Here is a 57,671-nt window from a genome sequence, read left to right on the forward strand (position 1 = left end):
GCGTGAGCGGCTCAAGCAACTTATCAACGAAAAACGGCCCGGGCGCTCTTGCGCTCGGGCCGTCAAGTCCAGACCGTTTCGTTATACCGTTCGAGTCCTCAAAAGAGACCTTAACTGAACGGCATTACGGCCACGAGCCGCGTTTTTTTCGTCAGGACGAAGCGTGATTCGCGCTTCAGGCCGCCTGCTTCGCCAGCGCGCGCAGCACATGCGACACGGCGGCAAAACCAAAGCTCGCTGTCACGCACACGCTCGACCCGAAGCCCGCGCAGTTCAGACCCACGGGCCCGTGATGACCCGGCGAGGTCGTGACGTGCTCGGCTTCCTCGTCGATATCGCACACGGCCGCTTCGGGGTAGATCAGCGGCTCGTCCGAATACACCGCGCTCACCTTGAATTTCGCTTTCGGCCCGCGCGGAAAGCCATGAAGCTTGCGCAACTGTCCGCGTACTTTCGACAGCAGCGGATCCTGAATGGTCTGCGCGAGATCGTCGATACGGATACGCGTCGGATCGAGCTGGCCGCCCGCGCCGCCCACCGTGATCAGCGGCTGCTTGTGCTCGACGCACCACGCGATCAGCGCCGTCTTCGTGCGCACGCTGTCGATCGCATCGACCACGAAGTCAAAGCCGGCGCCCAGCACCTTGTCGAAGTTGTCGGGCTCGATGAAGTCTTCGATCACCCGAACGTCGCACTGCGGATCGATCAGCTTGATGCGCTCGGCCATCGCATCGACCTTGGGTTTGCCGTAGTTGCCATCGAGCGCGTGAATCTGCCGGTTCGTATTGCTCTCGGCAACATTGTCGAGATCGATCAGCGTGATCTTGCCGATCGCGGTGCGCGCGAGCGCTTCCGCAGCCCAGGAACCAACCCCGCCGATGCCGATGACGGCGACGTGCGCGCGCTCGAACGCAGCAAGCGCATCTGCGCCGTACAGACGCGCGACGCCCCCGAAGCGGCGCGCGCGATCGGCGGCTGCATGCTCGTTGTAGTCAGTAGTAAGATCGGATTGCCCGGTGACAAGAGGCGTGGACATGATAGGTAGCTTGGCTGATTCAGGCATGGGGCACGCGGACGGTACGCATCGATACGGCGTCGCGCCCTGCGTTCCTGCGCGGCATCGCGCGGGGCTTCGCGTGCATTCAAGCCCGTATTTTGCCTTATCACGCGGGCGCCCGCCCGTGGGTCGCGGCCAGGCCGCCGTGCAACGTGCACAGAACATGGCCCGCCTCAACGCAGAAAAATCCGTCCTTCGCTATACTGGCCCCACTGTAGCGCTTGCATAACAATATGAGCACTCTTGCCGACCTCCGCAAAAATTATTCGCTCGGTTCGCTGGACATCGCCGACGTCGATCCGAATCCGTTCGGCCAGTTCGACAGATGGTTCAAGCAGGCCATCGACGCGCAACTCCCCGAACCGAACACGATGACACTGGCGACGGTCGACGCGCGCGGCCGGCCTTCGGCCCGCATCGTGCTGATCAAGGGTGTCGACGAACGGGGCTTCGTCTTCTTCACGAACTACGAAAGCCGCAAGGGCCAGGAGCTCGCTCAGAACCCGCACGCAAGCCTCCTCTTCTACTGGATCGAACTCGAACGTCAGGTGCGCATCGAGGGCACCGTCGTCAAGACGAGCGCCGAAGAAAGCGACGCGTACTTCGCGTCGCGTCCCATCGGCTCGCGTATCGGCGCATGGGCGTCGGAGCAGAGCAAGGTGATTGAAAGCCGTGCAGCGCTGGAAGCGCGAGAACGTGAATTCAGCGCACAATACGGAGAGAACCCGCCTCGCCCTCCCCACTGGGGCGGCTATCGGCTGATTCCCGACGCAATCGAATTCTGGCAAGGACGGCCATCACGTTTGCACGACCGGCTGCTGTACACGCGCAGCGGTAGTGCCGACTGGACGATTGCCCGTCTGTCGCCCTGACACATCGATACGCCGGCGCGCGGCCCGTCGTGCTCCGCACAGCATGACGCGTCGCGCCGACGGCAGGATCGCGTGCGTGCTGCCCGAAGCCCGAACGCGCGGCCTGTGCTGGCCCGCGCGCGGCGCACTGCGATTCGACAGGCTTTGCTTTGATTCATTGGACACGGAGAAATCACATGTTCTGGGAGAAGAAGCTGGCGCAGTGGGTAGAAGAAGTAAAAGCAAAGGCCAATATTCCGGCGCGCCTCGTGCTGTGGGATGGCCAGCAACATGACTTCGGCACGTTCGCCGCGCCGCAGGTCACGCTGAAAGTGAACAGCGCGTCCGCGCTGCCTCTCCTGCTCGAACCGAGCCTCGACAATCTCGGCGAGGCGTATGTGAAGGGCAAGATCGACATCGAAGGCAAGCTGTCGGACATCATCAATATCAGCTACTCGCTGGCACGCAGCACGGTGACCAACGCAAGCAAGCTGGCGCGCGTGCGGCGCTATTTCAATCACACGAAGACCTCGGACAAGAAGGCGATCCAGTATCACTACGACGTCTCGAACGAGTTCTACAAGCTGTGGCTCGACGAGAACATGGTGTACTCGTGCGCGTACTTCGAGAACGGCGACGAAGATCTCGCCACCGCGCAGATCAAGAAGATCGATCACATTCTGACCAAAATCCAGGTGCAACCGGGCCAGCGTCTGCTCGACATCGGTTGCGGCTGGGGCGCGCTCGTGCTGCGCGCGGCGCAGAAGTTCGGCGCGAAATGCGTGGGCGTGACGCTGTCGCAAAACCAGTTCAATCTCGCGACGCAGCGCGTGAAAGATGCCGGTCTCGAAGGCCAGATCGAAATCCGTCTGCAGGACTATCGCGATGTCGAAGGCCAGTTCGACCGCATCACGAGCGTCGGCATGTTCGAGCACGTCGGCCGCAAGAATATGCCCGCTTACTTCCAGAAGGTCCACGACCTGCTCGCCGATGACGGCATCGCGATGAATCACGGCATCACGTCGACGGATTACGACAGCGGCGAAACGGCGCTAGGCGGCGGCGAATTCATCGATCGGTACGTGTTCCCCGACGGCGAACTGCCGCACATCAGCCTCGCGCTCGAATCGATGCAACGCGGTGGGCTCGAAGCTTTCGACATCGAAAGCCTGCGCCGTCATTACGCACGCACGCTCGATATCTGGGCCGAGAATTTCGAGGCCAACGCGGCCGTAGCCAGGACGCTCGTCGAAGACGAGAAGTTCCGCATCTGGCGCGTGTACCTCGCGGGCTGCGCGTATGCGTTCGAAAACGACGACGTGTCGATCTATCAGGTGGTGTGCCGCAGGGCAGGCCGCAGCGCACAGACACTGCCCTGGTCGCGCCGCTTCATGTACGAGAAGGCGCTGTAAAATCGCGTGATTCCGTTTTGGCCGCGCCGCGCGCTGTTTAGTACGGCGTGCGACGCGGCAAACTCACTCACGCCAGGCATCAATGCAACAGGACACGCCGGACGGCACCGCGCAACTCGACATGTTCGGCAACCCCGTCGAGCAGGCAACGGCTTCTTCGACTCCCTTGGCTCCCGAGACGACGGCCTCGAATGCGTCATCGTCCCCATCGGCTTCCGCCTCCAACGACGCACCGCCTAAAAAGCGCCGCGCCCGCGACGTCCTGGCCGCGCCCCCTTCCGACGATCTGCTTCAACTCGCCGGCCAGTTGCCGCCGCAAGTGCATCTGGGCACCTCGACGTGGTCGTTTCCTGGCTGGAAGGGCATCGTCTACGGCGACGACTACAGCAACAGCAAACTCTCGCGCGATGGCCTCACTGCTTACAGCACGCATCCGCTGCTGCGAACGGTGAGCATCGACCGCTCGTTCTACCAGGCGCTCACACTCACCGACTATCTGCGTTACGCACAACAGGTACCGGACCATTTCCGCTTCATCGTGAAGGCGCCCGCGCTCGTCACCGACGCGACCGTGCGCGCCGAACGCGGCGAGCCCGTGTCCGAGAATCCATGCTTTCTGAACGCGCAGCTGGCCATCGACGAGTTCGTGCGGCCGTGCATCGACGGACTCGGTGCGAAGGCGGGTGCGCTCGTGTTCCAGTTCTCGCCGTTGCCGAACGCGATGCTCGCGCAACCGGCGCTGTTCGTCGAACGGCTGACGTCGTTCCTCGCGGCATTGCCCAAGCTGGAAAGCGACACCTGCTATGCCGTGGAAATCCGCGATGCGTGCCTGCTGACGCCGCGTCTGATCCGCGCGCTGAAGGCCACCGGGGTGCGCTATTGCGTCGGCATTCATGCGCGGATGCCTGACCCGTCGCGCCAGGCCGCCGCGCTCGCGATGCTCGACGACGCGCCGTCCGGTCCGCTCATCGTGCGCTGGAGCCTGCACGGCGGCTTCAAGTACGAGCAGGCGAAGGCGAAGTACGAACCGTTCGACAAGCTCGTCGACGAAGACCCCGACACCCGCACTGCGCTCGCCGAACTCGCCGCGCGTTATGCGATCGCCGGCCAGCCGGTGCTGATCGCGGCGAACAACAAGGCCGAAGGCTCGGCTCCGCTCACGTGCGTGAAGCTCGCGGCGCAAATCGCGGCCGCCTGCGAGCGGCTTCGCGGCGCGCGAAAAGAAAACGCGGCCGAAGCCGCGTAGTCGAACAACGGCGCGAGAGACTTGCGCCGCTCGCGTCAGCACACCCGGATCAAGCCGTGCTCACACGCCAGCCTTGATCCGATGCGCAAACTTCTGCCGGAACTTCGCCACCTTCGGCGCGACGACGAACGCGCAATAGCCCTGATCCGGATGCTGCGCGAAGTAGTTCTGGTGATACGCCTCGGCGGCCCAGTAGTTGCCGTCGAGCGGCAGCACCTGCGTGACGATCTGGCCGTCGTAGATGCCTTCGGCGCCGATTTCGCGGATCGCCTGCAGCGCCGTTTCGCGCTGCGCGTCGGAGTGCGTGAAGATCACCGACCGGTATTGCGTGCCGACGTCGTTGCCCTGACGGTTAAGCTGCGTCGGATCGTGGATCGCGAAGAAAATATCCAGAACCTCGCGATAGCTGATGCGCGCCGGATCGAACTCGACCTTCACGACTTCCGCGTGACCCGTGTTGCCGTCGCACACCTGCTCGTAGGACGGGTTGTCGACCTGCCCGCCCGCATACCCCGATTCCACCGACGTCACGCCATCGACGCCGAGAAACACCGCCTCCAGACACCAGAAACACCCGCCGCCCAGTGTGGCGGTCTCGACTGACTGACTCATGCTCGCTCCTTGGAATGGCTCGCCGCGACGTCCGCCTCGAGGACGAACGCACTGCTCGCCGCAGTCACCTGGACACTCATCACCGCATCCGACCGGCGCAATCTTCCGCGTTTTCGGGGATTCATGCAGGCCGTACGCACCATCCATACCAAGCGGCCGCCCTTGTCCCGCCGCCCGCCAGCGCCAGGGCCTCTGCGATTGCAGTTAAAATTGGGACAATTCGCCGAATTTCTACATGACCTTCGAACCGTTTTTCTCTATCTGGTCGCTTCATCAAGCGGTCCGTTCGCCGGAATGCCTCAGCCGATGAAGCCCGCCAACCCGCCCAACTTCGACGACGCCGCTTTTCGCCGCGCGCTCAGCCAGTTCGCGACAGGCGTCACCGTCATTACGACACGCGCGCCGTCGGGCGCGCTGATCGGCATCACGGCCAGCTCGTTCAACTCTGTCTCGCTGACCCCGCCGCTCGTGCTGTGGAGTCTCGCGACGCGCTCGGCCTCGATGCCCGTGTTCCGCTCGAACAGTCATTATGTCGTCAATGTGCTGGCTTCGTCGCAGCTCGACCTGTGCAAGCGGTTCGCGACAGTGAAGGGCGACCGCTTCGAAGGCGTCTCGCATGCGGCGGGCGACACGGGCATGCCCGTGCTCGACGGCGCGCTGGCGTGGTTCGAATGTCACAACCGCAGCCGCTACGATGAAGGCGATCACGTGATTTTCGTCGGCGAAGTGGAGCGCTGCGGCGTCCATGAGCAGGCGGGGGAGATCGCGCCGCTCGTGTTCCAGAACGGCGGCTTTCACGGCCTCACGCTGCTCGATTGAGCGCTGGCCGCCGCCCGTCGCGGCGAGCCGGCCTGACAGACACAGCCGCTAGCCCGGCTGCTGCACCTTTGCGCTCGTCACCAGCGACACGGGCACGCCCGAATCTTCCTTGAGCGTCTGAAGCACGATGTTCGAGCGGATGTCCATCACGCCCGGCGCCTTGTACAGCCGGCCGAGCACGAAATCCGAATAGTGCTTGAGATTGTGGGTGAGTACCCGCAGCAGATAGTGCGTCTCCCCCGTCACGACGAACGCGCCGACCACTTCAGGCCAGTCGCGCAACGCTTCCGCGAAGCGCTCGTGCCAGTTTTCCTGGTCGTTGCGCATCGACACCTGCACGAACGCTTCCAGTTCGAACCCCAATACCTCGCGGTTCAGGCACGCGCGATAGCGCTCGATCACGCCCTGCTCTTCCAGCAGGCGCAGACGGCGCAGACACGCGGACGGCGAAAGCGAGATGCGCTCCGCCAGATCGAGATTGCTGATGCGTCCTTCGTGCTGCAGCACCGTCAAGATACGGCAATCGGTGGCGTCCAGTGAGATCGCGTTCATTTTCGGTCTCCCTTTCCCGTTTGCCTCAAATTATGTTCCAAAGGGGACGAAATAAACAGTTTTTTTAGCAAGCACATTTCGTCTGATGCCGCCTATCATCGTTACATAGCAGCCAGATGACACCGGGAAGACATGGACACACTGTGGGACATCACGCCCGCCATCGACACGGCGACGCCCGTCTGGCCGGGCGACACGCCCGTCGGCATCGAGCGGGTGTGGCGGATCGAGGCGGGCTCGCCCGTCAATGTTGCGCGGCTGACGCTGTCGCCGCACACGGGCGCGCACACGGACGCGCCGCTTCACTACGACGCCGACGGCGCCGCAATCGGCGCGGTGCCGCTCGATACCTATCTGGGCCGCTGCCGCGTGATTCATTGCATCGGCGCGAAGCCGCTGGTGTTGCCGGACGATGTCGCCGGGTCGCTGGACGGCGTGCCGCCGCGCGTGCTGCTGCGCACCTATCGCGAAGCGCCCACGGAGTCCTGGGACAGCGGCTTCTGCGCGGTCGCGCCGGAGACGATCGATCTGCTCGCCGCGCGCGGCGTGAAGCTCATCGGCATCGACACGCCGTCGCTCGATCCGCAGGAATCGAAAACGATGGATGCGCATCACCGTATCCGCGCGCATCGGATGGCGATACTCGAAGGCATCGTGCTCGATGCCGTCGCACCCGGCGACTATGAACTGATCGCTTTGCCGCTCAAGCTCGCGACGCTCGACGCCAGCCCGGTACGCGCCGTGCTGCGCTCGCTTACATGATCCACGCTGAACCACGGCATTCCGCCTGAACGCTCTTTCGACTGAACGAACCATCATGAATCAACGTGAAGAAGCACTCGCGCTCGACGCAGCCGATCCGCTCGCGCCGTTGCGCGACCAGTTCGCGCTCGCCCCGAACGTCATCTATCTGGACGGCAATTCGCTTGGCGTGCCGCCGGCCGCGGCCGCGCAGCGCGCGCAGACCGTGATCGGCGCCGAGTGGGGCGAAGGTCTGATCCGCAGCTGGAACACGGCCGGCTGGTTCTCGCTGCCGCGACGCCTCGGCAACAAGCTCGCGACGTTGATCGGCGCGGCGCACAACGAGGTCGTGGTCACCGACACGATTTCGGTCAACCTGTTCAAAGTGCTGTCGGCCGCGCTGCGCATGCAGGACAAGCGCGACCCCAAGCGTCGCGTGATCGTATCGGAGCGCTCGAACTTTCCGAGCGACCTGTACATTGCGCAAGGGCTGATCAAACAGCTCGATCGCGGCTATGAACTGCGCCTGATCGACGATCCTTCGGAACTGCCCGCCGCGCTCACCGACGATGTCGCCGTCGCGATGATCACGCACGTCAACTACCGCACGGGCTACATGCACGACATGGCCGCGGTGACGAAGCTGATTCACGACAGGGGCGCGCTCGCGCTGTGGGATCTCGCGCATTCCGCGGGCGCGGTGCCGGTCGATCTGAACGGCGTCGGCGCGGATTGCGCTGTCGGCTGCACGTACAAGTATCTGAACGGCGGCCCCGGCTCGCCGGCGTTTGCGTGGGTACCGCATCGGCATCAGGGCGACTTCGACCAGCCGCTGTCCGGCTGGTGGGGACATCGCGCGCCGTTTGCGATGGATCCGACGTATGCCGCCGACGACGGCATCGGCCGCTTTCTGTGCGGCACGCAGCCGATGGTATCGATGGCGCTCGTCGAGTGCGGTCTTGACGTGTTCCTGCAAACGGACATGCAGGCGATCCGCAAGAAGTCGCTTGCGCTGACCGATCTGTTCATCGAACTGGTCGAGACGCGCTGCAAGGAGTTTCCGCTCGAACTCGTCACGCCGCGCGTGCATGCGCAACGCGGCTCGCACGCGAGCTTCGAGCATCCGCATGGTTATGAGGTGATGCAGGCGTTGATTGCGCGCGGCGTGATCGGCGACTATCGCGAGCCGCATGTGTTGCGGTTCGGCTTTACGCCGCTGTATACGCGTTATGTCGATGTGTGGGATTCCGTCGAGCATCTGCGCCACGTGCTTGCGCACGAAACATGGCGTGCGCCTGAATTCGCCGCACGCGGCGCCGTGACCTGAGGAGCGTGCGATGACCGATCATATGAAGATGATGGAAGACAAGCCGGCGCAAGGATGTCCGTTTGGACACGGCGGCACGCAGACGCAGCGCGCCGATCATCCTTCGCACATGGCTGTTGATGAAGGCGAAGGTTGGCACGACGCGCAGCTCGATTTTTCGAAGTCGATGAGTTATGGCGATTACCTGTCGCTGGGTTCGATTCTGCATGCGCAGCATCCTTTGTCACCCGATCACAACGAGATGCTGTTCATTATTCAGCATCAGACGAGCGAACTATGGATGAAGCTCGCGTTGTACGAGTTGCGCGCGGCGCTGGCTTGTGTGCATCGCGATGAATTGCCGCCTGCGTTCAAGATGCTTGCGCGGGTGTCGCGGATTCTTGAGCAGCTTGTGCAAGCGTGGAATGTACTGTCGACGATGACGCCTTCCGAATATACGTCGATGCGGCCGTTTCTCGGCAGTTCGTCGGGGTTTCAGTCTTATCAGTATCGCCAGCTGGAGTTCATGCTTGGAAACAAGAATGAGCAGATGCTCAAGCCGCATGCGCATCATCCTGATGTTCTTGCTGAAGTAAAAGCTGCGCTTGAAGCGCCTTCGTTTTATGACGAGGTGATTCGCCTGCTGTCGCGGCGTGGGTTTGCTATTGATTCGTCACGGCTTGAGCGTGACTGGACTCAGCCTACTGTGTACGACGCTTCTGTCGAAGCGGCCTGGCTTGAGGTTTATCGCAATCCGTCCCAGCATTGGGAGCTGTACGAGATGGCCGAAGAACTCGTCGATCTTGAAGATGCTTTTCGGCAGTGGCGGTTCCGGCATGTGACTACTGTTGAACGCATTATTGGGTTCAAGCAGGGCACTGGTGGGACCAGTGGTGCGCCTTATCTGCGCAAGATGCTGGACGTTGTGTTGTTTCCTGAGCTTTGGCAAGTTAGGACAATGCTGTAGTTTTGCCTGCGGCGCGGCTTTGCCGGTTTGGTTTTTTGCTTTTGCTTTTGCTTTTGCTTTTGCTTTTGCTTTTGCTTTTGCTTTTGCTTTTGCTTTTGCTTTTGCTTTTGCTTTTGCTTTTGCTTTTGCTTTTGCTTTTGCTTTTGCTTTTGCTTTTGCTTTTGGTTTTGCTTTAGGTTTTGCTTTCGCTGGCATCCGCGTTGGGTTTCTGGTTTGCTGGCGTTGCCCCTGTGCGGGGCGGCACCTACTTTTCTTTGCAGCGGCAAAGAAAAGTAGGCAAAAGAAAGCCGCTCACACCGCTAGCTCTTGTGCTTGCCTGCGGGCTCCCATCGGGTCCCGCACTCCAGACGGCAACTCACTTTTTCCCGCTCGTTGCCAGCGCTCCTGGATTCGCATCCCCCACTTCACACTCCCGCGTCACGGACTGTGTTACCAGACGCCCACCGCCGCCCAGGTGGCAAACTCTGTGTAGGCCGTCTCGACGTAGATGCACCACTCCGGACTGAATAGCGGATCGGTGTCGTAAGAGCGCAAACGCATATGGCGCGACAACCTACACACAGTTTGCCACCTGGGCGGCGCTGACGATCCGCTGCCGCTGGCTGCCTGCGGGTGGCTGGAGTGGGTGATGCGCCTGTTGAATGCGCTGGCAACGGGCGCAAAACGATGTGTTGCCGCGTGGAGTGCGGGACCCGTTGGGAGCCCGCAGGCAAGAACAAGGGCTGGCGGTGTGAGCCCGCTTTCTTTGCTTACTTTCTTTGCGGCGGCAAAGAAAGTAAGTGCCGCCCCGCACAGGGGCAACGCCAGCAAACCAGAAGCAAACCGCGGATGCCATCGAAAGCGCAGAGCGAAAACAAAAAGGCGAAACCCGCGCCGAGAAGGCCAGAATGGCGACTGCGTCGCAGACAAAAAAAACATCTACCTCGCGGTGTAACCGCCATCGATCGGTAAGGCAACACCACTAATCATAGAAGCCGCATCGCTGAGCAAAAACAAAATCGGCTCAGCAACTTCCCTCGGTTCAGCGAACCGCTTCAACGGAATCGCCTGCAAAGCGGGATCACGCCTGGAGGGCTCGCTCCAAGCCTTCACCGCCATCGGCGTCAAGGTAACAGTAGGATTCACGCTATTCACCCGAATGCCATGAACTCCGAGTTCAACGCATAAAACACGAGTAATAGCATCCATAGCCGCTTTGGAAGCGCAATAACTCAAATGATCATCAAGGCCCACAAGCGCCGCCTGGCTAGACACATTGACGATACTGCCCGCGCGCCCAGCACCGATCATCCCGCGCGCAACGTGCCGCGCCACTAGAGCCGCACCTCGAGCATTAACATTCATCACGCTATCGAAGCTCGCCGCCGTCGTATCGATCGCGCGCTCCAACACCGTCGTGCCCGCACAATTGACGAGACCATCGAACACGACATCGATCGAGCCTAAAGCTTCATCAATCGCGCGCTCGTCGCCGACATCGAGCACCAGGGGCTCACACCCCGTCTCCTCAGCGAGCCGCGCCAGTTCGCCGACGTTGCGCGCCGCCGCCACAACCTGCGCGCCGCTAGCGCACAACAGTTCGACCGTCGTGCGGCCAATGCCGCTCGATGCCCCCGTCACGAGTATCGAGCGCCCGGAAAAATCAAAGGTCATGTTCATTTTGCTTGCAGTCGATGCATGACCGGCTTCAACGCCGGATACAGTTCCGTATAGATGCCGAAGCGCTCCGCGTACATCGCCTGCCGTGCCGCATCGGGCTTCACGCGTTCGATCAGCTTCACCCAGCCGCCACGCGCAGTCTCCTGCGAAATCAGCTTCGTGCCGTATGCCGCGAGCAGCGCCGCACCCATCGCCGCTTCGACATCCTGTTCGATCGTGTACACAGGAAAACCCGTGATATCCGCGATGATCGACATCCACAGGTCCGAATGCGCCGCACCGCCGACCACGATCAACTTGTCGTCGAGCGACTTCGCACCCTTGCGTCCCGCGACGATGTTGTGTTGCAACGCAAACGCAACGCCCTCCAGCACCGCCCGATACAGATGCGCTCGCGTGTGATACAGGTTCAGGCCGACGAACGCGCCGCTCGCCTTCGCGTCCCACACGGGGCTGCGCTCGCCCATCAGATACGGCAGGAACATCACGCCATCCGCACCCGCCGGGATCTGCGCCGCGTCTTCTTCGAGCAGCCGATGCGCATCGCCACCTGGTATCGCCTTGGCGGCTTCGATCTCCGCGTGACAAAACTGCTCGCGATACCACGTCACCGATGCGCCCGCCGTGATCGCACCGCCGAACACGTAAATGTCCTGCAGCCCGTTGAACACATGCGGCATGCTGACAAGTCCATGCCGCGCGTCGACGCTCTGGTTGATGTAGCCCCAGCACATGCTCGTGCCGATCATCGCGACATGCTGGCCCGCACGCGTGACGCCGGCGGCATAAGTGGCCATCGCCGCATCGACGCCGCCCGCGACGATCGCCGTGCCTGCTTCGAGTCCAAGCTGCTCCGTCCATTGCGACAGCAAACCGCCCACCACATCCGACGATTCGACGAGATGCTCCGGCATCATCGTTGCTGGAATGCCCAGCATGTCGAGCGCTTCGTCGGACCAGTCGCGCTTCGCGATGTCGTACACGCCGCCGATATTGCCCGCCGAACTGTGATCGACGGCCACTTCGCCCGTCAGCAGATAGATCACGTACGCATTCGGCGGCAGGAAGAACCGCGTATTCGCCCACACGTTCGGCTCGTTGTCGCGCAGCCACAGCATCTTCGTGTAGCCGTAGTAGCTGTCGACGCTGTTGCCCGTGATCGCATACAGACGGTCGAGATCGACGTTCTCGCGCACCCAGTCGACCTGCGCGGTCGCGCGCCGGTCCATCCAGATCAGACACGGATACAGCGGCTTCATGTCGCTATCGACAGGAATGCCCGAACCGCCGTACAGGCTGCTCACGCACACGGCCTTGATCGCGTTCGACGCGACACCTGCTTCGCGCGCTTTGGCGACGCAGCGTGCGATGCATTCGACGACCGCCTTCATCCACACGGTGGGCCACTGCTCAGCCCACAACGGCTTCGGCGTGTCCGGGTGATAGCCGCTCGAATGCTGCGCGACGATTGCGCCGTTCTGGTCGACGAGCACGGCCTTCGTGCTCTGCGTGCCGATATCGACGCCGATGACGTAATTCATAGTGTCTCCGTGTGCGCGTCTGCACGACGCGCACTGTGTATTTTTCGAATGACGGACGAACTATCCGGCTATCGGGCAGGCTTCATCAACACCTTGATCGAATCGAGCGAATTCGCGACCTTGATCGCTTCATCCCATTCTTCGAGCGAGAAGCCGTGCGTGACGATGCCTTTCGACGCGACGTGTCCGCGCGCCAGCAGATCGATCGCAATCGGGTAGCAGTAAGGGCCGAGATGCGCGCCGCGCACATCGAGTTCCTTGCGATCGCCGATGATCGACCAGTCCATTGTAGTCTCCGCACCGAACACGGAAAACTCGACGAAACGCCCAAGCTTGCGGATCAGATCCATGCCCTGATTCACGCCGGCGGGCACGCCCGTCGTTTCGATGTAGACATCGCAGCCGTAGCTGTCCGTCAGCGACTTCACGATGGCGAGCGCATCGTCGTTCTTCGGATTGATCGTCACGTCCGCGCCGTATTCGCGCGCGAGTTCCAGACGTTCGTCGACCAGATCGATCACGACCAGTTTCTTCGGTGTCTTCAGATGCGCGACTTGCGTCATCATCAGACCGAGCGGCCCCGCCCCCGCAATCACGACGACATCGTCCAGTTGAATATCGCCGCGATTGACGGTGTGAATCGCACACGCGAGCGGTTCGATGATCGCGGCATCTTCGAGCGAGATGCCATCGGGAATCTTGTGCACGATGGCCGTCGGCGGAATGCGCATGTATTCGGCCATGCCGCCGTCCGCGACTTCGCGCTGGAAGCCGAAAATGTTGTGCACTTCGCACATCCAGTACTGGCCCGACTTGCAATAACGGCATTTGCCGCACGGCACGATCTGCTCGGCGATCACGCGGTCGCCCTTCTCCACGCCGAAATGTTCAGCCGCGCCTTCACCGAGTTCTTCGACGTAGCCAAAGAACTCATGCCCCGGAATCACGGGCGCCTTCACCCACGGGCTCGGTCCGCCCCAGAACATCTTCGCGCCGGAATGGCACTTGCAGTCGCTCGCACAGATACCGCACGCGGCGATGCGAATCACGAGTTCATGCGCGCGCGCCTGTGGCTTCGTCACGCGTTCGACACGATAGTCTTTCGGCGCGTGACACACGATCGCCGTCATGCTTTTGCTGTTGTCCTGAGTAGTCATTGCATTGCCCTGCTTTTAAGTGGAGAACAGAGGAAAGGGAACCTTCACTTCTTGCGTTCGCGGCTGATGTAGATCGCGAGCAGAATGATTCCGCCCTTGATCACGTTCTGCACATACGGATTCACGCCGACCATGTTGAGGCCGTTGTTCAGCACGCCGAGCAGCAGCGCGCCGATCAGCGTGCCGATGATCGAACCGCGTCCGCCCGAGATCGACGTGCCGCCCATCACCACGGCCGCGATCGCGTCGAGTTCGAAGCCGACGCCGGCATTCGGCTGGCCGCTCATCAGGCGCGACGTCAGCACGATGGCCGCAAACGAAGACGTGAGGCCGGCGAGCGTGTAGACGATCAGCTTCACGCGCGCGACGCGCACGCCCGACAAACGCGTCGCCTGTTCGTTGCCTCCTATCGCGTACACATAGCGGCCGAACGGCATGCGTTCGAGCAGCAGCCACGCGATCGCGTAGACGACGAGCATGATGAGCACGGGCGCCTGGATGCCGAGCACCTTGCCGCTGCCGAAGAAGCTGACCCATTCGGGCAAACCGTCGATCGGATAGCCACCCGTGTAGATGAGCGCGAGGCCGCGCGCGATGCCCATCGTCGCGAGCGTGACGATGATGGGCGGCATGCCCGCGAACGCGACGAAGAAGCCGTTCGCGACACCGAAACCAAGCCCCACCGCAACGCCGATGACGATCGCTGCGACGCCGTTGAGTCCTGCCACCATCAGCCCGGCCGCGAGCGTGCCCGATAGCGCCATCACCGACCCGACGGACAGGTCGATGCCGCCCGTCAGGATCACGGCTGTCATACCGACCGCGATGATCGCGTTGATCGACACCTGCCGCAGCACGTTTTCCAGATTCGCACCCGACAGGAAGCTGTCGCTCGCGAACACCATCACGATACAGACGACGAGCAAGCCGATGAACGGATAGAACAGCGTCGAGCGCTTGATGCTCGCCCAGTTCAGGCGAAACGGCGCACCCGGCGTATCGGATGCGACCGTCGAGGTCTTTGGAGAAGAGTTAGGCGTGTTCATGCTCTGTTGCTCCACGAGTGCCGGCTGTTGCACCAGCCGTTGCATAAGTCATCACGGCATTCGATTCGATCTGGTCGCCTTCGAGCATCGCTTCGATGCGTCCCTGCCGGAATACGGCGACGCGATCGCACATACCGACGATCTCCGGCAGTTCCGACGAAATCATGATGATCGAGTAGCCGCGCGCGGTGAGTTCGCGCATCAGCAGATAGATTTCCGCCTTCGCGCCGACGTCGATGCCGCGCGTCGGTTCGTCGAAGATGAGGATGTTGGTGTGGTGATTCAGCCAGCGCGCGATCACCACTTTCTGCTGGTTGCCGCCCGACAGCGTCGCGACTTCGGTGTGCATCGTCGGCGCCTTCACGCCGACGCGCTTCATGATGTCGGCCGTCGCCTTCGCTTCGCTGCCGTGATCGATGAAGAAGCGTCCCGTGCGGTACTTGCCGAGATTGTTGATCGAGATGTTCTGCTTGATCGAGAACGACGTAATCAGCCCTTCCGTCTTGCGGCTCTCGGGCAGAATGCCGATGCCCGACTTCAATGCATCCGCGGGATCGGACAGATTCACGGCCGCGCCATTGATGCGAATGTCCTTCACGTGCGCCGCATCCGCGCCGATCACCGCGAGCGCCGTCTCCGTGCGGCCCGAGCCGACGAGTCCCGCGAAGCCGAGTATTTCGCCTTCGCGCAGCGTGAAGCGATTGACGGGTCCGTCCTTGTGCAACTGCAACGCGTTCACTTCGAGCACGTGCTTCGCATTGGCGGGCAGCGCCGGCTTCGGCGGAAAGCTGCTTTCGATCCTGCGCCCCACCATCATCTCGACCAGCCGGCTCACGTCCGTCTGCGCGACATCTGTCATGCCGACGTACTGTCCATCGCGCAGCACCGTAATGCGGTCGCACACTTCGAAAATCTCTTCGAGGTGATGCGAGATGAAGATCATCGCGACACCCTGCTGTTTCAGATCGCGCATGATGGTGAACAGATGCTCGGCTTCGGCGGGCGTGAGCGTTGCCGTCGGCTCGTCCAGAATCAGGATGCGCGCGTTCAGCGACAACGCCTTGCCGATTTCGACGAACTGCTGCTGCGCGACGGACAGTTCGCGGATCGGCACGGACCGATCAATCGCCACGCCCAGCCGCGCGAAAATCTCCGCCGCCGCACGGCGCATCTTCGCGCGCTCCAGCATGCCGAAGCGATTGCGCAGCTCGCGTCCGAGGAACATGTTCTCGACGGCGTTGAGATACGGAATCAGGCTGAACTCCTGAAACACGATGCCGACGCCCGCCGCCACGGCATCGTGATAGTTCGTGAAGTGCCGCGCTTCGCCGTCGATTACGATCGTGCCGTCGTCGGGCTGATAGATGCCGCACAGGATCTTCATCAGCGTCGACTTACCCGCGCCGTTCTCGCCGAGCAGCGCGTGGATCTCGCCGCGCGCGATCTCCAGATGAATGCCCTGCAACGCCTTCACGCCTGGAAAGCTCTTCGTGATGTTGTCGAGTTTGAGGATCGTGTCCATCGCGTTTCCTTGTTCATGCGGTGACGCATGCCTGTGCGCGTCACCGCATACACGACACAGTGCTTACCAGCTGAAGCCCTTCGCGTTGTCCTTGTCGACCAGCTTCACATCGACGGGAATCGTCTTCGGCACATTGGCGCCCCACTTCTTCGCGAGCGCCACGCCGATCGCGAGGCGAATCTGGTCGCGCGGGAACTGCGCGGACGTTTCGATGAACTTCGAGTTCGGCTTCTGGATCGCGGTGATCGCTTCCGGCGCGCCGTCGACGCTCGTCAGCTTGATGTCCTTGCCCGACGATTCGATCGCGGACAACGCGCCCATCGAGCCGCCGTCGTTCACGCTGAAGATGCCCTTCAGGTTCGGATGCGCCTGGATCATGTTCTCGGTGACGGACAGCGCCGTCGCGCGTTCCTGCTTGCCGTTCTGCGTATCGACGATCTTCACGTTCGGAAACTTCGCGAGCGCCGCCTTGCAGCCGCGCACGCGTTCGAGAATCGGCACGACGGGAATACCGTCGAGAATCGCCACCTCGCCGCTGCCGCCGATCGCCTTCGCGAGGTACTCGCACGACATCTGGCCGGCGTCGAAATTCTTCGAGCCGACGAACGAATCGACGGGACCATTCGCGTTCGCATCAACGGCGACGACCACGGCGCCCGCCTTCTTCGCCGACGTCACGGCCGACTGGATGCCCGTCGAATCCGTCGGGTTCACGAGCAGAATGTCGATCTTCTTCTGCAACATGTCTTCGACGTCGCTGACCTGCTTGCTCACGTCGTGGTGCGCGTCGGTGACGACAACGGTGGCGCCGATCGACGCGGCGGCATCGTTGAGCGCCTTTTGCATCGTCACGAAGTACGGATTGTTCAGCTCCTGGAACGTCATGCCGATCTTCAGCGGCGCCGCGTTCGCGGCGGCGGGTGCGAACAGCGGCGCGCCGAGCATCACGGCGGCGAAGGCGAGCGTCGCGCGAAGGCGCAGCGTGCGGGGCTGATGCGATGTGCCAGTTGATGCGTTGCTGTGCGTCATGGTTTGTCTCCGTTTATGAGGATGAGTGCTTCCCTCGCGCTGTCTGAGGCGCGATGAGCAGGTGAAACGTCGGGATTGCTGGAGTGCCCTAGTTCGTCGGGAGCGGCGAACCGAGAGGCGGATACGCCGCAGGTGCGGCGCGCGGCTGGCCGTGCGCATGAACCTGCGTCTGCGCGGCCGGCACGATCGAGGGTGCGTTGGCGATGCCCTTGCCTTGCGCCGCGGCCGCTTCCGAAGCGACGCGGCTCGCGTCGTTCAGTTGCTGGAAGCGGCGGAACTTCGACGGGGCCATGCCTTTCGCGGTGAGGAACTGCCGGTTGAAGTTCGACAGATTGTTGAAGCCCACCTTGTAGCAGATGTCGGTGACGCTCAGCTCATCGTCCATCAGCAGTTGGCACGCGAGGTTGATGCGCATCCGGTTCACGTACTGCACGAACGTCAGGCCCGTATGCCGGCGGAAGTATCGCGAGAATGCGCTCACGCTTTGACCGGCGAGCTGCGCGAGTTCGGACTCGCGCAAGTCGGATGAGAGGTTCTTGCCGATATACGACAGCACGTGATTGATGCGCGTCGATGCGTAGCTGGTCGGGTCGATCTGATACGCGGGGCTCGCGAGCAGTTCGCGGTCGCTCGCGTTCAGCAGGATTTCCATCATCGACAGGAACAGCACGATGCGGCGCAGGCCGCGCGCGTCGAGCAGTTCCATAAAGAGCGGCTGGATCTTCGCGCTGGTTTGCGGGCCGAACGATACGCCGCGCCGCGAATCCGCCAGCAGCGCTTCGAGCGTGCGCCACTCGGGAAAGCTCTCCGTGCAGTGCGCAACGAAGTCCTGCGGGAACTGCACGACGAGATTGCGCTGTTCGATCGTCACGCCTTCGGGCACTTCGCTGACCCAGTTGTGCGGCAGGTTCGGGCCCATCAGCACGAGATTGCCCGGCGCGAACGGACCGATGTAATCGCCGACGAACATCTTGCCCGTGGTCGCGACGATCAGATGAATTTCGAATTCCGGATGGAAGTGCCAGCGCACCGTGCGGTACGGGTAGCCGTGATACCACGCCTTGAACGACTCGTCGCGGCGCACGGTGACCAGTTCGAGATCGGGTTGCACGTCGGTCTCCTGATGCGGTGGCTCAAAGGCCCGGCTGTGCGCAGCGCGCGCGTCGCGCACGAGCAGTACGCAGAGCCGCACATCCAGAAGCAGCTCGATGCGTATGCAACCAGGTAACCGGCATGACGATGCCCTTCATCTGTCTTCCTCCTGTGTCTACGTCGCTCTTGTTGTGTGTAACGAAAGTTAGTCCCCGGACGCAATGGCGGCCACTAGAAATAAGACCGCGGACCGATACTTTTTTGCATTCGGGTTAATCCTGGCCCTTCCGCTGTCAAATTTGATGCAACGCAACAGCATGGCGCGCGCCCGCCGCGCAAGACGTAGCGAGACCACCGCACACCTCGGACAGCCCCGCCCCGTCGCGCTGCGCCACGAAAAGCCGCGTCCTTCGTCTTGACATTCAACCGGTCGAATACGATCATTAGTTCACATGTAGAGCAAATGCTCTTTCAGTCGAACACACTGGCGCACACCGCCGGGACAGCTTCTAGACTTATTCGAAGGAACGCACGCGCAAGACCGTGCGGATAACACGTTCAAAACCAGCATGGGACCGGAGCAAGGCGCAAGTAGCACGAACTCCGGCCGACACAGGAGACGCACATGAACAGCGGCCCAAGCAGCGGCGCAAGCACGCAGGTGATCCTGCATATCGGCGCAGGCTCATTCCATCGCGCGCATCAGGCCTGGTATCTGCATCGGCTCAATGAAGCGCGCCAACCGAACGATCCGCACTGGTCGCTGACCGTCGGCAACATTCGCAGCGACATGAACGCCGTCGCCGACGCGCTCGCCGCGCAAAACGGCGTCTACACGCTCGAAACCGTCACCCCGCAAGGCAAGCGCGCATATGAAACGATCCGCTCGATCGAACGCGTGGTGCCGTGGTCCGCGAATCTGGACGCACTCGTCGAAACGGGCGCCGACCCCGCGTGCAAGATCATCGCTTTCACGGTCACGGAAGGCGGCTATTACCTCGACGAACACGACAAGCTCGACACGGCCAACCCCGACCTCGCCGCCGATCTGAACGGTGCGCGCACTACCATCTACGGCGCGCTCGCCGCGATTCTCGAAGCGCGCATGCAGCGCAATGCCGGCCCCGTGACGCTGCAGACCTGCGACAACCTGCGCAGCAACGGCGACCGTTTCCGCGCGGGCATGACGCAGTTCCTCGACCGGCGCGGCGCGGCTACGTTGCGTCAGTGGTTCGATGCGAACACCGCGTGTCCCAACTCGATGGTCGATCGCATCACGCCGCGTCCGACGCCCGACGTGCGCGAACGCGTGAAGGCCGCAACGGGCTTCGACGATGCCTGTCCCGTGATGGGCGAATCGTTCATCCAGTGGGTGATCGAAGATCATTTCATCGCAGGGCGGCCCGCATGGGAGCAAGTCGGCGCGGAACTGGTCGAATCGGTGCTGCCGTATGAAGAAGCGAAGATCCGCATTCTGAACGCGACGCATAGCTGCATCGCGTGGGCGGGCACGCTGGTCGGCCTGTCGTATATCCACGAAGGCACGCTCGATCCCGAGATCCGCCAGTTCGCGCACGACTACGTGACGCAAGACGTGATTCCGTGCCTCACGCCCAGTCCGCTCGATCTCGCGAAGTATCGCGACGTCGTGCTGGAACGCTTCGGCAATCCGTATATCCAGGACACGAATCAGCGCGTCGCCGCCGATGGCTTCTCGAAGATTCCCGGCTTCATCGCGCCCACGCTGTCCGAGTGCTTCGCGCGCAAGGTCGAACCGAATGCGACGGCGATGCTGCCCGCACTGTTCCTGCGCTTTCTCGACAGATGGCAGCGCGGCCAGTTGCCGTACACGTATCAGGACGGCGTGATGGATGAAGGCGTCGCGCGTGGCTTCTTCAAGGCAGGTGATCCCGTGCAGGCGTTCTGCGCGGACCGGCTGCTGTGGGGCAGCATGGCGGGGTCGGCTGCGCTGGAGAACGTCGTGCGTTCCGCGCTCGGACGCGTCGATGCATGGCTCGACAAGCGCCGCAAATAAAGACTTAAACATTCGCAAGCTCATGGCCGCGCATGAACCCCGTTCACGCGCGGCCGCTCTCATTGATCGCCGCTCACGACGCCTCGCATCCGTCAGGTCTTTTGCGCATGGCATCGCAGGCGGCATGCGGCTAAAGTAGCGCATCTCCTACCGACGAAGGTTTCGCGCCCATGTATCTCGGCATCGACCTCGGCACGTCCGAAGTGAAAGTTCTGCTGCTCGCGTCCGATGGACACGTGGTCGGCACGGCAGGTTCTCCGTTCACTGTTTCGCGACCGCATCAGCGGTGGTCGGAGCAGAATCCGTCCGACTGGTGGCAAGGCACGCGCACCGCGCTGTTCGCGCTGCGCGACCGCTTTCCGGAACAGTTCGCGCAGATTCGCGGTATCGGCCTGTCGGGGCAGATGCACGGCGCCGTGCTGCTCGATCACGAAGACCGCGTGCTGCGCCCGGCGATTCTCTGGAACGACATGCGCGCCGTCGAAGAGTGCGACGAGCTGTATCGCCGTGCACCGGACCTGCACCGGATCGCCGGCAATCTGGCGATGCCCGGCTTCACCGCGCCGAAACTGTTATGGGTCGCGCGCCATGAGCCCGAGATTTTCCGGCAGACGGCGTGTGTGCTGCTGCCGAAGGATTACTTGCGCCTGCAACTGACGGGCGACAAGGTCTCCGATCCGTCCGACGCCGCCGGCACGCTCTGGCTCGACGTCGCGCAGCGCGACTGGTCCGATACGCTGCTCGCGGCCTGCGACCTGAACCGCTCGCACATGCCGCGTCTCGCCGAAGGCAGTGCGCCTTCGGGCATGCTGCGTCCCGAACTCGCACGCGAACTCGGCTTGCGCGAACCCGTCGTGGTCGCGGCGGGCGGCGGGGACAACGCGACCAGCGCGATCGGCATCGGCGCGACGCAACCGGGCGACGGCTTCGTATCGCTCGGCACGTCGGGCGTGCTGTGCGTGATCGGCAACAGCTTCCGGCCGAATCCGGAATCCGCCGTGCACGCGTTCTGTCACGCGATTCCAGACCGCTGGCATCAGATGAGCGTGGTGCTGTCGGCGGCGAGCTGCCTGCGCTGGGTCTGCAAACTCACGTCGACCGACGAGCCCACGCTGCTCGCCGAAATCGAAAAGCTGCCCGACGAAGCGCTCGCCACGGCGCCGTTGTTCCTGCCGTATCTGTCGGGCGAGCGCACGCCGCACAACGACCCGTATGCGCAAGGCGTCTTCTTCGGCATGACGCACGCCACCGACCGCACGCTGCTCGGCTACGCGGTGCTCGAAGGCGTGACGCTCGCGCTGACGGACGGCCTCGACGCGTTGCGCGCGGCGGGCACGGAAGTGAACGCGTTGTCGCTGCTGGGCGGCGGCGCGCGGAGCAACTACTGGGCGCAACTGCTGGCCGATTCGCTGAACACGACCACGCGCAAGCATGGTGGCGGCGAAACGGGTGCGGCGCTCGGCGCAGCGCGCCTCGGCTGGCTTGCGGCAGGTGGCGATCCGGCAAAGGTGTTGACCAAGCCGCCCGTCGAAATCGAATTCACGCCGAATGCAAAGCGGCACGCGGTGTTGCGCGAGCGGCTCGCAGGCTATCGCGCGTTGTACCGTCATGTGAAGCCGATGTTCGCGCCCACGCGCGAAGCGAACGCAACGTAGTGTGAACATGCAGCAGACTGCGATGAACGTCACCAGCATGCAACGCACCAGAACGCCTGTCGAGGGCTTCCTGGTGTCACGCGCTTCGGCGCAATCCTGACCGCCAACATCGTGCCCAAGTCCACTGAAAAACTCGATCTCGCGACGCGCGCCGCCTGGCTCTATTACGTCGCGGGCAATACGCAAAACGAGATCGCGGAAAAACTGCAGGTGTCGCGGCCCGTCGCGCAGCGGCTCGTCGCGTTCGCCGTCGAAAAGAACCTGATCCGGGTGCGCGTCGACCATCGGCTCGCCGACTGTCTGTCGCTGGCAGATCAACTGTCGAAGCGCTACGGCCTCTCGATGTGCGAAGTCGTCCCCGTCGACAACGACAAGCCGGAAGAAATCGACCGCAAGCTCGCCGTCGCGGGCGCGCAGGTGATGGAACGCTATCTCAACGAAGAACGGCCGATGGTCGTCGCGGTGAGCAGCGGCCGGACGCTGAAGGCAGTCGTCGATCAGGTCGGGCAACTGGAGCGGCCGCAGCATCGGCTCGTGTCGATGGTCGGCGCGATTGCACAGGACGGTTCGTCGAACCGTTACGACGTCGCGCTGCACATCTCCGAGAAGACGGGCGGCAAGCACTTCCTGCTGCCCGCGCCGCTGATCGCCGATAGCGAGGCGGAACGCGCGCAGTGGTGCAATCACCGTCTCTACCGGATCGTCGAATCGCTATCGGGCGAGGCGGATGTCGCGTTCGTCGGGATCGGTAACATCGGCCTGCATTGTCCGCTGCACGAAGACGGCTTCATCACGTCGGAAGAAGTGGAAGAACTCGTGTCGCTAGGCGCCGTGGCCGAACTGCTCGGCCTGCCCATCGACGCGGGCGGCGCACGCGTCGAATCGCCGACGGGCCGCCGCGTCACGAGCTTGCGCCTCGATTCGCCGCCGAAGCGTCCCGTGATCGGCTTCGCGGGCGGTGAACGCAAACGCAATGCGGTGATTGCCGCGTTGAAGGGCGGCTGGCTATCGGGGCTGGTGACCGATGAACTGTGTGCACGCGCCGCGCTGAATCACGAGAACGGAGCGGCGGCACGCTGACGCGGGTGAAGTAAGAGGCGCTGCGTGGTTATAGTGCTTCGAGCGCGCTGCGCACGGATTCGACCACGGGCGTCCAGTCGCCCAGAACCTGCTGCCGGAACAGACGTGCGGTCGGATACCACGGGCTGATGTCGCCCGACATCATCCAGCGCCAGTCGGCCTGCTGCGGCAGCAACACCCACACCGGCTTGCCGAGCGCACCCGCCAGATGCGCGACGGACGTATCGACGGTAATGACGAGGTCCAGTGACTCGATCACGGCGGCCGTCGCGTCGAAGCTGTCGAGCCACTGGCCGAGCGCGCAGATCGGCCAGCGATGCGCGAGGCCATCCAGCTGCGATTCGCCCGCGCCCTTCTGCAACGCGAACCACGCGAGGCCGCGCACCGATGCGAGCGGTTCGAGCACGGCGAGCGGCGCTGAACGGTACACATCGAGGTAGTGCTGCGGATTGCCTGCCCACACGAGTCCGACTCTCCTGCTCGAACCCGCGGCCTGCCCGATCCGCTCGCGCCATGCGTCGACCTGCGTCTCGTCCGCCGACAGATACGGCACGACACGCGGAATCGCATCGTCGTCGAGCCACGTGGGCACGCTCATCATCCGGCAGTAGTAGTCGTAGCCGCCTGTCGGTGCGTGGTTCAGCACGCGACGCACGCCGCGCGTGCGCGCGAAGAGCGGCGCCAGTTCGTCGCTCGTCCAGACGTCGACGGTTGCGCCCAGATCGTGCAGCACGCCGGCATAGCGAACGAACTGCAACTGGTCGCCCGCACCCTGCTCTCGCGCCAACAGAAAGCGCTTGCCGTCGAGCGGCTCGCCCTGCCATTCGGGCAGGTCGAGTAATGGGTAATCGCGCAGGCCGCTCTGCGTCGTCTTGCGATGCTCGTAGTACGTCCAGCCCTTGCGAAAATTCCCGCGCCGCAGTTCCGACATGCCGAGCAGCTTGTACGCGTTCGACACATCCGGTGCGATTTCGATTGCGCGGCGAAGATGTTCGTCGGCTTCGTCGTAGCGCGACATGCAGGTCAACGTGAAAGCGATGTTGTTGTGCAGCGTCGCCGAATTCGGCAAGACCTCCAGCGCGCGTTTATAGCGGATGACTGCGTCTTCGAAATTCAGTTGGGCGTCGACCGCGAAGGCGACGCCAAACAACGCGTGTACATTCTCCGGCTCCAGTTGCAGCGCGCGGTCGAAACACGCTGCGGCGTCCGCGTGGCGGCGCACTGCGTTGAGCGTCACGCCGAGGCCCAGCAACACGCGCATATCGTCGGGTGCAAAGCGCGCGGCGAATTCGTACGCAGTCACTGCTTCATGCGGACGCGCGAGGGTCTCGAGCATGTCCGCGCTGCCGAGCGCCGCTTCGAAAGAATGGTTGTCCAGTGCGAGCGCCCGTTGAAAGCTGGCCAGCGCATCTTCCGGCTTCGACAGTCGCCGTAGCGCCTTGCCCAGGTTGCAGTGCGCGAGCGCATCGTGCGGCGCGCAGTCGATTGCTCTGCGAAAGAAGTTCGCCGCGTCTTCGTTCTCGCCACGCGAAAGCGCTGCGATGCCGCGATCGTTCAGACAGTCCGCGTGATCCGGCTGCAGCGCGAGCGTTGCATCGAAGCACTCGATCGCGCGCTCCACATCCTGCCGCTGCAGATACAGCACGCCGAGCATATAGCGCGTGTTCGTGTCGTCGGGTTGTATGTCGAGAATCGCGCGATACGCCTGTTCGGCGCGATCGAGTTCGCCCGCGCGATGCAGCGCCAGCGCATGCTCGACGTGCGGCATCGGGACGGTGTTTTCGTGTGTGAGGAGGGAAGCGTTGTGCATGGCGTCTTGAGTCGGCCGCACGCGAATGTTTGCGCGATCTGACGAGCAATCGCGCGAATGACGTGCTGGGCGGGGTGGACGGATGCCGGACAGAACCACCTGAAGAACGGCTCAGATGCACGCTGTCAGACGATGCACAATTTTGATATGGGATACGGCGCGGAACTATCGGACAAGTCCGAGTCTTCCATAAAGAAAAAGCGCCGTTGCAGCGATGCCGACGGCGCCCTCTTTGCGATGTAAAACGGTGAATCAGGCGGCCAGCACCTCGACGATCTTGCGCTGAAAAGCGTTGCCGTCGCTGTCGAACAGATGGCAGTGATCGGCCGTTGCACCGAGGCGCAGCGTTGCGCCTTTCTCGTGACGTTCGAGCGGCGGAATGCGCGCGATCAGGCCGTCCGGCGCGACGCTGCTTTCGGCGTACAGATACGCCGCATCGCCGAGCGATTCGATGGCCATGATGCGCGCCGACACGCCGTAATCCTGCATGTCGACATGCAGATGCTCGGGGCGAATGCCGACCGTCACCTTGTCGCCTTCTTTCGCGCGGCCCGGCTCGACCAGCACGAGCTGCGTCTCGCCCGTTTCGTACTTGACCAGCACGCCGCTCGCCGTCACCGACTGCACGACGCCTTCGAGGAAGTTCATCTTCGGCGAGCCGATGAAGCCCGCGACAAAGCGGTTCGCCGGTGCGTGATACAGCGTGTTCGGGCTGCCGACCTGCTCCAGATTCCCCGCCGACAACACGACGATCTTGTCCGCGAGCGTCATCGCTTCGACCTGATCGTGCGTCACGTAGATCATCGTCGTCTTCAGCTCGTCGTGAAGGCGCGCGAATTCGAGGCGCATTTTCACGCGCAGCGCGGCGTCGAGGTTCGACAGCGGTTCGTCGAACAGGAACACCTTCGGCTTGCGCGTGATCGCACGGCCGATGGCGACGCGCTGCCGCTGGCCGCCCGACAGTTGCTTCGGCTTGCGCTCGAGCAGGTGATCGATGTGAAGGATCTTCGCGGCGTTGCGCACGGCGGCGTCGATCTCCGGCTTCTTCGTGCCGGCAAGCTTCAGGCCGAACGCCATGTTGTCGTACAGCGTCATGTGCGGATAGAGCGCGTACGACTGGAACACCATCGCGATGCCGCGCTTGGCGGGCGGCACGTCGTTCATGCGCGTGCCGTCGATATTCAGGTCGCCGCCCGAGATGTCTTCGAGGCCGGCAATCATCCGCATCAGCGTGGACTTGCCGCAGCCGCTAGGGCCCACGAACACGACGAACTCGCCGTCCTGAATGTCGAGGTTGATGTTGCGCATCACCTCGTTGTCGTCGTAGGCCTTTCTGATGTTGCGCAGCGTTACGCTTGCCATGATGTGTCTCCAATGTCGACGGGTGTTGGCGCCTTGGCGCTGATGTCCGTCCCGTACGAAATAGTTGCTGTCCCTGCTACGTCGAATCTCACGCCACCGTCACGCGATGCAGCCATTGCGCGACCAGCTCCGGCAAAAGCTTCATGTCGTCGAATATGTGTTGCGCGCCGAGCTGCCGCAGCGTGTCGACCTGCTCGTCGCTCGCATGCCCGCCGCCGATAAAGCCATACACCGTCATGCCCGCCGCCGTCGCCGCCGTTACGCCCGCCACGCTGTCCTCGATCACGAGGCACGCTTCGGGGTTCACGCCGATCGCGCGCGCGGCGGCGAGATAGACGTCGGGAGCGGGCTTCGGCGCCTCGACGGTATCCGCGCAGAACAGACGGGTTCCGAAGTGCTTCACGAGACCCGTGCGCTCGAGCACCGCTTCGACGTAGCCGCGATCGCTGTTGCTCGCGCAGGCCTTCGTCAGCGGGATTTGCGCGAGCGCCGCATCGATGCCTTCGACCATCGGCGCCTTGACGGCCGACGCGCCGACCGACACGCGGATCGCGTCGATATCGTCCGCCGTCAACGTCATGCCGAGCGCCGAGGCCGCACCTTGCAGCACGCGCTCGGTGCGCAGCCCGAGGAGCGGCATCACGACGGGCGCGATGTCGAGGCCGGGCCAGCGCGCTTCCAGTTGCTGCACGATGACCGTGGCCGCGACGGCTTCGCTGTCGATCAGCACGCCGTCGCAGTCGCAGATCAGCGCGAGGTTCGCGTCGGTTCTGAGGTCCGTCACTTGACCGCCCCGAAGGTAAGGCCACGCACCAGCTGTTTCTGCGAAACCCAGCCGACGATCAGGATCGGCGCCACGGCCAGCAGCGACGCCGCCGACAGCTTCGCCCAGAACAGCCCTTCAGGACTCGAGTACGACGCGATGAACACGGTCAGCGGCGCGGCGTTCGAACTGGACAGGTTGATGCTCCAGAACGCTTCGTTCCACGACAGGATCACCAGCAGCAGCGCCGTCGATGCGAGACCCGGTAACGACATCGGCATCAGCAGATAGACGATCTCCTGCCACGTCGCCGCGCCGTCGATCCGCCCCGCTTCGAGAATGTCGCGCGGAATTTCGGCGAAGTACGTGAACGACATCCACACGGCAATCGGCAGATTGATCAGCGTGTAGACGATCACGAGTCCGCTGACGGTATCGAGCAGACCGCTGTTCTTCCACAGCAGATAGATCGGCACCAGCACGCCGACGGACGGCATCATCTTCGTCGACAGCATCCACAGCAGCACCTTCTGCGTGCGCCGGGTCGGGAAGAACGCCATCGCATAGGCGCACGGCACCGCCAGAATCAGGCACAGCAGCGTGACACCGACCGAGATCAGGATCGAGTTCCACGCGAAGCCGAAGTAATTGCTGCGCGCGAACACTTCGCGGAAGCTCTCCAGCGTCGGCGTGAAAAACAGCGACGACGCGTAAGCCTGCTGCTCCGTCTTGAATGCCGTGATGGTCATCCAGAAGATCGGGAAGAACAGCAGCAGCGCGATGAACCACGCGAGGATGCCCGGAATGCTGCGGCCGACGATTGCGAGCGGCGAATTGACCTTCGTCGGCTTCGTCGTGACAGGTGTAGCGGCAAGCTGGCTCATTTTTCGTACTCCCCTTTCAGGTTCTTCGCGAGCATGCGCACGAGGAAGAACGACACGATGTTCGCGAGCACCACGGCGAGAATCCCGCCTGCGGAAGCAAGGCCGACGTCGAACTGTTGCAGGCCGAGCGCGTAGATCAGGTAAGACAGGTTGGTCGTCGCGTTGCCCGGACCGCCGCCCGTCGTCGTGTAGATTTCGGCGAAGATCGACAGCAGGAAAATGGTTTCCATCATCACGACCACGGCGATCGCGCGTTTCAGGTGCGGCAGCGTGATGAAGAAGAACATCGCGAACGGACCGGCGCCGTCGATTTTCGCGGCTTCCTTCTGCTCCTGATCGAGCGACTGGATCGCCGTGAAGAGAATCAGGAACGCGAACGGTAACCACTGCCACGCGACGATGATGATGACGGACGTCAATGGATAATCCGCGAACCAGTCGATCGGCGCGAGCCCGACCGCGCGCATGCCGTCTGCGATGAGCCCGTACACCGGGTGCAGGATCATGTTCTTCCAGATCAGCGCGGAGACGGTCGGCATCACGAAGAACGGTGCGATCGCGAGTAATCGTGCGATGCCCTGCCCGTAGAACTTGCGGTCGAACAGCACCGAGAGCAGCACACCGCCGACCACGGTGATGAGCAGCACGGCGATGATCAACTCCAGCGTGTGGGCGATCGATGGACCGAACGCCGGATCGCTGGCGAGATACTTGTAGTTGTCGAGCCCTGTGAAACCCTTTTCATCCGGGTTCAGCAAGTTGTAGCGCGAGAACGAAAACCAGATCGTCATCGCGAGTGGAATGGCCATCCACAGGACGAGGACGCCGACGGATGGTGTCACCAGCCAGCGCGCGTGCGCGGCCTTGCGCTCTTCGCGCTCGTGTTCGGTCTGGGGTTCGGCATGCATGAGGGGTAGACGCAAGTGTTGACGCATGATGGACCACCTCTTGGGTAGTGCGCGGGCCGCGGGGGCGTGCGGCTCACTGTGCTGCCAGGAGTCCGGCTGACGATGCATTGACCTGCACTGTCGGCCGGCGTTGTGCATCGGTTCCGGCTGGGTGCTGCTTCCCTGCGAGGCTACGGGTAGGGTCTTGGACACGCCGTCCGCGTGGGGTGAAGCAGACGGCGTGCCAATTTCACAGCAGGCGTAACGCGGGCTTACTTCTGATAGCCCGCCTGCTTCACGGCGCGGTCCGCCGTCGCGTTGCCTGCTGCCAGCGCCTGATCGACCGACATCTGGCCTGCCACCGCACCCGAGATGCTCTGACCGACCACCGTGCCGAACGACTGGAACTCAGGGATACCGACGAACTGCACGCCCGTGTACGGCACGGGCTTCGCCGTCGGATGCGTCGGGTCGGCCGTTTCGATGGCCTTCAGCACGAAATCGGCGAACGGTGCGGCCTGCTTGTATTCAGGACGCGCATACGTCGACTGACGCGTGCCCGGCGGCACCGACGCCCAGCCTTCATCCTTCGCGGCGAGTTCGATGTACTGCTTCGACGTCGCCCACGTGATGAACTTCTTGGCCGCGTCGGCCTGCTTCGACGACTTCGGAATCGCCAGCGCCCACGCCCACAGCCAGTGCGAGCCATTCGGCGTGGCTTGCGTCGGCGCAGCCGCGAATCCGACCTTGTCCGAGATCTGCGATTGCTGCTTGTTGTAAAGCATGCCGGCCGCAACCGTCGCGTCGATCCACATCGCGCACTTGCCCGACGACATCAGCGTGAGGTTTTCGTTGAAGCCGTTCGAGCTCGCTCCCGGAGGGCCGTCCTTCTTCAGCAGATCGACGTAGAACGACACCGCCTTCTTCCACTCCGGCGTGGTCAGCTGCGCGTGCCACTTTTCGTCGAACCAGCGTCCGCCGAACGTGTTCACGAGCGTCGTCACGTACGCCATGTTCTCGCCCCAGCCTGCCTTGCCGCGCAGACAGATGCCGTAGGTGCCTGCCGCTTTGTCGGTGAGCTTGTCGGCAAACTGGGCGATCTGGTCGTAGGTCGGGTTGTCGGGCATCTTCAGGCCCTTCGCCGCGAACAGATCCTTGCGGTAATACGTCATCGAGCTTTCGACGTAAAACGGCAGCGCGTACAGCGAGCCGTTGTAAGAAAGACCGTCGCGCGCCGTCTTCACGACGTCGTTCAGATCGTAATCGGCGGGCAGGTCGGTGAGCGGCGTGAGCCAGCCGCGCTTGCCCCATTGCGGCGTTTCATACGCGCCGATCGTCATCACGTCGAACTGGCCGCTGCCCGTCGTGATGTCCGTCGTCGCGCGCTGACGCAGCACGTTCTCTTCCAGAATCACCCAGTTGAGCTTGATGTCGGGATTCGCTTTCTCGAATGCCGGCGACAGCTTCTTCAGCTCGATCATGTCCGGGTTGTTCAATGTCGCGATCGTCACGGTCGCCGCGTTGGCGCTGAAAGCAGCGCACGCGAGCGCCGCTGTGCCGAATGCGTTGAGCGCGGGTTTGCAGGTGGGCTTCATCGTTTGTCTCCTTTATTCGTACTTGCGTTTTGGTACGTGACCGGCGGATGCGTGTGCGCCGGGTAGCGGTTGCGGCGAATGAATGCCCGTCAGCTCATCCAGTTGCCGCCGTCGACGTTCAGGGTTTGCGCGGTGATGTAATCCGCATCGGACGATGCGAGGAACAGCGCCGCCCCCGTCAGATCCGCAGGCAGCCCCATCCTGCCCAGCGGCACCGCTTCACCGACGAGACGCTTCTTCTCGCCGAGCGGCCGGTTTTCGTAACGCGCGAAGAGTGCATCGACCTGCTCCCACATCGGCGTATCGACGACGCCTGGTGCGATGCCGTTCACGTTGATCTGGTGCGGCGCGAGCGCGAGCGCGGCGGACTGCGTATAGCTGAGCACGGCTGCCTTGGTCGCGCAGTAGTGCGACACGAGCGCCTCGCCGCGGCGGCCCGCCTGCGACGACATATTGATGATCTTGCCGCCATGGCCTTGCTCGACCATGCGCTTTGCGACAGCCTGCATCAGAAAGAACATGCCTTTCACGTTGACCGCGAAAAGCTTGTCGAAGATGTCCCAGGATTCGTCGAGGAGCGGCCGCATGTCGAACAGCGCCGCGTTGTTGAAGAGAATGTCGATCTGGCCGAAACGCTGCACCGTCTGCTCGACGATGCGCGCGATGTCTTCGCGCTTCGTGACGTCCGCACTCACGGTCAACACGCGATCGCCGTCCGATTCGCGCAGCGCATGCGCGAAATCGCTCGCCGGCTTCACGTCCACCAGCACGCAGCGCGCGCCCTCTTCGAGATATCGCCGGGCCACTGCCTCGCCGATACCGCTCGCCGCGCCGGTGAGAATCGCCACCTTGCCTTGCAGTCGGGCTGTCACAACCTGTCTCCGGTTCGTTTGATTCTTCGATCGATGTTTCGATCAGCATGAGCTAACGCTCGGTGATCGAGCAATTGCTCTCGTTGTGATCGAATGATCGGATACGCGTCCGGTCATGTCAAGGCGCGCCGCGCAATTTCGATGGTGCAGCGCGGCAGCGCCAAAAAGGTTCGTCCAAGGCTGTCTTACTAAGAATCGGCGATGACTTTGCAACGGGCAATGACATTTTTTCGAGATACGTTATATCATTGCGCCTTCGTTCAATCCGACGTTGCCCAGAGTTCGTCCGATGCCTCGCTCATCCGATCTTCATGCCGCTGTCCCCGCCGGTCAGGCGGCCCGGCTAGCGCACAAGCTCGCGCGCGCCGATGCGCTCGCCGCCGAGCGCGGTCTCGCACTGACCACCCTGCGCCGCCAGGTCTACACGCTGATCGCAGAGAGCGAGCGTCCCGTCGGCGCGTACGATCTGCTCGCCGCGCTGGAGCCGCAGCGCGGCCGCGTGCCGCCGACCACCGTCTATCGCGCGCTCGAATTCCTCGTCGAGCATGGCTTCGTGCATCGGATCGAATCGAAGAACGCGTTTTTTGCGTGCTGCCAGATGGGCGAGCCGCATCAAAGCCAGTTCCTGATGTGCGACGCATGCGGCGAAACCGTCGAGATTCCCGGCGATGGACTGGCCACGCAGTTGTCGCACAGCGCGCCCGCACACGGATTCGAAGTGCATCACCAGGTCGTCGAGCTGAGCGGTCTGTGCGCCGCCTGCAAGCACGGCCACGCCTGACGCCCACACTCGCTATTCCATCCAACCCAGACGCCTCTGAGTCAACAGGTCATCCCGATGAAGAAGAACAATTCGATGTGGAAGTTTCTGACGCGCGCCGCCGCGTCGACGGTGTTTGCTTTTGCGCTCGGCCAGTCCGCGTGCGCGCAGGAGGCGAAAATTCCCGTCGTCGCGGCGGAGAATTTCTACGGCGACGTCGTGCAGCAACTGGGCGGCGACCGCGTCGACGTGACGAGCATTCTCAGCAATCCGGATCAGGATCCGCATCTGTTCGAAGCGAGCCCGAAGACAGCGCGCGCGTTGCAGCACGCGAGCCTTGTCGTCTACAACGGCGCCGATTACGATCCGTGGATGACGAAGCTGCTGAACGCGTCGAAGAGCAATGGGCGCAAGACCATCGTCGCGGCGGAACTCACCGGCAAGAAGAGCGGCGACAATCCGCATCTGTGGTACGACCCGTCGACGATGCCCGCCGTCGCGCGCGCGGTGAGCGCGGCACTCGCTTCGGCTGATCCTTCGCACAAGGCGGCGTATGATGCGAACCTCGCGAAGTTTCTCGGCTCGCTCAAGCCGATCGGCGACAAGGTCGCGGCGCTGCGCAGCCAGTACGCGCACGTGAGCGTGACGGCAACAGAGCCTGTGTTCGGCTACATGTCGGATGCGATCGGCCTCGACATGCGCAACCAGCGTTTCCAGCTGGCCGCAATGAACGATACGGAAGCGAGCGCGTCGGATATCGCCGCATTCGAGCGCGATCTTCGCGAGCGGCGGGTGCACGCTCTGATCTATAACAGCCAGGCAACCGAGGCCCTGACCAAACGCATGCTGAAACTCGCGCAGCAATCGCACGTGCCGACGGTGAGCGTGACGGAGACGCAACCCGCCGGCCAGAACTACCAGCAATGGATGCTGGCGCAACTCGATGCGCTCGGCAACGCGCTCGCCGCGAGCAACACCGGCAGCGCGAACAAGGGAAAGACTCAATGAACACGCCTCGCCGCCAGGGATCGTCGGGCACGTCCCCCGTGCTCGAACTCGATCGCGTGACGCTCGAACTCGGCGACCGCACGATCCTGCGCGACACCAGCTTCACGATCAACCAGGGCGAATTCATCGGCGTGCTCGGGCCCAACGGCGCGGGCAAGACGACGCTGATGCGCTCGGTGCTCGGCCTCGTGCCTGCAGCGAACGGGACGGTTCGCGTGCTAGGCGAACCCGTCGTGCGCGGCAATCCGTCGATCGGCTATATGCCTCAGACGCGCAGCGCGCTCGCCGGCCGGCGCGTACGCGGCCGCGACTTCGTGGCGATGGCCGCGGACGGGCATCGCTGGGGCTTGCCGCATGCCGACGCCAAGGCGCGCGCCGATGTCGACCGCGTGCTGGAACTGGTCGGCGGCAGCGCGCTCGCCGCGCGTCCGCTGTCGGAGCTGTCGGGCGGCGAGCGCCAGCGGCTGCTGCTCGCACAGTGCCTGCTCGGCAATCCGCGTCTGCTGCTGCTCGACGAACCCTTGATCAGCCTCGATCCGCATCATCAGAAAACCGTCGTCGAACTGGTCAAACGCGTGCAGCAGGAACTCGGCATCGCCGTGCTGTTCTCGGCGCACGAGCTCAATCCGCTGCTGCATGCGCTCGACCGCGTGCTGTATCTCGGCAACGGCGTCGCGGCGCTCGGCACCGTCGATGAGGTGATCACGAAGCCGGTGCTCTCGCGCCTTTACGGCTCGACCATCGACGTGATGCGCGTGAACGGCCGCATCTTCGTGATGTCGGGTGACTTCGATGTAGAAAAGCACGATCACGAACACGAAGACGACGACCATCAGCACGGCGAGCCGCACGGGCACGGGCATTCGCACGGCCACGCGCATGGGTCGAAAGAGACTCACCACCACGCCTCACGCGACGGACACACGCACGATGTTTGAATACGATTTCATGGTGAACGCCTTCGCGGCGTCGGGGATTGTGGCCGTGCTGTCGGGCATCGTCGGCTATTTCCTCGTGATGCGTGGGCAGACCTTCGCGGGCCATGCGCTATCGCACGTCGGCTTCACGGGCGCGACGGGCGCGGTGCTGATCGGCATTTCGCCGATCTGGGGGATGATCGGCTTCACGCTCGCGGCGGGCGTCGGCATGGGCGCGCTCGGCGAAAAGCTGGCGGGGCGCGATGTCGCCATCGGCGTGATCCTGTCGCTGGCGCTCGGCTTCGGTCTGCTGTTTCTGCATTTCTTCACCGCGTATGCGACGCAGGTGACCGCGCTGCTGTTCGGCAACGTGCTCGGCGTCAGTTCGTCGACGCTGGCCGTGCTCGCGGCGCTCGGCGTCGTCAGTCTGATCGCGCTGGCTGCGATCATGCGCCCGTTGCTGTTCGCTTCACTGCAGCCCGAACTGGCGGAAGCGAAAGGCGTGTCGCTGCGGCTCGTGTCGGTGCTGTTTCTCGCCATCGCGGCGCTTGCCGTGGCCGCGTGCACGCAGATTGTCGGCGTGTTGCTCGTGTTCACGCTGATGGTCGGACCGGCCGCCGCCGCGCAAAACCTGTCGACGCGTCTGTCCGTCGGACTCGTACTCGCCGCGCTGCTCGCGCTTGCGCAAGCGTGGATCGGCGTGACGCTCGCTTTCTACACCGACTGGCCGACGAGCTTCTGGATCACGCTGCTCGCGGCGCTGGTCTACGGAGCGAGCTTGTTGATGCAACACATGCGCAGATAACATGAAAAAACGGGGTGGCTGATGAGCCACCCCGTTTTGCTTTCGACGCTTCCCGCCTTGAAGTTCAGCCGAGCAATACCTTCGCGTGATGCGCGAGGTGATCCTCGATGAACGTCGAAATGAAGAAGTAGCCGTGGTCGTAGCCTTCATGCCGACGCAGCGTGAGCGGCTGACCGGCCGCCTTGCACGCTGCTTCGAACACGTCAGGGTTCAACTGCTGCGCGAGAAAGTTATCGGCGAGCCCCTGATCCACCAGAATCCCCTCGGCGAATTTGCGTGACGCCTTGCCGACGAGTTCGCTCGCGTCATAGTGCTTCCACGCTTCACGATCCGCGCCCAGATAGCCACTGAAAGCTTTCTCGCCCCACGGGCAACGCGTCGGCGCGGCAATCGGCGCGAATGCCGACACCGACCGATAGATGTCCGGGTTGCGCAGCGCGAGCATCAGCGCGCCGTGACCGCCCATCGAATGCCCGAAGATGCCGAGCCGTTCGCCGTCGACGGGCAATTCATCGACGACGGTCTCGCGCAGTTCGTCCCGTACATACGAGTACATCCGATAGTGCTTCCCCCACGGTTCCTGCGTCGCATCGACATAGAAACCTGCACCCACGCCGAAGTCCCACGAGTCCGTCTCGCCTGGCACGCCTGCGCCGCGCGGGCTGGTATCGGGTGCGATCAGCGCGATGCCATGCTGCGCGGCGAAGCGCTGCGCACCCGCCTTGATCGGAAACGTCTCTTCGGTGCAGGTCAGCCCGGCGAGATAGAACAGCGCCGGCACCTTCTTCTGCGACGCCTCTTTCGGCATGAAGACGGAAAAGCGCATCGGCAGCCCGATCGCCTTCGACTCGTGCTTGTAGATTCGCTGCGTGCCGCCGAACGACGCGTGCGATTCGATCAGTTCGAGCATCGCGCCACTCCCTTAGTAGATGACGACCGAGCGGATCGACTCGCCCTTCTTCATCAGGTCGAAGCCTTCGTTGATCTGGTCGAGTTTCAGGTGATGGGTGATCAGGTCGTCGATGTTGATCTTGCCTTCCATGTACCAGTCGACGATCTTCGGCACGTCCGTACGGCCGCGTGCGCCGCCGAACGCCGAGCCCTTCCACTCGCGGCCCGTGACCAGCTGGAACGGACGCGTGCTGATTTCCTGGCCGGCCGCCGCCACGCCGATGATGAACGACTGGCCCCAACCCTTGTGCGTGCATTCGAGCGCCTGGCGCATCAGCGTGGTATTGCCGACGCACTCGAACGAGTAATCCGCGCCGCCATCCGTGAGCTGCACGATGTGGTCGACCACGTTCTCGACTTCGTTCGGGTTGATGAAGTGCGTCATGCCGAACTTCTTCGCGAGTTCGACGCGGCCCGGATTGATGTCGACGCCGATGATCTTGTCGGCGCCGACCATTTTCGCGCCTTGAATCACATTGAGGCCGATGCCGCCGAGACCAAACACGACGACATTCGCGCCCGCTTCGACCTTCGCCGAATACACGACAGCGCCGACACCCGTCGTGACACCGCAACCGATGTAGCAGACCTTGTCGAACGGTGCGTCTTCACGAATCTTCGCGACCGCGATTTCCGGCACGACGATGTAGTTCGAGAACGTGGACGTGCCCATGTAATGAAACAGCGGCTTGCCGTCGAGCGAGAAGCGCGAGGTCGCATCGGGCATCAGGCCCTTGCCTTGCGTCGCGCGGATCGCCTGACACAGGTTCGTCTTGCGCGACAGACAGAACTTGCACTGACGGCATTCGGGCGTGTAGAGCGGAATGACGTGATCGCCCTTTTTCAGCGTGCCGACGCCAGGACCCGTATCGACGACGACGCCCGCGCCTTCATGGCCGAGGATCGCGGGAAAGAGACCTTCCGGATCGGCACCCGACAACGTGTAGTAGTCGGTATGGCAAATGCCCGTTGCCTTCACTTCGATCAGCACTTCACCGGCGCGCGGACCTTCGAGGTCGACTTCTTCGATCGTCAACGGTGCGCCTGCTTTCCATGCGATTGCTGCTTTCGTCTTCATCGTGAATACTCCTGTAGTTCCTTGAACCTGTTATCCGACTGTTCCTGCGAATCCGTTGGCTGATTGCCGCGAACCGTTGCGGCCCGCATTGTCCCTTATGCTCGCGCGCCGCGCTCCGAACATGATCGCGCATCTGCAAGGCGCGTGAATGGCAAGCCGCGTCGCGCGATTGTCCTCATGCGACGGCGCGCGTCACGTGGACGGCTGTGCGAACCAGGGCTCGACGCGGCCGTAAAGATCGATGAAGCGCGCATAACGCGCGGCGAGTTGCGCGTCGTCCTGCGGCCCGGCGACGCGCGTTGCGGCAGGGGCTAGCGCAGCGAGATCGCCTGCATGCCAATGCCCTGCTGCGATGCCACCGAGTAGGGCAGCGCCACGTGCGGCCGCGTTCGGGCAATCGACGGCGTGCAGTTCCACCTGCAGCGTATCGGCGAGCAACTGCCGCCAACGTGGATCGACGGAACCGCCGCCCGCGAGGCGCACCGCCGGTACACGCGCACCGCTTTGCCGGATCGCATCGAGTCCTGCGCGCAACGAGAACGCGACGCCTTCGAATGCCGCGCGCATCATCGCGCCCCGCGACATGCCGAGCGCAAGGCCCAGCCATCCGCCACGCGCGGCGGGATTGAGCCACGGCGTGCGCTCGCCCGTCAGATACGGTAGAAACGTGAGGTCGGGTGCGGCATCGCACGCGAACGCATCGCGATAGGCGTCCGGCCATTCATACGACAGCCAGCCGCGCACGGCTTCAAGCGCGACGCCGACGTTCTGCATGGCGGCCATCCGATACCAGTGATCCGTCGCGGCCCGATAGCAATGCAGCCCTGTCACCGCGTCGGGTTCCTCGTTCGCGAGCACGAGAATCTGGCCGCCCGTGCCTGTCGTCAACAGAGCATCGCCGTCGCCGGCCAGTCCGCTGCCGAGCGCAGCGCAGGGCGTGTCGCCCGCACCGGTCGCAAGCAAAATGCCCGCGGGCAAACCGAGCGCCTGCGCCGCTTCATCCGACAGCGTGCCGCCCGCGGCATACGACGGCGCCAGCGGCGCGAACCAGTCGCCTGGCAATCCAAGCCGGTCGAACAATGCGCGATCCCAGGCGCCGGACGGTTCTGCGAGCGCGGTCGCGCAAGCATCCGATGGATCGGTTGCGATCGCGCCGCCCAGTTTGAAGCGCAGCCAGTCTTTTGGCTGCAAGGCCCAGCGTGCAGCATGCAGCGATTGCGGTTCGTGCAGCGCGACCCACCGCAACAGCGGACCTGCCATGCCGGGCGCAACGGGATTGGGCTGTGGCGCGGGCCATGCATCCAGTAAGGACAAGGCCCGTGTGTCGGGCCACAGCATCGCGGGACGCACGGCATTGCCATGCGCGTCGCTCAGCACGACACCATGCATCTGACCGGAAAAGCCGATCGCTCGCACTGCCCTGCGTTGCGAATCAGGCAACCGCGCGGCCGCTTCGCACAGCGCGCGCCACCAGACTTGCGGGTCGATTTCCGCCCAGCCGGGATGCGGCGTGTCGATTGCATACGCGATGCTCGTCGAGCATTGCTCGCGGCCTTCATCGTCGATGATCGCGAGCTTCAGCGAACCTGTACCGAGATCGATGCCAAGAAAGGACATGAATGCGATGCGTTGAGTAAGCGGTTGCTATGGATGATTTTTCGCGCACTTCGAGGGTATTGCGCGTGCCTGCTTTGCACGGCAGACCGCGGACAGCCATTGTCACACGTCACGCTCGCCCGCGAGGGTTAACCCACCCCCGATTTCGCGCACTCCGAAAACGCATTATGTGCGAACCGCAATACACATCATATGGGCACGCATACGTCGCGGCGGCATGCCGTGTTGATGAATTTCCCGCAAGCCACCACACCATAAGGGCCCGCGGCGAATTTACGCGATCTCGCATAACTTGAGCGTTCCAAATCTGGTTCGCGCATATCGTCGCGGCAAAGGTTGAAATAGGGAGGCGTGGTCTTGTCGCGCTTTTTCGTCCCGCATACCTTGGAGTCATCCCAAAACGAGATGTGGAGAGAGACAAGATGCACTCGAACACGGTTCATCCGTGCGACGAGCGACTGCCCTTCGGCCAGTTGCTGACGCTCGGCATTCAGCACGTACTGGTGATGTATGCAGGGGCCGTCGCCGTGCCGCTGATTATCGGCAGCGCGCTCAAGCTCCCGAAAGAGCAGATCGCATTTCTGATCAGCGCCGATCTCTTTTCCTGCGGGATCGCCACATTGATCCAGACGCTCGGCCTGTGGATCTTCGGGATCCGGCTGCCAGTGATCATGGGTTGCACGTTCGCCGCTGTCGGTCCGATGGTCGCGATCGGCACGAATCCGAGCCTCGGCATACTCGATATCTTCGGGTCGACCATCGCGGCGGGCGTGATAGGCATCGTCGTTGCACCGATGATCGGCAAGCTGCTGCGCTTCTTTCCGCCCGTCGTGGTGGGCGTGGTGATTTCGGTGATCGGGCTTTCGCTGATGGAAGTCGGCATCAACTGGGCAGCGGGCGGCGTCGGCAATCCGGATTACGGCAATCCCATCTATCTCGGCCTGTCGCTCGTCGTACTCACGCTGATCCTGCTCATCAACAAGTTCGGCAAAGGCTTCATTGCGAATATTTCCGTGCTGCTCGGCATCGTCGCGGGCTTCGTGATTGCCGCTCTGCTGGGCCGCGTGAACATGGAAGGCGTGACGAATGCACCGTGGGTCGGTTTCGTCATGCCGTTCCACTTCGGCCTGCCGCACTTCGATCCGCTTTCCATCGCGACGATGGTGACCGTGATGTTCGTCACGTTCATTGAATCCACGGGGATGTTCCTCGCGGTCGGCGACATGGTGGAGCGTCCCGTCGACCAGAAGGCCCTTGTTCGCGGTCTGCGCGTGGACGGCCTCGGCACGCTGATCGGCGGCATCTTCAACTCGTTCCCGCACACGTCGTTCTCGCAGAACGTCGGTTTGATCGGCGTGACGGGCGTGAAGAGCCGCTTCGTCTGCGCGATGGGCGGCGTGATCCTCGTGCTGCTCGGCCTGTTCCCGAAGATGGCTCAGGTGGTCGCATCCGTGCCCGCCTTCGTGCTCGGCGGCGCAGGCATCGTGATGTTCGGCATGGTGGCCGCAAATGGCATCAAGGTGCTGTCAAAGGTCGACTTCGTGAAGAACCATCACAACCTCTTCATCGTCGCAGTGAGCATCGGTCTTGGACTCGTGCCCGTCGTCTCGCCGCATTTCTTCTCGAAGCTGCCGCCTGCCTTGTCACCGCTTCTGCACAGCGGCATTCTGTTGGCGTCGGTTTCGGCCGTCGTGCTGAACCTGATCTTCAATGGTGTGAAGGGCGAGCGCGCCGCCAAGCGCGACATTCGCCGCGCCGGCCACGACTTCGACGGACGCGGCGGCAATGACGACGCCGTCGCCGGTGACGAAATGCTGCGTGCCGCCGACATGCATTAAGCAGACGCCGCAACAAACTGAACCTGCGTGCGCATGACTCTGGTCATGCGCACGCAGCGTTTCTTCCAGACGATCACGCGACCAGGTTGTTGAAGTGTCGCGTCACCTTCGGCTCCAGATCGCGAGCCTCCTTCATCAGATTGATCTGCTTCGCCGACCTTGCGACCTCGAAGACTTCCGGCGCAATGTCATAGTCGCCGCGATCGTGCATCCATTCGAGCACATCGGACAGATGCCAAAGCGACGTGCTGCCCTCGTGCACAGGCGCCGGGAAGTCCGTGGCGTGCGATTGCATCAGCTTGCGCATGTTCTGACGCGAGACGCCCGCCACTTCCGCGACATCCGTGAGCCCGACAAAGTCCGGCGCAGCCTCGACGATCTGCGCAGTCGGCACAGCGCGACGCACGTCCTTCAATGCGCTGACGAGCGCATGCGTCGCGCTTTTCGCCTCGCGCGCGAACGCGAGCGCAAGTCGTCCCGGTTGACCGACACCAATGGTTGCGTCGTCGCAACCTTCCGCCGCGAGTCGCTCCACGATGTCGTCGTGATCACAGTCTTCCGCGCTCAGGCGGTACTTCAATGTGAAGGTGTATTCCATGTCTGCCCCTTTTCCTTTCCTTGCTGCTCCTGTTGCTGCCCTTGCGAATCACGTTCACACGCACGCTTTGCTCCCGCGATGACGTGCAGTGAAATGACCTTCTGACGGTGCGGCGCGCAGTTCTCAACAATGCGCCGCAACGTTCTTGCATGACTCCCGGCGTTACGGGGCGTGCACCAGATACTGGCGATGCAAAACTCGCCGCATCTGCATGTCGCGTCGTGGTAGGGACAATACATTCGCCCCCACGCGTGGCCGTTGCCTGCGGCAGGCGCGACACGCCAGCCGTTTGCTTCCGCATAGCCGAGTGCCGACTCGACTTCCTTCTTTGAATGACTTCGACGATTCATGAACAGCTCCAGTCTAAGGCGTATCTCACATGGTTGTCAATTGACAACTTAGAGAATCGTCGACGAGTCGACGATCCGCATTCGATGCTAGCGGTTGAAAACGATCTGGAGAACTGAACTGGCCATCAGGCCAAGGTTTGTAGGACGCGTCGCAAAAAAAAAACGCCACGGCGTGCCGTGGCGTTTTTTGCTGTCAGGAAGGAAGCGACTGTCGCTCGAACCCGGCGTCTCAGCCTGCCGTCGCAGCCGAAGCAGCAACGGGCGCGCTGGCCGCGCCGTAATCGACAGGCGCATCCGCCGGACGCGGCTGATCGCCCGCACGTTCGATCCAGCCGCCGCCGAGCGCCTTGTACAGATCGACGAGGTTCGTCAGACGCTCCATGCGCGCCGTGATCAGCGTCCTCTGCGCGGTGTACAGATCCGTCTGCGCAGTCAGTACGGCGAGATAGCTGTCGACGCCGTTCCGGTAACGCAGATCCGACAGATCGAGTCGGCGCTGCTCCGCGAACGTATTCCGTTCGAGCGCCTGGATCTGCTGATCGTAAGTGCCGCGCGCAGCGAGCCCGTCGGCCACTTCGCGGAACGCGGTCTGTATCGCCTTCTCGTACTGCGCGATCTGGATGTTCTTCTCGACGTTCGCGAGATCGAGGTTCGCCTTGTTCTGACCGCCTTCGAAGATCGGCAGCGTGATCGTCGGCGCGAAGCTCCACGCCGCCGAGCCCGGCTTGAACAGCCCGCCGAGCGACGGACTCAGCGTGCCGAAGCTGCCTGTCAGCGAAACTTTCGGGAAGAACGCCGCGCGCGCCGCGCCGATGTTCGCGTTGGCCGCTAGCAGATTCTGCTCGGCTTCCATGATGTCGGGACGACGCGTGAGCAGATCCGACGGCAGACCGGCGGGAATGTCGGTCAGCAGAGTCTGATCGTTAAGCACGATGCCGCCCGGAAGATCCGACGGCAACGGCTCACCGATCAGCACGACCAGTGCATTCTCCGCCTGTGCGCGCAGACGCGCCTGCGACTGCAGATCCGCCTTGGCCTGTTCGACAACCGTCTCAGACTGACGCAAGTCCAGTTCGGAACCCGTACCCGTGTCGTATTGCAGCTTCGTGATGCGATACGAATCTTGCGCAGTCTTGAGCGTGTTCTCCGTGACCTTCAGCAGATCATCATAGGCGAGCACGGTCATGTACTGATCCGCGACCGAAGCGACCAGCGCGATTTCCGCCGCCTTGCGTGCCTGAGCGGTCGCCAGATATTGCGCGAGCGCCTGGTCCTTCAGGCTGCGAATGCGGCCGAAGAAGTCGATTTCCCACGACGCATTCAAGCCGACCGAATACTCGTTGGAAATCGTATTGCCGAACACGGACAGATCCTTCGGCGTGCGCTGCTTCGTCTGCGATGCAGACGCGTCGAGCGTCGGGAACAGCGCTGCGCGTGCAATCTGATACTGCGCGCGCGACGCCTCGATGTTCAGCACCGACACGCGCAGATCGCGATTGTTCTGCAACGCGATCTCGATCAGACGTTGCAGACGCTGATCGACGAAGAAGTCGCGCCAGCCGATCTCCACCGCCGACTGGCCGTTCGCCGAGCGCGCGCCCGCGCCGGGCGCGGGCTGCGTCGCGTACACGCCGTCGCTCGGGAAGGCGCCCGAAACGGGTGCGGCCGGCTGGTGGTACTTCGGCTCCATCGTGCAGCCCGTGGCGAACAGCGCGACGGCCACTGCCATCAAAGAATATTTATGCATCTCAATGTCCTCAGCTGGCGTTGCCCGGGCCGCTGCCGCCCTGCGGGTCATGCGGATGGTGCTCGTTGTAGTGCTTCATCGCTTCGTCCGGGTCTTCCTTCTCGCCCGTGAACTTCGCGCGAATCACGACGAAGAACATCGGGATCATGAAAATCGCGAGGAAGGTCGCCGTCAACATACCGCCGATCACGCCCGTGCCGATCGCGTGCTGGCTGGCCGAACCCGCGCCGTTGCTGATGGCGAGCGGCAGCACGCCGAGAATGAACGCGAGCGACGTCATCAGGATAGGACGCAACCGCAGACGCGCCGCTTCCAGCGCCGCCTCCACCGGCCCCATCCCTTCACCCTGCTGCAGCTCTCGCGCGAATTCCACGATCAGAATCGCGTTCTTCGCGGACAGACCCACTGTGGTCAGCAGACCGACCTGGAAGAACACGTCGTTTTCCAGCCCGCGCAACGTCGCGGCGAGCAGCGCGCCCAGCACGCCGAGCGGCACCACCATGATCACCGAGAACGGAATCGACCAGCTTTCATACAGCGCGGCAAGACACAGGAACACGACGAGAATCGAGATGCCGTACAGGATCGGCGCCTGCGAACCCGACTGGCGTTCCTGGAACGACAGACCCGTCCATTCGTAGCCGATACCGGCCGGCAGCTTGGCCGCGATCGCTTCCATCGCCGTCATTGCCTGACCCGTCGACTTGCCCGGCGCGGCCTGACCCTGGATTTCCACGGCCGAGATACCGTTATAGCGCTCGAGCTTCGGCGAACCGTACGTCCACTGCCCGCTTGCGAAGGCCGAGAACGGCACCATGCTGCCCGCCGTATTGCGCACGTACCAGTCGCTCAGGTTCTCAGGCGTCATACGGAACGGCGCGTCGGCTTGCAGATACACCTTCTTGATCCGGCTGTCCGTATCGAGGAAGTTGTTCACGTAGGCCGATGCCCATGCGATCGAGAACGTCTGGTCGATGGTCGAGAGGCTCACGCCTTGCGCCGCCGCCTTTTCGTGATCGATCGACACCTTGAACTGAGGCGTGTCGTTCAGACCGTTCGGACGCACCTGCGCGAGCGTCGGATCTTTCGCGGCCATGCCGAGCAGCTGGTTACGCGCCGCCATCAGCTTTTCGTGGCCGAGACCCGCGCGATCCTGCAGCTCGAAGTCGAAGCCCGACGCCGTGCCCAGTTCCGGAATGGACGGCGGATTGACCGGGAACACGACCGCGTTCTTGTAGCCCGCGAAGTGCATGTACATCCGGCCGACCAGCGCCTGAACCTTCTGGTCCGCGTGCTGACGCTCCGCGTAGTCCTTCATCCGCACGAACACGAGACCCGAGTTCTGACCGCGGCCCGCGAAGCTGAAGCCGTTCACCGTGAAGGTCGATTCGACGATCGACTTCTCGTCGTTCAGCAGCCAGTCGGAGATGTCCTTCAGCGCGCGCGCCGTGGTTTCCTGCGTCGAGCCCGACGGCGTCTGCACCAGCACGAACATCGTGCCCTGGTCTTCATCCGGCAGGAACGACTTCGGCAAACGCACGAACAACAGACCCACCGCGACGATCACCACCAGATAGATGATGAGCCAGCGGCCCGAGCGCTTGATCACGTGATGCACGCCCGAGTGATACTTGTCGCGGCTCTTGTCGAAGGTCTTGTTGAACCAGCCGAAGAAGCCCTTCTTCTCTTCGTGATGTCCCTGCGGAATCGGCTTGAGGATCGTCGCGCACAGTGCCGGCGTCAGAATCAACGCGACCAGCACGGACAGCACCATCGCCGCGACGATGGTCAGCGAAAACTGACGATAGATCGCGCCGACGGAACCGCCCGAGAACGCGACGGGCACGAACACCGCCGACAGCACGAGCGCCACGCCGATCAGCGCGCCCGTGATCTGGTCCATCGCCTTGCGGGTTGCCTCTTTAGGCGACAGCCCTTCCTCGGACATCACCCGCTCGACGTTCTCCACGACCACGATCGCATCGTCCACCAACAGGCCGATCGCGAGTACGAGACCGAACATCGACAGCACGTTGATCGAGAAGCCGACCGCGCTCATGATCGCGAACGTGCCCAGCAGCACCACGGGCACCGCGATCGTCGGGATCAAGGTGGCGCGCAGGTTCTGCAGGAACAGGTACATGACCAGGAACACCAGCACGATACCTTCGAGCAGCGTCTTGACCACTTCCTCGATCGACAGGCGCACGAACGGCGTCGTGTCGTACGGATACTTCACGACCAGACCGTGCGGGAAGTACTTCGACAGCTGGTCGATCTTGTCGCGCACGGCCTTCGCCGTCGCCAGCGCATTCGCGCCCGTCGCCAGCTGGATACCGAAGCCCGCCGTCGGCTGACCGTTGTACTTGGTGTCGAAGTTGTAGTTTTCGCCGCCCAGCTCGATCCGCGCGACGTCCTTGATGCGCACCTGCGAGCCGTCCTGGTTCACCTTCAGCAGCACGTTGCCGAACTGCTCGGGTGTGGTCAGCAGCGTCGCTTCGCTGATCGTGGCCTGCAGCAGCTGGCCCGGAATCGACGGCGTGCCGCCGAGCGAGCCGCCCGCCACCTGGACGTTCTGCGCCTGCAACGCCGTTTCGACGTCGACGGGCGTGAGGCCGAAGTTGGTCAGCTTGTGCGCGTCGAGCCAGATCCGCATCGCGTACTGCGAGCCGAACAGCGTGACGGTACCCACGCCGTCGATACGGCTGACAGGATCCTGCACGTTCGACGCGACGTAGTTCGCGAGGTCGTACTTGGTCATGCTGCCGTCCGTCGACACGAACGCCATCACCAGCAGGAAGCTGCTGCTCGACTTCGTCACCTTCGTGCCGAGCTGCTGCACCACCTGCGGCAACAGCGGCGTCGCGAGCTGCAGCTTGTTTTGCACCTGCACCTGCGCGATGTCCGGGTTCGTGCCGGCCGCGAACGTCAGCGTGATCGTGGCCGTGCCCGAGTCGTCCGAAGTCGACGACAGGTACAGCAGGTGGTCGAGACCGCTCATCTGCTGCTCGATCACCTGCGTGACGGTGTTTTCAACCGTTTTTGCCGATGCGCCCGGATACGTCGCGCTGATCTGCACGGCAGGCGGCGCAATCGTCGGATATTGCGCGACCGGCAGCGTGAAGATCGACGCCAGACCCGCCAGCATCAGAATGATGGCGATCACCCAAGCAAAGATCGGGCGATCGATAAAAAACTTTGCCATGAAACAGGCTCCCCTTGATTACGCGCCCGATGCTGCGGAGGCCGCGGCCGCGCCGCTTGCAGCGGGCGCGCCCGGCGCAGCCGCCGCGCTTGCGTCCGAAGCTGCGCCCGGCGGCGGCAGTTGCGCCGCCACGCCCTTCGCCTGCGCGCCCGGTTTGATCTTGTCGACACCGTTCACGATCACGCGATCGCCCGCATTCAGGCCGCCTTCGACCACCCAGTACTGACCGTAAGTGGACGTAGCCTGCAGCGTGCGCAGCTCGACCTTGTCGTCCTTGTTCAGCACCAGCGCCGTCGGCTGGCCCTTCTGGTCGTGCGTGACGCCGATCTGCGGCACCAGCAGCGCGTTTTCGTTGACGCCTTCCTCGATGCGCGCGCGCACGAACATGCCCGGCAGCAGCACGTGATCCTTGTTCGCGAAGATCGCGCGGATCGTCACGGAGCCCGTGGTCTGATCGACGGTGACGTCGGTGAACTGCAGCTTGCCCTTCTCCGAATAGACGCGGCCGTCTTCGAGCACCAGCTCGACCTGCGCGGCATTCGGGCCGTTGGTCTTCAGGCGGCCTGCCTGGATTTCGCGGCGCAGCTTCAGGCCGGCGAGGCTCGACTGCGTGACGTCCACATAGACGGGGTCGAGCTGCTGCACGGTCGACATCAGTGTCGCCTGGCTCGCCTGCACGTACGCGCCCGGCGTGACCTGCGAAATGCCGACCTGGCCTGTCACAGGCGAAACGACGTCCGTGTAGCCGAGGTTGATCTGCGCGGTGTCGACGGCGGCCTTGCCCGCTGCGACGTCGGCGGCCGCCTGACCTTCGGCGGCCACGGCGTTGTCGTAGTCCTGCTTCGACACGGCGTTCGCCGCCACCAGCACCTTATAGCGGTTCGCTTGCGCGGTGGTCGACGCGAGATTCGCCTGCGCCTTGGCAAGCGATGCCTTCGCGTTGTTCAGCGTGGCGATGTACGGCGCCGGGTCGATCTTGTACAGACGCTGGCCGGCCTTGACCTGCGTGCCTTCCGTGAATTCGCGGCGCAGCACGATGCCGTCGACCCGCGCGCGCACCTGCGCGACGAGGAATGCATTGGTGCGGCCCGGCAATTCGGTGACGACGGGCACGGCTTGCGGCTGGACCGTGACGACACCGACTTCAGGCGTTTGAGGCGGAGGTGCTGATTGTTTTTGTCCGCACGCTGCCAGCATTACGGCAGCCGTCGCGGCAGTGAGTAAGCGGAATGGAACCCGTTCGACGCGCATGGAGCGACCTCTGTCAAAGACTGAGAAGGAAAAAGTGCGTGCATCTCTCTCCGGAGAAGGCTTGTGCACATTGGCATCTCAACGACGCCGTGACCGGACGCTCACGAATGCTTTTCCTGCGGGTGCACCCATTGCGAAATGCGCCAAACCGGGAAATGCCGCACCGCGCTGCCCATTCTTTGAGACAGCGCAAAAGTGCATGGAAATACAACAGTGACGGATATTAACCGTTCACTCCAACATGAGCCATCCGATCGATGGGGTGCTATTATATATACATTCATGAATGCACGTAAAAGTGCGTTCAACCCCAAAGAAGGCCTTCCCCCGAAAGATCAGCCAAGCATTAACGTGCACGTGAAATGATCTTTATCAGGCGCGTTTAAAAACGTCAGGGGAAACCCCGTATCCACCGCAGGTCACAAGAATGGTCCGTCGAACCAAGGAAGAAGCGCAGGAGACGCGCACCCGCATCCTCGATGCAGCCGAGCAGGTTTTTTCCGAGAAAGGGGTGTCGCGTACGTCGCTGGCCGACATTGCGCAGACGGCGGGCGTCACGCGCGGCGCGATCTACTGGCACTTCGCCAACAAGGGCGAGCTCTTCACGGAAATGTTCGACCGCGTGCTGCTGCCGCTCGACGAACTGAAAGCCGCTTCCGTCGACCCGAACGAGGCCGATCCGCTCGGCCGCCTCATCGAAATCTGCACGGTCTGTCTGCGCGACACGGCGAACGACCCGCACCGCCGCCGCGTGTTCGACATCCTGTTCCACAAGTGCGAGTTCGTCGAAGAAATGGGGCCCGTGATGGCGCGCTATCAGAACACGATGCGCGAGGGCCTGACGAACATCCAGACGTGTATGCGCAACGCGATCTCCAAAGGGCAACTGCCCGCGGACATGAATGTGCCCGTGGCCGCGTCGATGGTGCACGCGTTCATCAGCGGATCGTTGAAGGACATGCTGTTCGTACCGGAAGTGCTGGACTTCGGCCGGCATGCGCGGCAGATGGTCGAGAGCATGATCGATGCGCTGCGCAGTCCGGCACTGCGCATGGGCGCCTGACTTCGCTTCTTCGTTAGCTGCGGCTCTTTGCTGACCGCTTGCACGCGTCGAATGGGCGCCGGCAAGCCAGGCGCCCTTCCAACTTCACTCACGCCGCGGTCTTCCCGCGCGCCTTCTGATTCGACGTATAGATCGAGCCGCGTTCCAGCTGCCCGCCCGACTCCACGGCCGCCACCCATTGCTGCGTGCTCGCGACCGCCGCGAAGCGCGACTGCAAGACGACACTGAACACCCGATGGATCTCTTCGGCGCTGGCAAAGCCCGCACTGTTCTCATAGGGCACCGAACCCGTCGCGTCGTGCAGAAACTCGACGGCAAGACCCATGTGCAAGGCGTGAACGATCGTCGACGCGTCGCAGTTATGCGTCATGTAGCCGACCACCGTGAGCGTGTCGATCTCATGCGCGGCGAGCCAGCCGGCCAGATCGGTGTTTGTGAACGCGCTCGGCAGCGCTTTCTCGACGTAGTGATCGCGTTCGCGCGACGCGACCACGGCATGCAGCTCAGCGCCTTCGCTGCCGCGCGCAAAGATCGGCGAGCCCGCCGGCGCGAAGTTCTGCACGACGACGACGGGAATCTGTGCGGCGCGCGCCGTATCGATTGCCCGGCCGATGTTCGGCAGCGACGTCTGCACGTCGGGGTATTCGATCGGCAGGTCGCCCGTGACGTACTCGTTCTGCACATCGATGACGATCAGGGCGCGGCGTGGCGTCGGCATGACAACTCTCCTTGATAGTTAGGACCGGCGGCTGACGTTGCAGCCGGGATGTGCGCATTGTTCGCTTTCCGCCCGTCGCACGACAGTGACCCGAATGACAATTTTCGCTAGGATCGGGCCATTCGCCATATCGAACGGGAGGCCGCGATGGCCCACTCCGCTGCAAAGTCGATCCAACATCCTGTCGAACGGCCCGCGTCCGATGCGAGTGCCCGTCAGCAACAGGACGCCGCGAGCCGCGCCGCGCGAAGGCAGGCGCACACCGTCGCGGCCATCGCCTTCGACGGCATCAGCCCGTTCCATCTATCCGTTCCGTGCGTCGTGTTCGGCGAGGACCGCAGCGACGGCGGCGTACTCGGCTTCGAGTTCCGCGTGTGCTCGATCGACGCCGGCCCGCTGTCGACCACCGCGGGCTTTTCGATCGCCGCGCCGCACGGGCTCGACGCGCTCGCCGACGCCGACACGATCATCGTGCCCACCTGGCGCGATCCCGATGAAGCCCCGCCCGCCGCGCTGCTCGACGCACTGCGCGCGGCGCACGCACGCGGCGCGCGGCTGGTCGGCCTGTGTCTCGGCGCCTATGTGCTCGCCGCCGCGGGTCTCCTCGACGGACGCCCGGCGACGACGCACTGGGCGTGGGCCGCCGACTTCGCCCGGCGCTTTCCGAACGTGCAGGTCGATCCGCAAGTGCTGTATGTCGACGACGGCGACATCCTCACGTCGGCGGGCACGGCGGCTGGGCTCGATTGCTGCCTGCATGTGGTGCGCAAGCTGTGCGGCGCGCAGAGCGCGAACTACATCGCGCGGCGTCTGGTGGTGCCGCCGCATCGCCAGGGCGGTCAGGCGCAGTACGTGCAGCAGCCGATGCCGCGGGACGTCCGCGGCAACCGTCTGTCCGCCTTGCTCGACTGGGTGAACGGTGCGCTGGACGCGCCGCACACACTCGATTCGCTTGCCGCTCGCGCCGCGATGAGCCGCCGCACGTTCACGCGGCATTTCAAGGCGGCGACGGGCACGACGGTGAGCGCCTGGCTGCTGACGCAACGGCTTGCACGCGCGCAGCAACTGCTCGAAGGCACGGACGAGCCGATCGAGTCGATTGCGGGTATGGCGGGATTCGGCTCGACGGCGTCGCTGCGTCAGCATTTCACTGACGCGTTCAGGACGTCGCCGTCCGCGTGGCGGCGGGAATTTCGTGGCGTGTGATGCTTGTGACGCGCGGCGACAGCAGCGCGATGAGGACGGCCGGGCTCGTACCCGGCCCGACGCCTGTCAGCCCTGAGTAAAGTATCGCGCAACGTAAAGCAGCAACGCGACGAAGAAGATCATCACCGCCCACGCCCAGTGCGGCAGCACGTGCGGGTCGTGCTCGTGATGCAGGCCGTGCAGCAGCGAGTGCGCGGCGCGGCCTGTTAGCGTGCCGCCGTGCTGCTGATCATGCAACCGCGCACGGCGCGCGACGCCGCTCAGGCTGATCGGCCGCAGGAACACATGCTGCCGACGCCCCTGCGTACCCGTCGCGCGGTTCGGGCCTTTGCCGTGCTTCGCCTGCACGACGGCGCAGAACTCCGTGAAGAAGTCATCGGCGAGTTCGTGCAGCGCGTTTTCGATCTGGCGCGCGGGGAGTTGCGCAAGCGGTCCCGTCGAGGTCGCCCACACCGAATAGTCGATGCGTGTGCTCGGACCGCGGCCCGGCAGATGGAGGTGATCGTCGGTACGCAATGACACGTCGATTTGCCCGCGCAGCGAGCCGACGCCCTCGGCGCGCGCCTTGAAGTTCAGCGTGCGATGCGGCTTCGCGCTCATCGCGCCGTCCTCGCTCGCGACGTGCGCGCGTATGTGATAGTGCGCGCGCAGCGGCCCGAGCGGCACCGTCATCGTCAGCAGATATTCACCGCCCTGGAGTCGACGCAACGACTCGCAATTGTCGAGACTCGCGCGCAGCAGCGCGAGATCCTGCAGCGCGTCCCAGACTTCGGACGGCGCCAGCGGCACTCTCAATGCGTCGTTCAATTCCATGACAGCCTCCCCGAAGAACGCGCGACTGCGGGATCAGGACGTCTGATCGATGCGGTCGACACTCGATGCGCTAAACGCAACATACCCAGCTATCTGCTTCACTCGCTCCAAAGGGTTTTCGTAGCTCCAGACTGCGTTCTCGATCGTCTCGTCTTCCGTATGCAGATGGAAGTACGACGCTTCACCCTTGAACGGGCAATGCGACATATGGGTCGATCTGATGAGCCGCGCCATGTTCACGTCGGCGCGGGGGAAATAAAACACGTCGGCACAACCGGTTTCGCTCAGGGTGAGTCCGGTGTGCGTATCCGCGAACGTCACGCCCTGATGGATCACGCGCACCCGATGCTGGTTGGCCGTAATGGTAATCGTATGGCTCGCTTCTTCGCTCCCGCTGTGCGCTGGCGCACCGCCGGACGCAACGCCGCCGTGTCTGGCATTGCCGCTGTCCGCGTCTTCGGCGCTTGCGCCTGATGGGGCATCGTTCATGTCGTCCGCTCCGCTGCTGGCACGTGCGTGCACGCTCCGATCGGCCGCCCGGCTGGATCGCCAGCCCGGCATTCGTGGCACGCGCCGCTTCGTTGTGATTCTGCGATGCGCGTCTCCCTCGGTCGCCCGGCGTCGGCTTCGAATGCAAAAGCCACGGAGCGTGTCCGTGGCTTCATTATTGACCAAACGCGCCGCACTTGCGCGCCCTTAGTGGGACATCGGGTCTCTACGGATTGCAGCGCGTTTCTTCACGGATTGCCGAGGCGCGCCGTGGCCGTTCTCCCTGAAACGCGGGCCGTGCGCCGGCTGCCGGGCGCGTTCCTGTTGCCCTTCGCCGACGCCGGCCCGCGCCTGCCGTTCCTTGCCCGCTCAAGTTGCGAGCGAGACGCCAGGCAGGCTTACTGCGTACCCCAGTAGAAGCCCGCCTTCGCCGTGCCCTTCGCCGGGATGGTGACGGGCTTCGACTGATCGTTGTCCTTGTAGGCGGCGTGCACGGTGTAGCGGCCGGGGCGCAGTCTGACAAGCATATAAGGTCCGCGCGACGTGGTATCCAGCACGCTGCCGCCGTGCGCATCGACGATCTTGACCTTCACGTCCGCGAGATAGTCCGAGCCGGGCCCCGTGAAGCGCAGCGACAGCGGCCACTGACTTTGTGCGGCAAGCAGCGCCTTCGATTCGTCGAGGCCGACGCCGCCCGACGTGTACGACACGTCGCCCTGTTGCTGCACTTGCGGCAGGCCGCCGCCGTTGACGTTGCCCGCGCTGGTGCTGTCGGCGGTGGTGCCGCCCGTGACTTCGCTCGCCTGCTGCGCATATGCGCCGCCCGTCAGACCGAGCGTGAGAACGGTCGCAGCCGCAGCCGAGACGGCGCGGGCGACGATGCGACGATGAATCATTGCGTGGCTCCTTAAGGGCGAACTCGAACAGTCCTGATCGACTCAGCACACGCAATCTGTATGCCCGTAGCGCACGCATCGCTGCGCGGCCCGGCGCGGCCCCGTAATTCGGGCCTGTACGAAAAATGGCGGCTCGCCCGGACAGGAAGCGAACCGCCACTTTTTCCACGGCCGGCAGCTTTTACCGGACGCCGCCTGGTGACGCCATCCGGTGCTGCCGCTATTCCCGTCTCAGTCGAATCACCCGAGATCGACCGGCACGAAGATCTGCGAGTTGTCGCGCTGGATCAGCAGCGCGATGCTGTTGCCCGCTCCCGATACCGCCTGCTTCAACTGGTCGACGCTCGACACCGCCCGTCCGTTGACGGCCAGAATCACATCGCCAGGCTGGATACCGGCGCTGGCTGCCGCGCCGCTCGCGTCCTGCACCAGCAGACCATGCGACACGGATGCGCCGCTCTTCTCCTGCGGCGTGAGCGGACGCACGGCGACGCCGAGGCGGCTTTGCATCTGCGCGGGCCCGCCGTCGGCGTTCGCAGCCGCCTTCACATCCGACAGCGAGCCGATCGTCACTTTCAGATCTTTCGTCGACTTGTCGCGCCATACCTGAACGTCGGCTTGCGTGCCCGGCTTGATACCGGCGATCTGCGACGGCAATGCCGACGAGTCCGCCACATCGACACCGTCCACCGACAGGATCACGTCGCCCGGCTGCAGGCCTGCCTTCGCGGCCGGACCGCCCGGATCGACGGAGCTGACGAGCGCGCCTTGCGGCTTCTTCATACCGAACGAATCCGCGAGCGTCTGGTTCACGCTCTGCACGGCGACGCCAAGGCGGCCGCGGCTCACGTGGCCCGTCTTCACGAGATCGTCCTTGACCTTGATCGCCTCATTGATCGGGATGGCGAACGAAAGGCCCTGGAAGCCGCCCGTCTGCGAATAGATCATCGAGTTGATGCCGATCACTTCGCCTTGCAGATTGAACAGCGGGCCGCCCGAATTACCCGGATTCACGGGCACGTCCGTCTGGATGAACGGCGTGTAGTTTTCGTCCGGCAGCGAGCGCGATTTCGCGCTGATGATGCCCGACGTCACCGTGTTGTCGAAGCCGTACGGCGAACCGATCGCGACGACCCACTGTCCGACCTTGCTCTGGCGCGGATCGCCGATCTTCACGGTCGGCAGATCCTTCGCGTCGATCTTCAGGACTGCGACGTCCGACTGCTTGTCGGCGCCCACTACTTTCGCCTTGTACTCGCGCTTGTCGGTGAGCTTCACGGTGACGACGTTCGCGCCGTCGACGACGTGCGCATTGGTCAGCACATAACCATCGCTGCTGACGATGAAGCCCGACCCAAGGCTCGCGCTCGGACGGTCGCCGCCGTCGTCACCGCCGCCATTGGGGCCGCCCGGCATCTGGCCGAAGAAGTGACGGTAGAACTGATAGAACGGATCGCTCGGGTCGATGGGCAACTGGCCGCTGTTATTGCCGCCGCGCATCGCCGTCTGCTTCACGACATGCTTCGCGCTGATGTTCACGACAGCGGGACCATACGTTTCGACGAGCCCCGAGAAGTCGGGGATACCCGTTTTGGCCGCTGCTTCGGCGGGCATCATCGCCGCGGCGACTGCGGGGGTGATCACCGCGGGCGCCGGGACGTTGCGGTGGCCGGCCACATAGCCCGCCGACAAAGCGATGACGACGGCCGCCGCGACGGCGCTACGGGTCAGCATGTTTGCTTTCATCGTGTACTCCTGATTGGGAGAGTTGACTCTTTGATGAATCGAAGAGTACGTGGCATCTCTTAAATCAGTCTTAAACAACGCAACCGCGATGAAAGCCTTGCTGGAAGGGAGATTCAGAAGCGCACGCTGACCAGCAAACCGCCCGAGGCGGAGTCGTCGAGCGTGACGTTCGCGTGATGCTGGAGCGCGATGCGGCGCACGATCGCAAGGCCGAGGCCGCTGCCCGACACGTCGGTGCGAGCGCGGTTCGCCCCGGCGCCAACGCGGTAGAAACGGTCGAACACGCGAGTGCGCTCGTCAGGCGGAATGCCGGGACCACTGTCGCCGATCTCCACGACGGGTCGGCCGTTGTCGACGCGCAGGCAAACGTCGACGCGCCCGCCTTCCGGCGTGTATTTGGTTGCGTTGTCGATCAGGTTGTTGAGCATCACGCGCAGCGCTTCCATGTCGCCCGCGACGCTCGCGGGCTCGCTCGCCTCGATGCCGAGATCGACGCCGCGCTTCTGCGCGAGCGGCAGATACGCGGTCACGCAATCGTGCACGAGCGCGTTGAGGTCGACTGTGCCCGTGGCCGCGTGTCCGTCCGGTTCGGAACGCGCGAGCGCGAGCAGCTGCTCGGCGAGACGCGTCGCGCGCGTGACGCCCGCCTGCAGATCGCGCAGCGCTTCGCTGCGCTCGGCTTCGTCGTGCGCGCGCGCCACCAGTTGCGACTGGATCTGCACGGCTGCAAGCGGCGTGCGCAGTTCGTGCGCGGCGTCGGCGACAAAGGCCTTTTGCGTATCGAGCGCGACGGCAAGCCGTTCGAGCAGGCCGTTCAACGCCCGCACGAGCGGCTGCACTTCAAGGGGCAGACGCGAGTCGGGCAACGGATCGAGCGCTTCGGGATGACGCGTGTCGAGCGCGCCCGTCACGCGCCGCAGCGGCGCGAGCCCGCGTCCGACCACGCCCCACACGGCCACGCCCAGCAGCGGCAGCAGCACGATCAGCGGCCACAGCGTACGCAGCGCGACGTTCGCGGCGAGCCGGTTGCGCACCGACAGCGGCTGCGCCAGCTGTACGACGTTGTCGCCGACGATCGCGCCATACACGCGCCAGTCGCCGCGCTCCGTGCGCTCCGTCGAAAAGCCCAGTTCGGCGCGCGGCGCGAGCGGCGCGCGCGGATGTGAGTAATACATCAGCACGCCGTTGCGATTCCAGATTTGCAGCACGATGCCTTCGTCGCCCGTATCGCGCGAGCTGAGCACCTGCGAAAACGGCTCGGCGGGCAGCGCGGCGGCGATTTCCTGCAACTGGTAATCGAACAGTTCGTTGGCTTCGGCGAGCGCCTGGCGGTAGATCAGCCAGCCCGCGATGCCGACGCCGAGCAACACGATGGCGAGCAGCCAGAAAAGCAGTTGACGGCGAATCGAACGCATCGTGTCAGGCTTCCTTCGCGATCATGTAACCAAGACCGCGCACGTTGCGGATCAATTCCGCGCCGAGCTTCTTGCGCAGCGCGTGAATATAGACTTCGACGGTATTGCTGCCGATCTCCTCGCCCCAGCCGTACATCTTTTCTTCGAGCTGGCTCTTCGACAGCACCGCGCCCGGCCGCGCGAGCAATGCGGCGAGCAGCGCGAACTCGCGCGCGGACAGCGCGACGGGCGCGCCGTCGAGCGTCACCTGATGCGACGCCGGATCGAGCGTGAGATTGCCGTGGCGAATGGTCGAGTCGCTCCGTCCCGACTGGCGGCGGATCAGCGCGCGCATCCGCGCGCCGAGCTCGTCGAGATCGAACGGCTTGACGAGGTAATCGTCGGCGCCCGCGTCGAGCCCCTTGACGCGATCCGCGACGGCGTCGCGCGCGGTGACGATCAGCACGGGCAACTGATGACCGCGCGTGCGCAGCGTGCGCAGCACGTCGAGACCGTCGCGCTTCGGCAGGCCGAGATCGAGCAGCACCAGATCGTACGGCTGGCCCTCGACCGCGTTCAACGCGGACTCGCCGTCCTGCACCCAGTCGACCGCGAAGCCTTCGCCGCGTAGCGCCTTGCGCACGCCTTCGGCGATCATCCGGTCGTCTTCAACGAGAAGTATGCGCATCGCTATTCATCCGTCCCGGCCATGTGTTTTCGATGCCAGCATTCTAGCGCCCGAGCCCTCGTTCGATCTTTCATGGATGCCGGCTGCATATCGGCCGAATGTGAAACCGCGTTACACGTGACGCACACGAAACACACGCCATCATTTTTTTCGCGACGTCATCGCAACTCTCTACAATGAGCGCTTTTGCACGGCGCGGCCGGCCTCGTCGCTGGACATTGCCCGCCTCGCCTTGCGCTTGCAATTGCCTTTCCGCGCAGACCGTATCGGGCTGCCGTGACTGTGCGCGGCAACGCCGTCCGACGACGCGCCGCAATTTCGCCGATTTCTCCGTACATGCCGCTCGCCTTCGTTTCACTTGCTTCGTCGTATGCCCGCTCGCTCGGACGCCGTTTCGCGACGCCCACACCGAGTCCTCTCGCCGCTTCGCGCGCTGCCGCCGTGCTGTTCGCGTGCGCGGCGCTCGCGGTCGCCGCACCCGCCGAAGCGCGCAAGAAAGCGCAACAACCCGCCGTCAGCGTCAGCACCGTGTTGCCACCCGCCGTGATGGCAGGCCTGCAGCGCGCGCACGTGCCGCTGTCGTCCATCAGCGTGGTGGTCGAAAAGGTCGGCGACCGCACACCCGTGCTCGCGCTCAACGCCGGCAAGCCGATGATGCCCGCGTCGACGATGAAGCTCGTCACCACCTATTCCGGCCTGTCGATACTCGGCCCGGACTACCGCTGGAAGACGACGGCCTATGCGCAAGGCAACATCGACGGCAACGGCGTGCTGCACGGCAATCTTTACATCCAGGGCACGGGCGATCCGAAGCTGGTGCCGGAAGAGCTGATCGATCTCGTCCAGAAGATTCACAAGGCGGGCATCACGGGCATCGACGGCGCGCTCGTGCTCGACAAGCGCTTCTTCGATCCGTCGACACGCGATCTGCCCGCCTTCGACGACGACGCCAACGCGCCGTACAACGTCGGTCCCGATCCG

50 protein-coding genes (1 of these 50 running past the window's edge) are annotated in these 57,671 nt (G+C 63.4%); 19 read left to right on the forward strand and 31 right to left on the reverse strand.

Annotated features, from left to right (window positions below; translation table 11 throughout):
• Positions 1–175 precede the first annotated feature (175 nt).
• Positions 176–1,036 (reverse strand): tRNA cyclic N6-threonylcarbamoyladenosine(37) synthase TcdA, encoded by an 861-nt coding sequence (tcdA, locus tag G3N95_RS13860; RefSeq protein WP_205970591.1) that lies wholly within the window; start codon positions 1,034–1,036, stop codon positions 176–178.
• Positions 1,037–1,290: 254 nt separating this feature from the next.
• Between tcdA and pdxH the strand changes: the two genes are divergently transcribed.
• From pdxH to G3N95_RS13875, 3 genes are all read left to right on the forward strand, one after another.
• Entirely contained in the window at positions 1,291–1,929 is a 639-nt protein-coding gene (gene pdxH / locus G3N95_RS13865) for a pyridoxamine 5'-phosphate oxidase (protein WP_205970592.1), read from the forward strand.
• Positions 1,930–2,105: 176 nt separating this feature from the next.
• Complete coding sequence (locus G3N95_RS13870) at positions 2,106–3,320, forward strand: cyclopropane-fatty-acyl-phospholipid synthase family protein (protein WP_205970593.1); 1,215 nt, start codon at positions 2,106–2,108, stop codon at positions 3,318–3,320.
• A gap of 82 nt (positions 3,321–3,402) precedes the next feature.
• Positions 3,403–4,566, forward strand: a complete 1,164-nt coding sequence (locus tag G3N95_RS13875) for a DUF72 domain-containing protein (protein WP_205970595.1) — start codon at positions 3,403–3,405, stop codon at positions 4,564–4,566.
• A 60-nt stretch (positions 4,567–4,626) separates the two neighbouring features.
• Here G3N95_RS13875 and msrA read toward each other — a convergent pair whose 3' ends face one another.
• Positions 4,627–5,178: a peptide-methionine (S)-S-oxide reductase MsrA gene (msrA, locus tag G3N95_RS13880; RefSeq protein WP_205970596.1), complete on the reverse strand. Its 552-nt coding sequence runs from the start codon at positions 5,176–5,178 to the stop codon at positions 4,627–4,629.
• Between the two features lie 306 nt (positions 5,179–5,484).
• On the opposite strand from msrA, the gene G3N95_RS13885 reads away from it, so the two are divergent.
• Complete coding sequence (locus tag G3N95_RS13885) at positions 5,485–5,997, forward strand: flavin reductase family protein (RefSeq protein WP_205970597.1); 513 nt, start codon at positions 5,485–5,487, stop codon at positions 5,995–5,997.
• 48 nt (positions 5,998–6,045) lie between these two features.
• Here G3N95_RS13885 and G3N95_RS13890 read toward each other — a convergent pair whose 3' ends face one another.
• On the reverse strand, positions 6,046–6,549 hold the full coding sequence (locus G3N95_RS13890; RefSeq protein WP_205970598.1) for an Lrp/AsnC family transcriptional regulator: 504 nt from the start codon (positions 6,547–6,549) through the stop codon (positions 6,046–6,048).
• Between the two features lie 132 nt (positions 6,550–6,681).
• On the opposite strand from G3N95_RS13890, the gene kynB reads away from it, so the two are divergent.
• From kynB to G3N95_RS13910, 4 genes are read left to right on the forward strand one after another with little or no spacing between them, the layout of a single operon-like run.
• Positions 6,682–7,311: an arylformamidase gene (gene kynB, locus G3N95_RS13895; RefSeq protein WP_205970599.1), complete on the forward strand. Its 630-nt coding sequence runs from the start codon at positions 6,682–6,684 to the stop codon at positions 7,309–7,311.
• A 55-nt stretch (positions 7,312–7,366) separates the two neighbouring features.
• Positions 7,367–8,617 (forward strand): kynureninase, encoded by a 1,251-nt coding sequence (kynU, locus tag G3N95_RS13900; RefSeq protein ID WP_205970600.1) that lies wholly within the window; start codon positions 7,367–7,369, stop codon positions 8,615–8,617.
• Positions 8,618–8,627: 10 nt separating this feature from the next.
• Positions 8,628–9,563 (forward strand): tryptophan 2,3-dioxygenase, encoded by a 936-nt coding sequence (gene kynA, locus G3N95_RS13905; RefSeq protein WP_205970601.1) that lies wholly within the window; start codon positions 8,628–8,630, stop codon positions 9,561–9,563.
• 19 nt (positions 9,564–9,582) lie between these two features.
• Positions 9,583–10,035: a hypothetical protein gene (locus tag G3N95_RS13910; protein WP_205970602.1), complete on the forward strand. Its 453-nt coding sequence runs from the start codon at positions 9,583–9,585 to the stop codon at positions 10,033–10,035.
• 446 nt (positions 10,036–10,481) lie between these two features.
• Here G3N95_RS13910 and G3N95_RS13915 read toward each other — a convergent pair whose 3' ends face one another.
• The 7 genes from G3N95_RS13915 to G3N95_RS13945 form a co-directional block, all read right to left on the reverse strand.
• The gene (locus G3N95_RS13915; RefSeq protein WP_205970603.1) at positions 10,482–11,222 is read right to left on the reverse strand and encodes an SDR family oxidoreductase; all 741 of its coding nucleotides are present in this window, start codon (positions 11,220–11,222) and stop codon (positions 10,482–10,484) included.
• Positions 11,219–12,763: an FGGY-family carbohydrate kinase gene (locus G3N95_RS13920; protein WP_205970605.1), complete on the reverse strand. Its 1,545-nt coding sequence runs from the start codon at positions 12,761–12,763 to the stop codon at positions 11,219–11,221. Before G3N95_RS13920 ends, G3N95_RS13915 begins: the two co-directional genes overlap by 4 nt.
• A 68-nt stretch (positions 12,764–12,831) precedes the next feature.
• Positions 12,832–13,920: an alcohol dehydrogenase catalytic domain-containing protein gene (locus G3N95_RS13925; RefSeq protein WP_205970607.1), complete on the reverse strand. Its 1,089-nt coding sequence runs from the start codon at positions 13,918–13,920 to the stop codon at positions 12,832–12,834.
• Positions 13,921–13,964: 44 nt separating this feature from the next.
• Positions 13,965–14,966 carry an ABC transporter permease gene (locus tag G3N95_RS13930; RefSeq protein WP_205970609.1) on the reverse strand — a complete coding sequence of 334 codons (1,002 nt, stop codon included), beginning with the start codon at positions 14,964–14,966 and terminating at the stop codon, positions 13,965–13,967.
• A complete protein-coding gene (locus G3N95_RS13935) occupies positions 14,953–16,488 on the reverse strand; it encodes a sugar ABC transporter ATP-binding protein (RefSeq protein WP_205970610.1) in 1,536 nt (511 codons plus the stop codon). The genes G3N95_RS13930 and G3N95_RS13935 overlap by 14 nt, the downstream gene beginning before the upstream one ends.
• A 63-nt stretch (positions 16,489–16,551) precedes the next feature.
• The gene (locus G3N95_RS13940; RefSeq protein WP_205970611.1) at positions 16,552–17,517 is read right to left on the reverse strand and encodes an ABC transporter substrate-binding protein; all 966 of its coding nucleotides are present in this window, start codon (positions 17,515–17,517) and stop codon (positions 16,552–16,554) included.
• Between the two features lie 88 nt (positions 17,518–17,605).
• The gene (locus G3N95_RS13945; protein WP_205970612.1) at positions 17,606–18,628 is read right to left on the reverse strand and encodes an AraC family transcriptional regulator; all 1,023 of its coding nucleotides are present in this window, start codon (positions 18,626–18,628) and stop codon (positions 17,606–17,608) included.
• A 606-nt stretch (positions 18,629–19,234) separates the two neighbouring features.
• On the opposite strand from G3N95_RS13945, the gene dalD reads away from it, so the two are divergent.
• The 3 genes from dalD (at position 19,235) to G3N95_RS13960 (ending at position 23,379) form a co-directional block, all read left to right on the forward strand.
• Entirely contained in the window at positions 19,235–20,644 is a 1,410-nt protein-coding gene (gene dalD, locus G3N95_RS13950; RefSeq protein ID WP_205970613.1) for a D-arabinitol 4-dehydrogenase, read from the forward strand.
• 170 nt (positions 20,645–20,814) lie between these two features.
• Entirely contained in the window at positions 20,815–22,299 is a 1,485-nt protein-coding gene (xylB, locus tag G3N95_RS13955) for a xylulokinase (protein ID WP_205970614.1), read from the forward strand.
• Positions 22,300–22,410: 111 nt separating this feature from the next.
• Positions 22,411–23,379: a sugar-binding transcriptional regulator gene (locus G3N95_RS13960; RefSeq protein WP_205970615.1), complete on the forward strand. Its 969-nt coding sequence runs from the start codon at positions 22,411–22,413 to the stop codon at positions 23,377–23,379.
• A 28-nt stretch (positions 23,380–23,407) separates the two neighbouring features.
• Here G3N95_RS13960 and G3N95_RS13965 read toward each other — a convergent pair whose 3' ends face one another.
• From G3N95_RS13965 to G3N95_RS13995, 7 genes are all read right to left on the reverse strand, one after another.
• Positions 23,408–25,189: a tetratricopeptide repeat protein gene (locus G3N95_RS13965; protein ID WP_241018502.1), complete on the reverse strand. Its 1,782-nt coding sequence runs from the start codon at positions 25,187–25,189 to the stop codon at positions 23,408–23,410.
• Positions 25,190–25,441: 252 nt separating this feature from the next.
• The gene (gene ugpC / locus G3N95_RS13970; protein WP_205970617.1) at positions 25,442–26,551 is read right to left on the reverse strand and encodes a sn-glycerol-3-phosphate ABC transporter ATP-binding protein UgpC; all 1,110 of its coding nucleotides are present in this window, start codon (positions 26,549–26,551) and stop codon (positions 25,442–25,444) included.
• An 88-nt stretch (positions 26,552–26,639) separates the two neighbouring features.
• Positions 26,640–27,335, reverse strand: a complete 696-nt coding sequence (locus G3N95_RS13975) for an HAD-IA family hydrolase (RefSeq protein ID WP_205970618.1) — start codon at positions 27,333–27,335, stop codon at positions 26,640–26,642.
• Positions 27,332–28,198, reverse strand: a complete 867-nt coding sequence (locus G3N95_RS13980; RefSeq protein ID WP_205970619.1) for a carbohydrate ABC transporter permease — start codon at positions 28,196–28,198, stop codon at positions 27,332–27,334. Before G3N95_RS13980 ends, G3N95_RS13975 begins: the two co-directional genes overlap by 4 nt.
• On the reverse strand, positions 28,195–29,133 hold the full coding sequence (locus G3N95_RS13985; protein ID WP_205970620.1) for a sugar ABC transporter permease: 939 nt from the start codon (positions 29,131–29,133) through the stop codon (positions 28,195–28,197). Before G3N95_RS13985 ends, G3N95_RS13980 begins: the two co-directional genes overlap by 4 nt.
• 224 nt (positions 29,134–29,357) lie before the next feature.
• Positions 29,358–30,680, reverse strand: a complete 1,323-nt coding sequence (locus G3N95_RS13990; RefSeq protein ID WP_205970621.1) for a sugar ABC transporter substrate-binding protein — start codon at positions 30,678–30,680, stop codon at positions 29,358–29,360.
• 89 nt (positions 30,681–30,769) lie between these two features.
• The gene (locus tag G3N95_RS13995) at positions 30,770–31,552 is read right to left on the reverse strand and encodes an L-iditol 2-dehydrogenase (RefSeq protein ID WP_205970622.1); all 783 of its coding nucleotides are present in this window, start codon (positions 31,550–31,552) and stop codon (positions 30,770–30,772) included.
• Between the two features lie 289 nt (positions 31,553–31,841).
• Here G3N95_RS13995 and G3N95_RS14000 point away from each other — a divergent pair, with 289 nt between their 5' ends.
• From G3N95_RS14000 to G3N95_RS14015, 4 genes are read left to right on the forward strand one after another with little or no spacing between them, the layout of a single operon-like run.
• Positions 31,842–32,333 (forward strand): Fur family transcriptional regulator, encoded by a 492-nt coding sequence (locus G3N95_RS14000; RefSeq protein WP_241018503.1) that lies wholly within the window; start codon positions 31,842–31,844, stop codon positions 32,331–32,333.
• Positions 32,334–32,390: 57 nt separating this feature from the next.
• Positions 32,391–33,320 carry a metal ABC transporter solute-binding protein gene (locus tag G3N95_RS14005; protein WP_205970623.1) on the forward strand — a complete coding sequence of 310 codons (930 nt, stop codon included), beginning with the start codon at positions 32,391–32,393 and terminating at the stop codon, positions 33,318–33,320.
• Positions 33,317–34,258, forward strand: a complete 942-nt coding sequence (locus tag G3N95_RS14010; RefSeq protein WP_205970625.1) for an ABC transporter ATP-binding protein — start codon at positions 33,317–33,319, stop codon at positions 34,256–34,258. Before G3N95_RS14005 ends, G3N95_RS14010 begins: the two co-directional genes overlap by 4 nt.
• Complete coding sequence (locus G3N95_RS14015) at positions 34,251–35,042, forward strand: metal ABC transporter permease (RefSeq protein ID WP_205970626.1); 792 nt, start codon at positions 34,251–34,253, stop codon at positions 35,040–35,042. Before G3N95_RS14010 ends, G3N95_RS14015 begins: the two co-directional genes overlap by 8 nt.
• 64 nt (positions 35,043–35,106) lie before the next feature.
• Here G3N95_RS14015 and fghA read toward each other — a convergent pair whose 3' ends face one another.
• From fghA to G3N95_RS14030, 3 genes are all read right to left on the reverse strand, one after another.
• Positions 35,107–35,952 (reverse strand): S-formylglutathione hydrolase, encoded by an 846-nt coding sequence (gene fghA / locus G3N95_RS14020; protein WP_205970628.1) that lies wholly within the window; start codon positions 35,950–35,952, stop codon positions 35,107–35,109.
• A 12-nt stretch (positions 35,953–35,964) separates the two neighbouring features.
• Positions 35,965–37,071 (reverse strand): S-(hydroxymethyl)glutathione dehydrogenase/class III alcohol dehydrogenase, encoded by a 1,107-nt coding sequence (locus G3N95_RS14025; RefSeq protein WP_205970630.1) that lies wholly within the window; start codon positions 37,069–37,071, stop codon positions 35,965–35,967.
• 192 nt (positions 37,072–37,263) lie between these two features.
• Complete coding sequence (locus G3N95_RS14030; RefSeq protein WP_205970632.1) at positions 37,264–38,688, reverse strand: FGGY family carbohydrate kinase; 1,425 nt, start codon at positions 38,686–38,688, stop codon at positions 37,264–37,266.
• Between the two features lie 422 nt (positions 38,689–39,110).
• On the opposite strand from G3N95_RS14030, the gene G3N95_RS14035 reads away from it, so the two are divergent.
• Complete coding sequence (locus G3N95_RS14035; protein ID WP_205970634.1) at positions 39,111–40,526, forward strand: nucleobase:cation symporter-2 family protein; 1,416 nt, start codon at positions 39,111–39,113, stop codon at positions 40,524–40,526.
• A 73-nt stretch (positions 40,527–40,599) separates the two neighbouring features.
• On the opposite strand, the gene G3N95_RS14040 is transcribed toward G3N95_RS14035, so the two are convergent.
• The 4 genes from G3N95_RS14040 to G3N95_RS14055 all read right to left on the reverse strand — a co-directional run bounded on the left by G3N95_RS14040 (position 40,600) and on the right by G3N95_RS14055 (position 47,677).
• Positions 40,600–41,124: a DNA-binding protein gene (locus tag G3N95_RS14040; RefSeq protein ID WP_205970636.1), complete on the reverse strand. Its 525-nt coding sequence runs from the start codon at positions 41,122–41,124 to the stop codon at positions 40,600–40,602.
• A 579-nt stretch (positions 41,125–41,703) separates the two neighbouring features.
• Positions 41,704–43,221 carry an efflux transporter outer membrane subunit gene (locus tag G3N95_RS14045; protein WP_205970638.1) on the reverse strand — a complete coding sequence of 506 codons (1,518 nt, stop codon included), beginning with the start codon at positions 43,219–43,221 and terminating at the stop codon, positions 41,704–41,706.
• A gap of 10 nt (positions 43,222–43,231) precedes the next feature.
• Positions 43,232–46,426, reverse strand: coding sequence for an efflux RND transporter permease subunit (locus tag G3N95_RS14050; protein ID WP_205970640.1), 3,195 nt, complete (start codon positions 46,424–46,426; stop codon positions 43,232–43,234).
• 18 nt (positions 46,427–46,444) lie between these two features.
• A complete protein-coding gene (locus G3N95_RS14055; protein ID WP_205970642.1) occupies positions 46,445–47,677 on the reverse strand; it encodes an efflux RND transporter periplasmic adaptor subunit in 1,233 nt (410 codons plus the stop codon).
• A 427-nt stretch (positions 47,678–48,104) separates the two neighbouring features.
• Here G3N95_RS14055 and G3N95_RS14060 point away from each other — a divergent pair, with 427 nt between their 5' ends.
• The gene (locus G3N95_RS14060; RefSeq protein ID WP_012399894.1) at positions 48,105–48,740 is read left to right on the forward strand and encodes a TetR family transcriptional regulator; all 636 of its coding nucleotides are present in this window, start codon (positions 48,105–48,107) and stop codon (positions 48,738–48,740) included.
• 88 nt (positions 48,741–48,828) lie between these two features.
• Here G3N95_RS14060 and G3N95_RS14065 read toward each other — a convergent pair whose 3' ends face one another.
• Complete coding sequence (locus G3N95_RS14065) at positions 48,829–49,458, reverse strand: cysteine hydrolase family protein (RefSeq protein ID WP_205970644.1); 630 nt, start codon at positions 49,456–49,458, stop codon at positions 48,829–48,831.
• 147 nt (positions 49,459–49,605) lie between these two features.
• Here G3N95_RS14065 and G3N95_RS14070 point away from each other — a divergent pair, with 147 nt between their 5' ends.
• The gene (locus G3N95_RS14070) at positions 49,606–50,664 is read left to right on the forward strand and encodes a helix-turn-helix domain-containing protein (protein ID WP_205970646.1); all 1,059 of its coding nucleotides are present in this window, start codon (positions 49,606–49,608) and stop codon (positions 50,662–50,664) included.
• Between the two features lie 66 nt (positions 50,665–50,730).
• Here G3N95_RS14070 and G3N95_RS14075 read toward each other — a convergent pair whose 3' ends face one another.
• The 6 genes from G3N95_RS14075 to G3N95_RS14100 form a co-directional block, all read right to left on the reverse strand.
• Positions 50,731–51,477 carry an SRPBCC domain-containing protein gene (locus G3N95_RS14075; RefSeq protein WP_205970648.1) on the reverse strand — a complete coding sequence of 249 codons (747 nt, stop codon included), beginning with the start codon at positions 51,475–51,477 and terminating at the stop codon, positions 50,731–50,733.
• A 33-nt stretch (positions 51,478–51,510) separates the two neighbouring features.
• On the reverse strand, positions 51,511–51,966 hold the full coding sequence (locus G3N95_RS14080; RefSeq protein ID WP_241018505.1) for a DUF427 domain-containing protein: 456 nt from the start codon (positions 51,964–51,966) through the stop codon (positions 51,511–51,513).
• A gap of 398 nt (positions 51,967–52,364) precedes the next feature.
• A complete protein-coding gene (locus G3N95_RS14085) occupies positions 52,365–52,862 on the reverse strand; it encodes a carboxypeptidase regulatory-like domain-containing protein (protein ID WP_205970650.1) in 498 nt (165 codons plus the stop codon).
• A 240-nt stretch (positions 52,863–53,102) separates the two neighbouring features.
• Positions 53,103–54,608, reverse strand: coding sequence for a DegQ family serine endoprotease (locus G3N95_RS14090; protein WP_205970652.1), 1,506 nt, complete (start codon positions 54,606–54,608; stop codon positions 53,103–53,105).
• A 113-nt stretch (positions 54,609–54,721) separates the two neighbouring features.
• On the reverse strand, positions 54,722–56,023 hold the full coding sequence (locus tag G3N95_RS14095; RefSeq protein ID WP_205970653.1) for an ATP-binding protein: 1,302 nt from the start codon (positions 56,021–56,023) through the stop codon (positions 54,722–54,724).
• A 4-nt stretch (positions 56,024–56,027) separates the two neighbouring features.
• Complete coding sequence (locus G3N95_RS14100) at positions 56,028–56,690, reverse strand: response regulator (RefSeq protein ID WP_205970655.1); 663 nt, start codon at positions 56,688–56,690, stop codon at positions 56,028–56,030.
• 336 nt (positions 56,691–57,026) lie between these two features.
• Between G3N95_RS14100 and dacB the strand changes: the two genes are divergently transcribed.
• Positions 57,027–57,671, forward strand: the beginning of a protein-coding gene (gene dacB, locus G3N95_RS14105) for a D-alanyl-D-alanine carboxypeptidase/D-alanyl-D-alanine-endopeptidase (protein WP_205970657.1). It continues 996 nt past the right edge of the window; the window shows 645 of its 1,641 coding nt (coding positions 1–645); its start codon is at positions 57,027–57,029; the stop codon falls past the right edge of the window.

Origin of the sequence: Paraburkholderia sp. Tr-20389 (assembly GCF_017104565.1) — a bacterium.
GTDB lineage: Bacteria > Pseudomonadota > Gammaproteobacteria > Burkholderiales > Burkholderiaceae > Paraburkholderia.

Excerpts from the sequence above, each read along its gene's own strand:
- G3N95_RS14045 (WP_205970638.1), bottom strand. The coding sequence starts at position 43,221 with ATGCATAAATATTCTTTGATGGCAGTGGCCGTCGCGCTGTTCGCCACG.
- tcdA (WP_205970591.1), bottom strand. The coding sequence starts at position 1,036 with ATGTCCACGCCTCTTGTCACCGGGCAATCCGATCTTACTACTGACTAC.
- G3N95_RS14065 (WP_205970644.1), bottom strand. The coding sequence starts at position 49,458 with ATGCCGACGCCACGCCGCGCCCTGATCGTCATCGATGTGCAGAACGAG.
- G3N95_RS14005 (WP_205970623.1), top strand. The coding sequence starts at position 32,391 with ATGAAGAAGAACAATTCGATGTGGAAGTTTCTGACGCGCGCCGCCGCG.
- kynA (WP_205970601.1), top strand. The coding sequence starts at position 8,628 with ATGACCGATCATATGAAGATGATGGAAGACAAGCCGGCGCAAGGATGT.
- G3N95_RS13870 (WP_205970593.1), top strand. The coding sequence starts at position 2,106 with ATGTTCTGGGAGAAGAAGCTGGCGCAGTGGGTAGAAGAAGTAAAAGCA.
- G3N95_RS13980 (WP_205970619.1), bottom strand. The coding sequence starts at position 28,198 with ATGAGCCAGCTTGCCGCTACACCTGTCACGACGAAGCCGACGAAGGTC.
- G3N95_RS13920 (WP_205970605.1), bottom strand. The coding sequence starts at position 12,763 with ATGAATTACGTCATCGGCGTCGATATCGGCACGCAGAGCACGAAGGCC.
- G3N95_RS13885 (WP_205970597.1), top strand. The coding sequence starts at position 5,485 with ATGAAGCCCGCCAACCCGCCCAACTTCGACGACGCCGCTTTTCGCCGC.
- pdxH (WP_205970592.1), top strand. The coding sequence starts at position 1,291 with ATGAGCACTCTTGCCGACCTCCGCAAAAATTATTCGCTCGGTTCGCTG.
- G3N95_RS13940 (WP_205970611.1), bottom strand. The coding sequence starts at position 17,517 with ATGACGCACAGCAACGCATCAACTGGCACATCGCATCAGCCCCGCACG.
- G3N95_RS14090 (WP_205970652.1), bottom strand. The coding sequence starts at position 54,608 with ATGAAAGCAAACATGCTGACCCGTAGCGCCGTCGCGGCGGCCGTCGTC.
- G3N95_RS13925 (WP_205970607.1), bottom strand. The coding sequence starts at position 13,920 with ATGACTACTCAGGACAACAGCAAAAGCATGACGGCGATCGTGTGTCAC.
- G3N95_RS14040 (WP_205970636.1), bottom strand. The coding sequence starts at position 41,124 with ATGGAATACACCTTCACATTGAAGTACCGCCTGAGCGCGGAAGACTGT.
- G3N95_RS14025 (WP_205970630.1), bottom strand. The coding sequence starts at position 37,071 with ATGAAGACGAAAGCAGCAATCGCATGGAAAGCAGGCGCACCGTTGACG.
- msrA (WP_205970596.1), bottom strand. The coding sequence starts at position 5,178 with ATGAGTCAGTCAGTCGAGACCGCCACACTGGGCGGCGGGTGTTTCTGG.
- G3N95_RS14030 (WP_205970632.1), bottom strand. The coding sequence starts at position 38,688 with ATGTCCTTTCTTGGCATCGATCTCGGTACAGGTTCGCTGAAGCTCGCG.
- G3N95_RS13985 (WP_205970620.1), bottom strand. The coding sequence starts at position 29,133 with ATGCGTCAACACTTGCGTCTACCCCTCATGCATGCCGAACCCCAGACC.
- G3N95_RS13935 (WP_205970610.1), bottom strand. The coding sequence starts at position 16,488 with ATGGACACGATCCTCAAACTCGACAACATCACGAAGAGCTTTCCAGGC.
- G3N95_RS14015 (WP_205970626.1), top strand. The coding sequence starts at position 34,251 with ATGTTTGAATACGATTTCATGGTGAACGCCTTCGCGGCGTCGGGGATT.
- ugpC (WP_205970617.1), bottom strand. The coding sequence starts at position 26,551 with ATGGCAAGCGTAACGCTGCGCAACATCAGAAAGGCCTACGACGACAAC.
- G3N95_RS14075 (WP_205970648.1), bottom strand. The coding sequence starts at position 51,477 with ATGGAATTGAACGACGCATTGAGAGTGCCGCTGGCGCCGTCCGAAGTC.
- G3N95_RS14080 (WP_241018505.1), bottom strand. The coding sequence starts at position 51,966 with ATGAACGATGCCCCATCAGGCGCAAGCGCCGAAGACGCGGACAGCGGC.
- G3N95_RS13965 (WP_241018502.1), bottom strand. The coding sequence starts at position 25,189 with ATGCACAACGCTTCCCTCCTCACACACGAAAACACCGTCCCGATGCCG.
- G3N95_RS13990 (WP_205970621.1), bottom strand. The coding sequence starts at position 30,680 with ATGAAGCCCACCTGCAAACCCGCGCTCAACGCATTCGGCACAGCGGCG.
- G3N95_RS14010 (WP_205970625.1), top strand. The coding sequence starts at position 33,317 with ATGAACACGCCTCGCCGCCAGGGATCGTCGGGCACGTCCCCCGTGCTC.
- G3N95_RS14055 (WP_205970642.1), bottom strand. The coding sequence starts at position 47,677 with ATGCGCGTCGAACGGGTTCCATTCCGCTTACTCACTGCCGCGACGGCT.
- G3N95_RS14060 (WP_012399894.1), top strand. The coding sequence starts at position 48,105 with ATGGTCCGTCGAACCAAGGAAGAAGCGCAGGAGACGCGCACCCGCATC.
- G3N95_RS13890 (WP_205970598.1), bottom strand. The coding sequence starts at position 6,549 with ATGAACGCGATCTCACTGGACGCCACCGATTGCCGTATCTTGACGGTG.
- G3N95_RS14035 (WP_205970634.1), top strand. The coding sequence starts at position 39,111 with ATGCACTCGAACACGGTTCATCCGTGCGACGAGCGACTGCCCTTCGGC.
- G3N95_RS14050 (WP_205970640.1), bottom strand. The coding sequence starts at position 46,426 with ATGGCAAAGTTTTTTATCGATCGCCCGATCTTTGCTTGGGTGATCGCC.
- xylB (WP_205970614.1), top strand. The coding sequence starts at position 20,815 with ATGTATCTCGGCATCGACCTCGGCACGTCCGAAGTGAAAGTTCTGCTG.
- G3N95_RS14100 (WP_205970655.1), bottom strand. The coding sequence starts at position 56,690 with ATGCGCATACTTCTCGTTGAAGACGACCGGATGATCGCCGAAGGCGTG.
- fghA (WP_205970628.1), bottom strand. The coding sequence starts at position 35,952 with ATGCTCGAACTGATCGAATCGCACGCGTCGTTCGGCGGCACGCAGCGA.
- kynU (WP_205970600.1), top strand. The coding sequence starts at position 7,367 with ATGAATCAACGTGAAGAAGCACTCGCGCTCGACGCAGCCGATCCGCTC.
- kynB (WP_205970599.1), top strand. The coding sequence starts at position 6,682 with ATGGACACACTGTGGGACATCACGCCCGCCATCGACACGGCGACGCCC.
- G3N95_RS14085 (WP_205970650.1), bottom strand. The coding sequence starts at position 52,862 with ATGATTCATCGTCGCATCGTCGCCCGCGCCGTCTCGGCTGCGGCTGCG.
- G3N95_RS14000 (WP_241018503.1), top strand. The coding sequence starts at position 31,842 with ATGCCTCGCTCATCCGATCTTCATGCCGCTGTCCCCGCCGGTCAGGCG.
- G3N95_RS13875 (WP_205970595.1), top strand. The coding sequence starts at position 3,403 with ATGCAACAGGACACGCCGGACGGCACCGCGCAACTCGACATGTTCGGC.
- G3N95_RS14070 (WP_205970646.1), top strand. The coding sequence starts at position 49,606 with ATGGCCCACTCCGCTGCAAAGTCGATCCAACATCCTGTCGAACGGCCC.
- G3N95_RS14095 (WP_205970653.1), bottom strand. The coding sequence starts at position 56,023 with ATGCGTTCGATTCGCCGTCAACTGCTTTTCTGGCTGCTCGCCATCGTG.
- G3N95_RS13915 (WP_205970603.1), bottom strand. The coding sequence starts at position 11,222 with ATGAACATGACCTTTGATTTTTCCGGGCGCTCGATACTCGTGACGGGG.
- dalD (WP_205970613.1), top strand. The coding sequence starts at position 19,235 with ATGAACAGCGGCCCAAGCAGCGGCGCAAGCACGCAGGTGATCCTGCAT.
- G3N95_RS13930 (WP_205970609.1), bottom strand. The coding sequence starts at position 14,966 with ATGAACACGCCTAACTCTTCTCCAAAGACCTCGACGGTCGCATCCGAT.